At 69.0% G+C, this 55,772-nt stretch carries 52 protein-coding genes, 1 tRNA gene, 1 other RNA gene and 2 pseudogenes (2 of these 56 running past the window's edge); 23 read left to right on the forward strand and 33 right to left on the reverse strand.

From position 1 onward, the window contains the following. The 3 genes in view from AC5Y4Q_RS06030 to AC5Y4Q_RS06040 are tightly spaced (each overlapping or abutting the next) and all read left to right on the forward strand, a layout consistent with a single transcriptional unit that may run on beyond the window. Nucleotides 1-245, forward strand: partial view of a DUF4350 domain-containing protein gene (locus AC5Y4Q_RS06030; protein WP_499958376.1) — the end only. 865 nt of this gene lie to the left of the window's left edge; only the last 245 of its 1,110 coding nucleotides appear in the window; its start codon lies beyond the left edge, outside the window; it ends in the stop codon at nucleotides 243-245. Beyond that, nucleotides 239-1,219, forward strand: coding sequence for an AAA family ATPase (locus AC5Y4Q_RS06035; protein WP_499958744.1), 981 nt, complete (start codon nucleotides 239-241; stop codon nucleotides 1,217-1,219). Before AC5Y4Q_RS06030 ends, AC5Y4Q_RS06035 begins: the two co-directional genes overlap by 7 nt. Beyond that, a complete protein-coding gene (locus tag AC5Y4Q_RS06040) occupies nucleotides 1,216-2,532 on the forward strand; it encodes a DUF58 domain-containing protein (protein ID WP_499958378.1) in 1,317 nt (438 codons plus the stop codon). The genes AC5Y4Q_RS06035 and AC5Y4Q_RS06040 overlap by 4 nt, the downstream gene beginning before the upstream one ends. Nucleotides 2,533-2,615: 83 nt before the next feature. Here the strand turns inward: AC5Y4Q_RS06040 and AC5Y4Q_RS06045 are convergent, their stop codons facing one another. Further along, nucleotides 2,616-3,608, reverse strand: a complete 993-nt coding sequence (locus AC5Y4Q_RS06045; protein ID WP_064922748.1) for a stage II sporulation protein M — start codon at nucleotides 3,606-3,608, stop codon at nucleotides 2,616-2,618. Nucleotides 3,609-3,640: 32 nt separating this feature from the next. On the opposite strand from AC5Y4Q_RS06045, the gene AC5Y4Q_RS06050 reads away from it, so the two are divergent. After that, nucleotides 3,641-4,471, forward strand: a complete 831-nt coding sequence (locus AC5Y4Q_RS06050; protein ID WP_064922750.1) for an RDD family protein — start codon at nucleotides 3,641-3,643, stop codon at nucleotides 4,469-4,471. Nucleotides 4,472-4,580: 109 nt separating this feature from the next. Continuing rightward, nucleotides 4,581-5,384 carry a PadR family transcriptional regulator gene (locus tag AC5Y4Q_RS06055; RefSeq protein ID WP_499958381.1) on the forward strand — a complete coding sequence of 268 codons (804 nt, stop codon included), beginning with the start codon at nucleotides 4,581-4,583 and terminating at the stop codon, nucleotides 5,382-5,384. A 114-nt stretch (nucleotides 5,385-5,498) separates the two neighbouring features. On the opposite strand, the gene AC5Y4Q_RS06060 is transcribed toward AC5Y4Q_RS06055, so the two are convergent. Then, nucleotides 5,499-6,227, reverse strand: coding sequence for an HNH endonuclease family protein (locus AC5Y4Q_RS06060; RefSeq protein ID WP_499958383.1), 729 nt, complete (start codon nucleotides 6,225-6,227; stop codon nucleotides 5,499-5,501). A 2-nt stretch (nucleotides 6,228-6,229) separates the two neighbouring features. Further along, nucleotides 6,230-7,765: a glycerol kinase GlpK gene (gene glpK, locus AC5Y4Q_RS06065; RefSeq protein ID WP_082952686.1), complete on the reverse strand. Its 1,536-nt coding sequence runs from the start codon at nucleotides 7,763-7,765 to the stop codon at nucleotides 6,230-6,232. Nucleotides 7,766-8,057: 292 nt separating this feature from the next. Here glpK and AC5Y4Q_RS06070 point away from each other — a divergent pair, with 292 nt between their 5' ends. Next, nucleotides 8,058-10,280 carry a DUF7159 family protein gene (locus tag AC5Y4Q_RS06070; RefSeq protein WP_499958385.1) on the forward strand — a complete coding sequence of 741 codons (2,223 nt, stop codon included), beginning with the start codon at nucleotides 8,058-8,060 and terminating at the stop codon, nucleotides 10,278-10,280. 218 nt (nucleotides 10,281-10,498) lie between these two features. On the opposite strand, the pseudogene AC5Y4Q_RS06075 reads toward AC5Y4Q_RS06070, so the two are convergent. The 15 genes and pseudogenes from AC5Y4Q_RS06075 to AC5Y4Q_RS06145 form a co-directional block, all read right to left on the reverse strand. After that, nucleotides 10,499-10,618, reverse strand: a pseudogene (locus AC5Y4Q_RS06075) (type II toxin-antitoxin system VapC family toxin); the annotation flags it as partial. A 25-nt stretch (nucleotides 10,619-10,643) separates the two neighbouring features. Further along, nucleotides 10,644-11,969 (reverse strand): class I SAM-dependent methyltransferase, encoded by a 1,326-nt coding sequence (locus AC5Y4Q_RS06080; protein ID WP_064922784.1) that lies wholly within the window; start codon nucleotides 11,967-11,969, stop codon nucleotides 10,644-10,646. A gap of 110 nt (nucleotides 11,970-12,079) precedes the next feature. Then, entirely contained in the window at nucleotides 12,080-13,165 is a 1,086-nt protein-coding gene (gene egtE / locus AC5Y4Q_RS06085; RefSeq protein ID WP_499958387.1) for an ergothioneine biosynthesis PLP-dependent enzyme EgtE, read from the reverse strand. After that, nucleotides 13,162-14,151 carry an L-histidine N(alpha)-methyltransferase gene (gene egtD / locus AC5Y4Q_RS06090; RefSeq protein WP_065019049.1) on the reverse strand — a complete coding sequence of 330 codons (990 nt, stop codon included), beginning with the start codon at nucleotides 14,149-14,151 and terminating at the stop codon, nucleotides 13,162-13,164. Before egtD ends, egtE begins: the two co-directional genes overlap by 4 nt. Further along, nucleotides 14,148-14,840 (reverse strand): ergothioneine biosynthesis protein EgtC, encoded by a 693-nt coding sequence (gene egtC / locus AC5Y4Q_RS06095; protein ID WP_125226001.1) that lies wholly within the window; start codon nucleotides 14,838-14,840, stop codon nucleotides 14,148-14,150. Before egtC ends, egtD begins: the two co-directional genes overlap by 4 nt. Next, the gene (egtB, locus tag AC5Y4Q_RS06100; RefSeq protein WP_499958390.1) at nucleotides 14,840-16,120 is read right to left on the reverse strand and encodes an ergothioneine biosynthesis protein EgtB; all 1,281 of its coding nucleotides are present in this window, start codon (nucleotides 16,118-16,120) and stop codon (nucleotides 14,840-14,842) included. Before egtB ends, egtC begins: the two co-directional genes overlap by 1 nt. Next, complete coding sequence (gene egtA / locus AC5Y4Q_RS06105; protein ID WP_499958392.1) at nucleotides 16,117-17,403, reverse strand: ergothioneine biosynthesis glutamate--cysteine ligase EgtA; 1,287 nt, start codon at nucleotides 17,401-17,403, stop codon at nucleotides 16,117-16,119. Before egtA ends, egtB begins: the two co-directional genes overlap by 4 nt. 66 nt (nucleotides 17,404-17,469) lie before the next feature. Then, a complete protein-coding gene (locus AC5Y4Q_RS06110) occupies nucleotides 17,470-18,117 on the reverse strand; it encodes a sensor domain-containing protein (RefSeq protein ID WP_065019046.1) in 648 nt (215 codons plus the stop codon). 1 nt (nucleotide 18,118) lies between these two features. Continuing rightward, entirely contained in the window at nucleotides 18,119-18,550 is a 432-nt protein-coding gene (locus AC5Y4Q_RS06115; RefSeq protein ID WP_065019045.1) for an organic hydroperoxide resistance protein, read from the reverse strand. A gap of 31 nt (nucleotides 18,551-18,581) precedes the next feature. Next, on the reverse strand, nucleotides 18,582-20,030 hold the full coding sequence (locus AC5Y4Q_RS06120) for a catalase (protein WP_064921343.1): 1,449 nt from the start codon (nucleotides 20,028-20,030) through the stop codon (nucleotides 18,582-18,584). Nucleotides 20,031-20,115: 85 nt separating this feature from the next. Beyond that, on the reverse strand, nucleotides 20,116-20,502 hold the full coding sequence (locus AC5Y4Q_RS06125; RefSeq protein WP_499958395.1) for a hypothetical protein: 387 nt from the start codon (nucleotides 20,500-20,502) through the stop codon (nucleotides 20,116-20,118). A gap of 80 nt (nucleotides 20,503-20,582) precedes the next feature. Further along, complete coding sequence (locus tag AC5Y4Q_RS06130) at nucleotides 20,583-20,942, reverse strand: hypothetical protein (protein ID WP_064921344.1); 360 nt, start codon at nucleotides 20,940-20,942, stop codon at nucleotides 20,583-20,585. Between the two features lie 82 nt (nucleotides 20,943-21,024). Further along, entirely contained in the window at nucleotides 21,025-22,137 is a 1,113-nt protein-coding gene (locus AC5Y4Q_RS06135; protein ID WP_499958397.1) for a DUF4185 domain-containing protein, read from the reverse strand. 81 nt (nucleotides 22,138-22,218) lie between these two features. Beyond that, entirely contained in the window at nucleotides 22,219-23,256 is a 1,038-nt protein-coding gene (locus AC5Y4Q_RS06140; protein WP_064921346.1) for an aspartate-semialdehyde dehydrogenase, read from the reverse strand. A gap of 1 nt (nucleotide 23,257) precedes the next feature. After that, nucleotides 23,258-24,523 (reverse strand): aspartate kinase, encoded by a 1,266-nt coding sequence (locus tag AC5Y4Q_RS06145; RefSeq protein WP_064921347.1) that lies wholly within the window; start codon nucleotides 24,521-24,523, stop codon nucleotides 23,258-23,260. Nucleotides 24,524-24,757: 234 nt separating this feature from the next. On the opposite strand from AC5Y4Q_RS06145, the gene leuA reads away from it, so the two are divergent. Beyond that, a complete protein-coding gene (gene leuA / locus AC5Y4Q_RS06150; RefSeq protein ID WP_064921348.1) occupies nucleotides 24,758-26,572 on the forward strand; it encodes a 2-isopropylmalate synthase in 1,815 nt (604 codons plus the stop codon). A gap of 215 nt (nucleotides 26,573-26,787) precedes the next feature. On the opposite strand, the gene AC5Y4Q_RS06155 is transcribed toward leuA, so the two are convergent. Next, on the reverse strand, nucleotides 26,788-27,786 hold the full coding sequence (locus AC5Y4Q_RS06155) for a DEDDh family exonuclease (protein WP_065018866.1): 999 nt from the start codon (nucleotides 27,784-27,786) through the stop codon (nucleotides 26,788-26,790). Between the two features lie 95 nt (nucleotides 27,787-27,881). On the opposite strand from AC5Y4Q_RS06155, the gene AC5Y4Q_RS06160 reads away from it, so the two are divergent. The 7 genes from AC5Y4Q_RS06160 (at nucleotide 27,882) to AC5Y4Q_RS06190 (ending at nucleotide 33,939) form a co-directional block, all read left to right on the forward strand. Beyond that, on the forward strand, nucleotides 27,882-29,102 hold the full coding sequence (locus tag AC5Y4Q_RS06160; RefSeq protein ID WP_064919934.1) for a DUF1727 domain-containing protein: 1,221 nt from the start codon (nucleotides 27,882-27,884) through the stop codon (nucleotides 29,100-29,102). Continuing rightward, the gene (locus tag AC5Y4Q_RS06165; protein WP_065018865.1) at nucleotides 29,099-29,806 is read left to right on the forward strand and encodes a type 1 glutamine amidotransferase; all 708 of its coding nucleotides are present in this window, start codon (nucleotides 29,099-29,101) and stop codon (nucleotides 29,804-29,806) included. Before AC5Y4Q_RS06160 ends, AC5Y4Q_RS06165 begins: the two co-directional genes overlap by 4 nt. Before the next feature lie 13 nt (nucleotides 29,807-29,819). Further along, nucleotides 29,820-31,082 (forward strand): PucR family transcriptional regulator, encoded by a 1,263-nt coding sequence (locus AC5Y4Q_RS06170; RefSeq protein ID WP_064919932.1) that lies wholly within the window; start codon nucleotides 29,820-29,822, stop codon nucleotides 31,080-31,082. A gap of 97 nt (nucleotides 31,083-31,179) precedes the next feature. Next, a complete protein-coding gene (locus tag AC5Y4Q_RS06175) occupies nucleotides 31,180-32,403 on the forward strand; it encodes an alkane 1-monooxygenase (protein ID WP_064919931.1) in 1,224 nt (407 codons plus the stop codon). Continuing rightward, a complete protein-coding gene (locus AC5Y4Q_RS06180; RefSeq protein ID WP_125225915.1) occupies nucleotides 32,403-32,576 on the forward strand; it encodes a rubredoxin in 174 nt (57 codons plus the stop codon). The genes AC5Y4Q_RS06175 and AC5Y4Q_RS06180 overlap by 1 nt, the downstream gene beginning before the upstream one ends. Then, nucleotides 32,573-32,755, forward strand: a complete 183-nt coding sequence (locus tag AC5Y4Q_RS06185) for a rubredoxin (RefSeq protein WP_499958402.1) — start codon at nucleotides 32,573-32,575, stop codon at nucleotides 32,753-32,755. Before AC5Y4Q_RS06180 ends, AC5Y4Q_RS06185 begins: the two co-directional genes overlap by 4 nt. Next, nucleotides 32,752-33,939, forward strand: coding sequence for an NAD(P)/FAD-dependent oxidoreductase (locus tag AC5Y4Q_RS06190; RefSeq protein WP_082952443.1), 1,188 nt, complete (start codon nucleotides 32,752-32,754; stop codon nucleotides 33,937-33,939). The genes AC5Y4Q_RS06185 and AC5Y4Q_RS06190 overlap by 4 nt, the downstream gene beginning before the upstream one ends. On the opposite strand, the pseudogene AC5Y4Q_RS06195 reads toward AC5Y4Q_RS06190, so the two are convergent. The 3 genes and pseudogenes from AC5Y4Q_RS06195 to AC5Y4Q_RS06205 form a co-directional block, all read right to left on the reverse strand. Then, nucleotides 33,936-34,785 (reverse strand): annotated as a pseudogene (locus AC5Y4Q_RS06195) (type IV toxin-antitoxin system AbiEi family antitoxin). The gene AC5Y4Q_RS06190 and the pseudogene AC5Y4Q_RS06195 sit on opposite strands and share 4 nt — an antisense overlap. A gap of 118 nt (nucleotides 34,786-34,903) precedes the next feature. Continuing rightward, on the reverse strand, nucleotides 34,904-35,515 hold the full coding sequence (recR, locus tag AC5Y4Q_RS06200) for a recombination mediator RecR (protein WP_064919927.1): 612 nt from the start codon (nucleotides 35,513-35,515) through the stop codon (nucleotides 34,904-34,906). Continuing rightward, the gene (locus tag AC5Y4Q_RS06205) at nucleotides 35,516-35,851 is read right to left on the reverse strand and encodes a YbaB/EbfC family nucleoid-associated protein (protein WP_082952444.1); all 336 of its coding nucleotides are present in this window, start codon (nucleotides 35,849-35,851) and stop codon (nucleotides 35,516-35,518) included. Nucleotides 35,852-35,968: 117 nt separating this feature from the next. Here AC5Y4Q_RS06205 and AC5Y4Q_RS06210 point away from each other — a divergent pair, with 117 nt between their 5' ends. The 4 genes from AC5Y4Q_RS06210 (at nucleotide 35,969) to AC5Y4Q_RS06225 (ending at nucleotide 40,177) form a co-directional block, all read left to right on the forward strand. After that, nucleotides 35,969-36,733, forward strand: a complete 765-nt coding sequence (locus tag AC5Y4Q_RS06210; protein ID WP_064919925.1) for an Rv3717 family N-acetylmuramoyl-L-alanine amidase — start codon at nucleotides 35,969-35,971, stop codon at nucleotides 36,731-36,733. 52 nt (nucleotides 36,734-36,785) lie between these two features. Next, on the forward strand, nucleotides 36,786-38,162 hold the full coding sequence (locus AC5Y4Q_RS06215) for an FAD-binding oxidoreductase (protein ID WP_064919924.1): 1,377 nt from the start codon (nucleotides 36,786-36,788) through the stop codon (nucleotides 38,160-38,162). Then, complete coding sequence (locus AC5Y4Q_RS06220) at nucleotides 38,159-39,466, forward strand: class I SAM-dependent methyltransferase (RefSeq protein WP_064919923.1); 1,308 nt, start codon at nucleotides 38,159-38,161, stop codon at nucleotides 39,464-39,466. The genes AC5Y4Q_RS06215 and AC5Y4Q_RS06220 overlap by 4 nt, the downstream gene beginning before the upstream one ends. A 93-nt stretch (nucleotides 39,467-39,559) precedes the next feature. Beyond that, nucleotides 39,560-40,177, forward strand: a complete 618-nt coding sequence (locus tag AC5Y4Q_RS06225) for a TetR/AcrR family transcriptional regulator (RefSeq protein ID WP_499958407.1) — start codon at nucleotides 39,560-39,562, stop codon at nucleotides 40,175-40,177. On the opposite strand, the gene AC5Y4Q_RS06230 is transcribed toward AC5Y4Q_RS06225, so the two are convergent. Then, on the reverse strand, nucleotides 40,174-40,962 hold the full coding sequence (locus AC5Y4Q_RS06230) for an enoyl-CoA hydratase/isomerase family protein (RefSeq protein WP_499958409.1): 789 nt from the start codon (nucleotides 40,960-40,962) through the stop codon (nucleotides 40,174-40,176). The two genes, AC5Y4Q_RS06225 and AC5Y4Q_RS06230, sit on opposite strands and share 4 nt — an antisense overlap. Before the next feature lie 113 nt (nucleotides 40,963-41,075). Between AC5Y4Q_RS06230 and AC5Y4Q_RS06235 the strand changes: the two genes are divergently transcribed. Beyond that, nucleotides 41,076-41,816 (forward strand): SDR family NAD(P)-dependent oxidoreductase, encoded by a 741-nt coding sequence (locus AC5Y4Q_RS06235; RefSeq protein WP_064919920.1) that lies wholly within the window; start codon nucleotides 41,076-41,078, stop codon nucleotides 41,814-41,816. 17 nt (nucleotides 41,817-41,833) lie between these two features. Here the strand turns inward: AC5Y4Q_RS06235 and AC5Y4Q_RS06240 are convergent, their stop codons facing one another. The 5 genes from AC5Y4Q_RS06240 to ffs all read right to left on the reverse strand — a co-directional run bounded on the left by AC5Y4Q_RS06240 (nucleotide 41,834) and on the right by ffs (nucleotide 47,054). Next, on the reverse strand, nucleotides 41,834-43,051 hold the full coding sequence (locus AC5Y4Q_RS06240; RefSeq protein WP_499958411.1) for an FAD-dependent oxidoreductase: 1,218 nt from the start codon (nucleotides 43,049-43,051) through the stop codon (nucleotides 41,834-41,836). Nucleotides 43,052-43,054: 3 nt separating this feature from the next. Next, a complete protein-coding gene (locus AC5Y4Q_RS06245; RefSeq protein WP_065018857.1) occupies nucleotides 43,055-44,917 on the reverse strand; it encodes a DNA polymerase III subunits gamma/tau in 1,863 nt (620 codons plus the stop codon). 35 nt (nucleotides 44,918-44,952) lie between these two features. Next, nucleotides 44,953-45,534 carry a CHAP domain-containing protein gene (locus tag AC5Y4Q_RS06250; protein ID WP_499958413.1) on the reverse strand — a complete coding sequence of 194 codons (582 nt, stop codon included), beginning with the start codon at nucleotides 45,532-45,534 and terminating at the stop codon, nucleotides 44,953-44,955. A 95-nt stretch (nucleotides 45,535-45,629) separates the two neighbouring features. Beyond that, a complete protein-coding gene (locus tag AC5Y4Q_RS06255) occupies nucleotides 45,630-46,907 on the reverse strand; it encodes an aspartate aminotransferase type Ic (RefSeq protein ID WP_064919918.1) in 1,278 nt (425 codons plus the stop codon). A 52-nt stretch (nucleotides 46,908-46,959) separates the two neighbouring features. Beyond that, nucleotides 46,960-47,054, reverse strand: an RNA gene (gene ffs / locus AC5Y4Q_RS06260) — signal recognition particle sRNA small type. Nucleotides 47,055-47,300: 246 nt separating this feature from the next. On the opposite strand from ffs, the gene AC5Y4Q_RS06265 reads away from it, so the two are divergent. The 3 genes from AC5Y4Q_RS06265 to AC5Y4Q_RS06275 all read left to right on the forward strand — a co-directional run bounded on the left by AC5Y4Q_RS06265 (nucleotide 47,301) and on the right by AC5Y4Q_RS06275 (nucleotide 49,643). Next, nucleotides 47,301-47,386: transfer RNA gene (locus AC5Y4Q_RS06265), tRNA-Ser, on the forward strand. A 79-nt stretch (nucleotides 47,387-47,465) separates the two neighbouring features. Next, the gene (gene lucA / locus AC5Y4Q_RS06270; protein ID WP_064919917.1) at nucleotides 47,466-48,224 is read left to right on the forward strand and encodes a lipid uptake coordinator LucA; all 759 of its coding nucleotides are present in this window, start codon (nucleotides 47,466-47,468) and stop codon (nucleotides 48,222-48,224) included. 30 nt (nucleotides 48,225-48,254) lie between these two features. Further along, nucleotides 48,255-49,643, forward strand: a complete 1,389-nt coding sequence (locus AC5Y4Q_RS06275; protein WP_065018855.1) for a DUF4226 domain-containing protein — start codon at nucleotides 48,255-48,257, stop codon at nucleotides 49,641-49,643. Between the two features lie 8 nt (nucleotides 49,644-49,651). On the opposite strand, the gene AC5Y4Q_RS06280 is transcribed toward AC5Y4Q_RS06275, so the two are convergent. The 4 genes from AC5Y4Q_RS06280 to AC5Y4Q_RS06295 form a co-directional block, all read right to left on the reverse strand. After that, on the reverse strand, nucleotides 49,652-50,209 hold the full coding sequence (locus tag AC5Y4Q_RS06280) for a hypothetical protein (RefSeq protein ID WP_235664004.1): 558 nt from the start codon (nucleotides 50,207-50,209) through the stop codon (nucleotides 49,652-49,654). Nucleotides 50,210-50,217: 8 nt separating this feature from the next. Next, a complete protein-coding gene (locus AC5Y4Q_RS06285; RefSeq protein WP_064919937.1) occupies nucleotides 50,218-50,694 on the reverse strand; it encodes a DUF5078 domain-containing protein in 477 nt (158 codons plus the stop codon). 230 nt (nucleotides 50,695-50,924) lie between these two features. Further along, entirely contained in the window at nucleotides 50,925-53,831 is a 2,907-nt protein-coding gene (locus AC5Y4Q_RS06290) for an MMPL/RND family transporter (RefSeq protein WP_207515888.1), read from the reverse strand. Next, nucleotides 53,828-54,250 carry an MmpS family transport accessory protein gene (locus tag AC5Y4Q_RS06295; protein ID WP_499958746.1) on the reverse strand — a complete coding sequence of 141 codons (423 nt, stop codon included), beginning with the start codon at nucleotides 54,248-54,250 and terminating at the stop codon, nucleotides 53,828-53,830. The genes AC5Y4Q_RS06290 and AC5Y4Q_RS06295 overlap by 4 nt, the downstream gene beginning before the upstream one ends. Nucleotides 54,251-54,359: 109 nt before the next feature. Between AC5Y4Q_RS06295 and AC5Y4Q_RS06300 the strand changes: the two genes are divergently transcribed. Beyond that, on the forward strand, nucleotides 54,360-55,043 hold the full coding sequence (locus AC5Y4Q_RS06300) for a TetR/AcrR family transcriptional regulator (RefSeq protein WP_109535544.1): 684 nt from the start codon (nucleotides 54,360-54,362) through the stop codon (nucleotides 55,041-55,043). Here AC5Y4Q_RS06300 and AC5Y4Q_RS06305 read toward each other — a convergent pair. Further along, a protein-coding gene (locus AC5Y4Q_RS06305; protein WP_499958417.1) for a DNA polymerase domain-containing protein crosses the window boundary here: on the reverse strand, nucleotides 55,035-55,772 show its 3' portion. Its footprint extends 279 nt past the window's final position; only the last 738 of its 1,017 coding nucleotides appear in the window; its start codon lies off the right edge, out of view; its stop codon occupies nucleotides 55,035-55,037. The genes AC5Y4Q_RS06300 and AC5Y4Q_RS06305 overlap by 9 nt on opposite strands.

The raw sequence follows: 55,772 nt of genomic DNA on the forward strand, positions 1-55,772 counted from the left end.
ACCGGGCCCGCGACCGGGCGGCCGCCGCGCTACGCACCGCAACCGTGCGCCGACTCGCCCCGCGGCTGGGGTTGGGGCCAGCTCCGGATCCGCCGGAGCTGGTCGCGGCGGTGGCCCAGCGTATCGGCGCGCACCCGGACTGGTTGGGGCCGTTGCTGTTCGGCCCCGCTCCGGAATCCGACGACGCACTGGTCGGTCTTGCTCAGGCACTCGATGACATCGAAAGGCAGGTCACCGGATCGTGACACAGACTCCCCCGCACAATCCCGCGGCAGCGGCGGCCCGCGACGCGCTGCTGGCGTTGCGCACCGAGGTCGCCAAGGTGGTGGTCGGCCAGGATGCGGTGGTCGGCGGCCTGGTGATCGCCCTGCTATGCCGCGGCCACGTGCTGCTCGAAGGCGTTCCGGGCGTGGCGAAGACCCTGCTGGTGCGGACGCTGGCCGCGGCGTTGCGGCTGGATTTCAAACGGGTCCAGTTCACCCCCGACCTGATGCCCGGCGATATCACCGGCTCCCTGGTCTACGACACCAACACCGCACAGTTCATGTTCCGGCCCGGGCCGGTCTTCACCAACCTGCTGCTGGCCGACGAGATCAACCGCACCCCGCCGAAAACCCAAGCGGCGCTGCTGGAAGCGATGGAAGAGGGGCAGGTCAGTGTCGAGGGGGCGGCCAAGCCGCTGCCCGACCCGTTCATCGTCGCCGCCACGGCCAACCCGATCGAGTACGAGGGCACCTACCGGCTGCCGGAGGCCCAACTCGACCGGTTCCTGCTCAAGCTGACCGTCCCGCTACCGGGGCGCAACGCCGAGATCGACATCCTGTCCCGGCACGCGCGGGGTTTCGACCCGCACGACTTGTCCGCGGTCGCGCAGGTCGCCGGTCCCGACGATCTCGCGGCCGGCCGTGCCGCGGTGCGCCAGGTGCTGGTCGCCGACCAGGTGCTGGGCTACATCGTCGACGTGGTCACCGCGACCCGGCACTCGCCTGCGTTGCAACTGGGCGTCTCGCCGCGCGGCGCGACCGCCCTGCTGGCCACGTCGCGGTCGTGGGCATGGCTGTCCGGGCGCAACTACGTGACGCCCGATGACGTCAAGGCGATGGCCCCGGCCACGCTGCGGCACCGGGTGATGTTGCGTCCGGAGGCCGAACTCGAAGGCGCCAGCGCCGACGGTGTGCTCGACGGCATCCTGGCCTCGGTTCCGGTGCCGCGCTGGTGATCCTGACCGGCCGCACCGCACTGATCGCACTGGTCTGCGCTCTGCCCGTCGGGCTGGCTCCCTGGCCGGCGACGGCGTTCGCCGTGCTGCTGGCCGGGCTCGCCGTGGCGGTGATGCTCGACGTCGCGCTGGCTGCCGATCCGGCCGCGCTGCGCATCACCCGGACGATGGACAACGCCGTGCGGCTCGGCCAGTCAGTGCCGACCACCCTGACCCTGCACGGCGACCGCCGGTTGCGCGGGCAACTGCGCGACGCCTGGCCGCCCAGCGCCGGCGCCTGGCCGCGCGCGCACCCGTTGGACCTGCGCGCCGGCCAGGAGCTTCGGGTGCGCACCGAGCTGCGGCCGATTCGGCGCGGTGACCAGCACGCCGACCGGGTCACGGTGCGCTCGGTCGGGCCGCTGGGTCTGGCGGGCCGGCAACGCTCCCGGATGGTAGCCGGTCACGTGCGGGTGCTGCCGCCGTTCCTGTCCCGCCGGCATCTGCCGGCGCGGCTGGCCCGGCTGCGTGAGATCGACGGGAACCTGCCGGCACTGGTCCGTGGCCAGGGCAGCGAGTTCGACTCGCTGCGCGAATACGTCGCCGGTGACGACGTCCGCTCGATCGACTGGCGGGCCACCGCCCGACGCTCGGAGGTGGTGGTGCGGACCTGGCGACCCGAGCGGGACCGGCGCGTCGTCATCGTGCTCGACACCGGCCGGACCGCGGCGGGGCGGATCGGGGTCGACCCGACCGCGCGCGACCCGGCGGGCTGGCCGCGGCTGGATTGGTCGATGGATGCCGCACTGTTGTTGGCGGCGTTGGCGTTACGGGCCGGTGATCATGTCGATCTGTTGGCCCACGACTCTCTGATCCGGGCCGGGGTGTTCGGTGCGTCGCGCACCCGGCTGTTCGCCCAGCTGGTCGACGCGATGGCGCCGCTGCAACCGGCGTTGGTCGAAACCGACGCGGCGGCAATGCTTTCCACCTTGTCTCGGCGGGCCCGCCGCGGCAACCTGGTGGTGCTGCTCACCGATCTGAATGCCTCCGCACTGGAGGAAGGGTTACTGCCGGTGCTGCCGAAACTGACTGCCGAACACCTGGTGATTCTGGCCGCGGTCGCCGATCCCCGGGTGGAACGGCTGGCGCGCGGACGCGCCGACGCCGCCGCGGTGTACGACGCCGGCGCCGCGGAACGCTCGCGCAACCAGCGCCGCGCGGTGGCTGCGAAGTTGCGGCGCAGCGGCGTGCAGGTGATCGACGCCCCGCCCGACGAGCTGGCGCCGGAGCTGGCCGACGCCTATCTGGCGATGAAGGCCGCCGGACGGCTGTGACGGGGCTCGCGAGCGTGCGCCGAGTGCCGCGATCCGCGGCGTGTCGCTGAGCCAACACGCCCACTCGCGCTAGGGGGGTCGGCTCAGCCCGTGGGCACCACGTCGGGTGCGTCGGCGATGTCACCGGTCTCGTCGGCGGCCACCGCCTGGCGCCCGAAATACACCACGTAGGCCAGAAACGCCGCCTCGGCCACCACTCCGATACCGATCCGCAGCCACGTCGGCAAGGGTGACGGGGTCACCACCGCCTCGAGCAACCCGGAGACGGCCAACACCACCACCAAACCGACGGCGACCGCGACGACGGCGCGGCCCTGCTCGGCGAGCACCTGTGCGCGCGGGCGGTCCCCAGGGGCGATCACCATCCAGCCCAGCCGCATGCCCACCGCGCCGGCCAGGAACACCGCGGTCAGCTCCAGCAACCCGTGTGGGGCGAGCAGGCCGAGCATGAATCCGCCTCTACCGGCGTGGAACATCAACCCCAGTGCCACACCGAGATTGGCGGCGTTGGCCAACAGCAGTGCCGGGATCGGCAGCCCCAGCAGCACCGAGAATGCGATGGCGCGTGCGGCCACCCAGGAGTTGTTCACCCAGACCTGCAGGGCGAAGGAGCCGGCCGGATGGTCGCTGTAGTAGGCGGCGAAGTCGTGGTTGACCAACCGGTCGATCTCGGCGGGGGTGCCGATCACCGCCTGCACGTCCGGGTCGCCGGCCACCCAGCAGGCGATCAGCACCGTGACGGCCAGGAAGAGCACCGCGGTGCCCAGCCACCAGCGCCGCGCCCGGTAGGCGACCACTGGAAACGACACCGTCCAGAAGCGCACGAACTCCGAGGCCAGCGGGGCGTGCGCACCGGTGACGGCGGCCCGGGAGCGCGCCACCAGGCTGGAGAGCCGTCCGATGAGTGCTGCATCCGTCGACGACGAGCGCACCACCGACAGATGGGTGGACACCCGCTGGTAAAGCTCCACCAGCTCGTCGACCTCGGCGCCGCTCAGCCGGCGACGGTTTTTGACCAGCGACTCCAGCCGATCCCAGGTGGGGCGATGGGCCAGCACGAAGGCGTCGACATCCACGGCGTCGAGCCTAACCGCGTAGCGTCTGCTCTATGCCGTACCGCAGCCCCGAGCTGGTGACCGGCGACGCCGTCGTCCTCGACATCGCGATCGCGCAACTACCGGTGCGTGCGGTCAGCGCGCTGATCGACATCACCGTCGTCATGGTGGCTTACCTGTGTTCGATAGTGCTGTGGGCGATGACGCTGGGCCGGTTCGACGGCGCCTTGACCGCCGCGATCATGATCATCTTCGCGGTGCTGCTCCTGGTCGGCTATCCGGTCACCATCGAGACGATCACCCGGGGTCGCTCGCTGGGCAAGATGGCGATGGGGCTGCGGGTGGTCTCCGATGACGGGGGCCCGGAACGCTTCCGGCAGGCGCTCTTTCGGGCGCTGGCCGGGGTGGTGGAGATCTGGGCGCTGACGGGCAGCCCGGCGGTGATCTCCAGCCTGCTGTCGGCGCGCGGCAAACGCCTGGGCGACATCTTCGCCGGCACGGTGGTCATCAGCGAACGCGGACCGGCGTCGGCACCGCCCCCGATGATGCCGCCCGGGCTGGCCTGGTGGGCGTCGACACTGCAGCTTTCCGGGCTGCGACCTGAATCAGCGGAGTTGGCAAGGCAATTCCTCGGCCGCGCGACCCAGCTCGACCCGCACACCCGGCAGATGATGGCCTATCGGATCTCCGGTGAAGTGCTCGCGCACATCTCACCGCCGCCGCCCCCGGATGCGCCGCCGGAACTGGTGCTGGCGGCGGTGCTCGCCGAGCGCCATCACCGCGAGCTGGCGCGGCTGCAGGCCGGCCCGCCGCTTCCCTACTTCCCAGCGGACCCTGGCCCGTGGCCGCCGCCGGATACCGGCGGATTCGCCCCACCGCGGTAACCCCCGCACGCGAGCCCACCCAAACCTCCGTTGCATCTCGATAGGTTCCGATATATCGTCAACGTATCGGGAGCGGCGAGCGCTTCCGTTCGAGAGCACGAGGTGACGAATGAACATCCCCTTCGGTCCGCCCGGCGGACCTTTCACGGAAAATGCTGAGCAACCCGGTGGTTTCGGGTTCGGCCCCGCGGCGCCGCATCAGCGCCGGGCCGCGCACGCCGCGCGCCGGCAGGCGCGCGGCGAGTTCCGCAGGCAGCTGCGCGACCATGCCGCCGACCACTGCGGGCCCTTCGGCTTCAGCCCCGGCCATGACGTCGGTGGCGCTGGCTTCGGTCCGGGCTTCGGCCCCGACTTCCGGCACGGCTTCGGTCCGGGATTCGGCCCCGGTTTCGGCCCGGGATTCGGCCCCGGCGGTCCGGGGTTCGGCTTCGGCTTCGGTCCGGGCGGGCACCGTGGCCACCGGCGCGGCAGCCGTGGCCGGCGCGGTGACGTGCGGATCGCGATCCTGGCGCTGCTGGCCGAGCAGCCGATGCACGGCTACGAGATCATCCAGCAGATCGCCGAACGCAGCCAGGGGCTGTGGCGCCCCAGCCCCGGATCGGTCTACCCGACCCTGCAGATGCTGGTCGACGAGGGATTGATCACGGGCAGCGAAACCGACGGCAAGAAACGCCTTTTCGAGTTGACCGAGGGCGGTCGCGCGGTCGCCGAAGAGATCGAGACCCCACCGTGGGAGGAGATCGCCGACGGCGCCGACCCGGGGCAGGTCAGCCTGCGCACCGCGATCGGCCAGCTGTTCGGTGCGGTCGCGCAGGCCGGTCAGGCCGCCACCCCCGAACAGCAGCAGCGCATCGTCGACATCGTCAACGCTGCGCGCAAGGAGGTCTACGGCATTCTCGGGGAAACCGACTGAGGCCGTCCCGCCGGCCCTGCCTCGAGTCGGAATCTCACGACGTATCGCCTGCGTGTCGCGTCGTGAGATTCCGACTCGCGCGAGGGTTTCTCGCGCCGTTTCGCGCCGGCGATCTCAGCAGCGGCGAAGGACCCGATGCATGGCGGTCTTCTCGTTGGATGAAACCCACAGTCCGTAAGCGGTTTTGACCGTGACCTGACGGGCCACGAATTCACATTCGAACGCGACGTTCGCCGGCAGCCAGCCGGCGGCGTCGCGGAATGCCTTGTCGAAGTTGGCTTGTGCGCTGACCGCCAACAGGTTGCGCGGATCGTTGGCAAAGTCGCGGCGCCGGGCGTCGTCCCAGGACCGCGCGCCCTTGTACCAGGCGTCGGCCAGCGAGACCAGGTGGTCGACCTGCACCGCCTCGGACGTCGAGGGGCCCCGGACGAATTCGAGGGTGTTCCCGGTGTAGGGGTCGTGCAGCGTGCCGCGCTGCACCAGGCAGGTGCCCCGGCGCAGCACGATCTGGGTCAGGTCGCGGCGCAGGATGTCGTCGCGGGTGTTGCAGCCGTTGTGGCCGAATTCGACGTCGACGTCGTCGCTCCACCGTTCACCGAACCGGTGGCGCTTGAAGTCCTGCAGGCGATCCCAGCCCTTGACCGGGAGGGCTTCGAGCATGCGGCGGGCGTCGTCATAGCCCGGGTTGAGCGGCGCGGCGCTCGGTGTCGGCGGGGTCCACGTCGGCAAGGGACCCGACGGCCGCGAAAACCAGCCGTTGTGCTGCCACCACGCCCAGCCGACGGCGGCCACCACGACCAGCGCCACCACCGTGGCAGACACCACCCGCCTGCGTGCGGCCATACTCAGGGCAGCTCGACCCAGTCCAGTGTGCGCTGTACGGCCTTTCGCCACCCGGCGTAGCCTTCGGCACGCTGATCCTGCGACCACGTGGGGGTCCAGCGTTTGTGCTCCTGCCAGTTGGCCCGCAGGTCCTCCGGGCTTTTCCAGAACCCGACGCCCAGCCCGGCGGCGTACGCTGCGCCCAGCGCCGTGGTTTCGGCGACTACCGGCTTGACCACGTCGACGCCCAGCACATCGGCCTGGATCTGCATGCACAGGTCGTTGGCGGTGATGCCACCGTCGACCTTCAAAACCTCAAGGTGCACACCGGAATCGGCTTCCATCGCCTCGGCCACGTCTCGGCTCTGGTAGCAGATCGCCTCCAGCGTCGCCCGAGCCAGATGTGCGTTGGTGTTGAATCGGGACAACCCGACGATCGCGCCGCGCGCGTCCGAACGCCAGTACGGCGCGAACAGTCCGGAGAACGCCGGCACGAAGTACATCCCGCCGTTGTCGGCGACCTGACGGGCCAGCGATTCCACCTGGGTGGCACCGCTGATGATGCCCAGCTGGTCGCGCAACCACTGCACCGCCGACCCGGTGACCGCGATCGAACCCTCCAGGGCATAGACCGGTTTGGCATCACCGAACTGGTAGCAGACCGTGGTCAACAGCCCGTTGTCGGAGCGGACGATCTGCTCACCGGTGTTGAGCAGCAGGAAGTTTCCGGTGCCGTAGGTGTTCTTGGCCTCCCCGGCGGACAGGCACACCTGGCCGACCATGGCGCTTTGCTGATCGCCCAGGATGCCGGCGATCGGCACTTCGCCGCGCACCGGCCCGGTGGCCACGGTGACCGCGTGCCGCCGCCGCGACGACGACGAGGTGATGCGCGGCAGCATCGCCCGCGGGATCGAGAACAGCGCCAGCAGTTCGTCGTCCCAGTCCAGGGTCTCCAGGTTCATCAGCATGGTGCGGCTGGCGTTGGTGACGTCGGTCAGGTGCACTCCGCCGCGGGGGCCGCCGGTCAGATTCCACAGCACCCAGGTGTCGCAGGTGCCGAACAAGGCGTCCCCGCGCTCGGCATCGGCACGCACACCGTCGACATTGTCCAGAATCCATTGAAGCTTGCCGCCGGAGAAGTACGTGGCCGGCGGCAGGCCCGCCTTGCGCCGGATCACCTCACCGTGCCCATCGCGCTCCAGGGCGGCAGCGATGTAATCGGTCCGGGTGTCCTGCCAGACGATCGCGTTGTAGTAGGGCTGGCCGGTGTGCTTATTCCACACCACGGTTGTCTCGCGCTGATTGGCGATGCCCATCGCGGCCAGGTCGGCGGCGTCGAGCTTGGTGGTGTTCAGCGCCGATACCAGCACCGCTGCCGTGTGATTCCACAGTTCGAACGGGTCATGTTCCACCCAGCCGGCCCGCGGCAGGATCTGTTCGTGTTCGAGCTGGTGACGGCCCACTTCGGCGCCGTCATGGTCGAAGATGATGCAGCGGGTGCTGGTGGTGCCCTGGTCGATCGACGCGACGAAATCGCCCAAGTCTGAACTCCTGCCCATAGTGCGTGCCCTGCCGGTCGGTCCGCGTCCATCATGGCCCACACCGGTCGGGATCGGGGGGCACTACGCGCGCGCCAGGACGGCGGAGTGAGCGGCGCCGCCACCGACAAAATTAGTCAGTCTTCACGAACCCATCAGTCAGTATTTATTCGCGCGATCGCATATTTCGATGTGTCACCGGTAGATGTCGTAATGGTGAACAAACGGTGTCGGTCAGGTGGGCTGAAGCCGTTGGCAGATCCCTCGTCGCCTGGCCCGGCGCGTGCAGCTCACAACTCAATTCGGAGAAGCCATGGACGTCGTTCTCGGTGTGGCACTTGCGTCGATACCGCTCGCCACCATCCACACGGTGCTGGTGGGCGGTGAGAACGGGGACGGCGCGATTCTGGACGCACACAGCTTCGACGTGCCGACCGGTCCCGCCGGTGACTTCGCCGCGGTGGATGCGGTGATCGCCGCGATCCTGCAGGCGCGCGACGCCGCCGGCCACGCCGGATATCACCTGGTGTCAACCGGATTGACGGTGACCGATCCCTTTGATGCCGCCGCAGTGCGTTCGCGGCTGGCCGCCAATGGCCTCGAGGATGTCGCCCTGATCTCCCCCGCCCTGGCAGCGGCAAGCCTGGCCGAAAACCTGGGCCAGACGGTGGGCTGCGACCGGATGGGCCTGCTGTCGATCGAGTCGCGGGACGCGACCCTCGCGGTGATCGACTGCGTCGACGGCTCCATCACCAGGCTCTTCCGTCAGCCGCTGAGCGACGGTGATGCCAGCGCCGCGGTCGACACCGTCGCCGACCGGCTGAACACTCCGGAGACCCGCCCCGACGGCCTGCTCCTGGTCTGCCCCGAGGCCGATTCCAGCGCAATCAGACCCCGACTGGAGGCAACGTTCGCCCACGAGGTGTGTGAGCCGGCCGAACCGCAGGCCGCCCTGGCCCGCGGCGCTGCGCTGGCCTCCACCCGGGTGACGAGGACTGTGGACGCGTCGACTGCCGCACTGGCCTACACCCAGGAAGCCGACTCCGGTGTGATCGCTCCGGGCTACTACGACATTCCCGGCTACCGCCCGGGTTTGGCGGCCGATGATCTGGCCTACAGCGCGGTTCCCGACGAAGAGGCCGACACCGCAACCGAACTCATCGAACCGGTGGGGCAGCCGACCAGGCGTCCGCTGCTGGTTGCCGGCACGATACTGGCGTCTGCCACGTTTGCCGCGGCCTCGGCGCTGATGGTGTCGATGGCGCTGGACATCACCCCCAATCTGGTCGCGTTGCGACCGGAAATCGGTCGGGTGCTGAGCTTTCCACTCGAACCGCCAAAGCTGCCGGAACCCGCCTTGCAGCCGTACGTCGAACCACCGGTGGTGATGAACCACCCGGACGTGCTGCCGCTGCCGCCGCTGGACGTCCCGCCGGCGGCGCCTGTGTCGGTTCCGATCCCACCCGCGCCCGACGCACCTGCGCCGTCGGTCTTCGGTCCCCCGTTGCACATGCCGTCCCCGGCGGTGCCCGCCGCGAACCCGTTCATCTTCACCCCGGCTCCGCTGCCGGTAGTGCAGCACTCGACCCCGACGATCAGGCCGGTCGCATCGGCGCTGCCTGACCTGTCGTTCCTGCTCGGGCTGCCGGCGAAGCTGCCCGCGTTTCCGCCACCGCCCAGTGCGGTGCCTGCGCCGCCGTTAGAGATTCCGAACCCGCCGGTGGTCAAGCCGGACCCGCCGGTGGAGATTCCGACCCCGCCGGTGATCAAGCCCCAACCTCCGGTCGTCAAGCCGATTCCACCGGTAATCAAGCCCAATCCGCCGGTGGAGATCCCGACCCCGCCCGTGATCAAGCCGGATCCGCCCGTAGTCAAACCGCAGCCGCCGGTGATCAAGCCGATCCCTCCCGTGATCAAACCCAACCCACCGGTCCAGCTGCCCGACCCACCCGTGGTCAAACCCAACCCCCCGATCCAGCTGCCCGACCCACCGGTCAAGCTTCCCGAGGCGCCGATCAAGCTGCCGGACCCACCGGCCGCCAAGCCCAATCCACCGTTGCAGCTGCCTGGATTGCCCGATTCGGCGCCGCCGGTCGGTCTGCCGCAGGCGCCGGCATTCCCGTCGCTGCCGGCTCCCAAGGCGCCGTCCATCCCGGCGTTCAACCCGCCCGGGCTGCCGGGCTTGCCGGCGCCCAGTTCGCCTGGCCTACCGTCGCTTCCGGCCCCCAAGGCACCGGCCCTCCCGGCGCTTCCGGCACCTAGCGCACCTGCGATGCCCAACCTCGGGGGCGGCCCCGGTGGCGGGATCTTCGGCGGCAAGCCCGGTGGCGGAATCTTCGGCGGCAACCCCGGCGGCGGCATTTTCGGCGGCAAGCCCGGTGGCGGCATTTTCGGCGGCAACCCCGGTGGCGGCATCTTCGGCGGCAAGCCCGGTGGCGGCCTCTTCGGCGGCGGCGGTGGCGGCGGCCTGTTCGGCGGCGGCGGTGGCGGCCTGTTCGGCGGCAAGCCCGGCGGAGGCGGCCTCTTCGGCCACTAGGCCGAGGCCGCGGACCTGCGCGCCTCGGTCGGCAAGTACTGGGTGATCGAGGAGCTCCGGCCGGCCTTCATGCGACGACGCCGAAACTGCCCAGCAGGTACCGTCTTTCGACCTCGACGAGAAGGGCCGGGTCGAGTTGCCGGCGTTCTTGTTGAGCGCGCCCGCGGCGTAGCGGCGCCCGCCTCACCGGAACCGTCTTTGACCGTGATGCCCGCCAATTAGCGGAAGTCACGGTCACGGCTCCAGATCGTCGAGGTACCGTGCTGGCGCGTCAGCGCCACCAGATGCGTGTCGGGTACCAGATTTCCCCTTGGGCCGATGTCGTCAGCGATACGCCGGCAGCCGGCCGCTGGCCGAATCGCCCTACGGCTGCCACCAGGGCCGCAGCGGCAGGGCGCCGTCATCACCCCGTTCGTCGACGTTGACGGCCAGCACATGGTGAAGCTGAAACAGGTTGCGCTCGAAGCCCAGTACCGAGGCGGCCATGTACAGCCCCCACACTTTGGCCCGTCCCAAGCCGACCTCGGCGACGGCCTCGTCCCAGTGGTCGACCAGGTTCTGACTCCAGCCGCGCAGCGTCTTGGCGTAGTGGTGCCGGAAGTTCTCTTCGTGCAGCACCTCGAAACCGGTCTGCTGGATCTCGGTGATGATCCGGCCCGCGCCGGTGATCTCCCCGTCCGGGAAGACGTAGCGGTCGGTGAAGGCATCGCCCTTGTAGGTCGAATTGTCCGGCAACGTAATGCAGTGGTTGAGAAGCAGACCACCGGGCCGGAGCTTCGCCTTGAGCGATCCGAAGTACGCGGGATAGTTCTTCACCCCGATGTGTTCGGTCAGCCCGATCGACGAGATGGCGTCGAAACCGGTCTCCCGCACATCGCGGTAGTCGCAGTGCCTGACTTCGGCGAGGTCGGAGAGCCCCTCGTCGGCAATCGCCCGCTGCGCCCAGGCGACCTGTTCGGCCGACAAGGTGGCGCCGATCGCCCGCACCCCGCGGCGCGCCGCGTAACGCACCATGCCACCCCACCCGCATCCGACGTCGAGCAGCCGGTCGCCCGGCTTCAGCCGCAGCTTGTCGAAGACCAGCCGGTACTTGTTCTCCTGTGCCTCCTCCAGGGTCGCCTCCGTGCTGGGGAAGATCGCGCAGGTGTAGGTCATCGACGGACCCAGCACCCATTCGTAGAAGGTGTTGGACACGTCGTAGTGGTGATGGATGGCGTCGGCGTCGCGGGCCTTGGAATGCCGCAGACCGGCCGCGGCGCGACGGCGCCACTTGGCCGGCGCCTCCTCCGGCGGCGGCGCAATCGGTTTGAGATGCTTCACACCGATCGAGCGGACGATGTTGAACAGCACCTGCGGCGACGGCTGTTTGAATTCCAGGTCCGCCAGGGCGTTGAGCACCGGATACGGATTGCCCGGATGCACCCCGCGCAGCTCCAGGTCGCCGGCGATGTAGGACCGGGCTATCCCGAGTTGCCCCAAGGAAGTGGCCAGGTAGGTGGTCGCACGCGGGTTGAGCAGGTCCACCCCCAGCTCGGCGTCGTCGGGTCCGACGCTGCTGCCGTCGTAGGCGGTGATGTGGATCGGCGGCTGCCCCCCGCCGGCCAGAAGCACCAGGATCTCGGCCAAGCCCAGCCGGCCCTTGGTGTCGCGAACACGCTCCGGTGTTGTTGCGGTTTTCAATGCAGTCATCATCGCCCCGTCCATGCTGATATGGCCCTCCCCCGTTTGCGGGCGGCGAACTCGTGCGTACCCACCTCGGCGGCGGCTCAATCCGCACCGTTCGGCGGGACGGCCCCGGGTCAGGAGTTGGCGGTGGTCACAGCGACCAATGCCTCGGCGAAGGCCGCCAAGTCCGTCTCGGTGGTGTCGACGTGCGGGGAGATCCGCAGCACCGGGGCGGTCAGCTCCAGCGGTGCGCGTTCGACACCGCCGGCCGTGGTCACCATCCGGTGTTCGGCGATCAGGACCGAGCGCACTGCCACCGGGTCGACACCGTCGAGCGGCGCCAGGGTGGTGATCGCACTCGGCTCGTCGACCGGCTCAACCACCCGCCAACCCGCCAAGCCCGCCAGCGCCCGCCGGCTCAGCGAACCCACCTCGGCCAATCGGGCCCGCACCGCCGCGGGCCCGGCCGCCAGATACTCACCGAGAGCGGCGGCAAACCCGACCTGCGCCGCCACGTTCACGTCACCCGCTTCCGGCCCGGCCTGGATTCGGCCGGCCAGTTCCGGCCGTACCGCCAGCGCTCCCACGCCCCGCGGACCGGCCAGCCACTTGCGCGAAGACGAATAGACGGCATCGGCACCGACCGCACAGTCAATCTGGCCCAGCGCCTGGGCGGCGTCGACCACCAGCGGCACCCCGGCCTCCGCGCATACCCGCGCCATATCGGCCAGCGGCTGCACCAGTCCCCGGTGGCTGCCGACCGGCGTCAGGTGCACCAGGTCCGGCGGGTCGGCGGCGAGCGCGGCCGCCGCCTCCTCGAGCATCAAACGCCCGGTTCCGTCGACCGGCAGCATCCGCCGGCTGAAGCCGCGCGCCGCCATCACCGCCAGGTTCGGGCCGTACTCACCGGGCAGGCAGGCCAGCGTGCCGCCGGCGACGGGCCATCGCGACAACAGCAGATCCAGCGCATGCCGGGAGCCGGTGGTGAACACCACGTGGCCGGCGGCCAGGCCGGTCAGTGCCGCGAAAGCGGCCCGGCCGGCGTCGAGCACCGGTGCGGCGGCCTCGGCGGCGACGTCGCCGCCGACCTCGGCTTCGTGGCGAGCGTGCCGGGCGGCGGCGGCCATTGCGGCGTAGCTCTGCCGCGAGCAGGCCGCGCTATCCAGGTGCAGCCCGGCGACCGGCGGGCGCGCCGCACGCCAGGTGTCGGCGAGGCTCATTTGACGGCGAGGGACAGGCCGAAGTCGCCGGCCGCGTCGGTCCACCACCGCCGGCGCCGCAGCCCCGCGGCCGCCAACTCGGCGGCCACCTGCTCCGACCGGAACTTGCAGGAGACCTCGGTCAGCATCTCCTCGCCGGCCGCGAAGTCGACGGCCAGGTCCAGCGCCGCGATCACGACGTGCTGCTCGCGGCGGGCCCGCAGCCACATCTCGATGCGCTGATCCGTCGCATTCCAGCGCGCCACATGGGCGAACGCGTCGAGGTCGAAATCCGCCTCGAGTTCTCGGTTGACCACCGCGAGCACATTACGGTTGAACGCCGCGGTGACGCCTGCGGCGTCGTCGTAGGCACGCACCAGCCGTGCGGTGTCCTTGACCAGATCGGTGCCCAGCAGCAGGGTGTCGCCGTCGTGCATCACCGCGGCAAGAGCCGCCAGGAAGTCAGCGCGCGGCTCGGGGGTCAGGTTGCCGATCGTGGAACCGAGAAACACGAACAGTCGCCTGCCGCCGTCGGGGATCTGCGCCAGATGGTGTTCGAAGTCGCCGCAGACGGCGTCCACCTGCACATCCGGGTAGTCCCGGGCGATGGCCTCCCCCGCCGTCTCCAGCACGCCGGCGTCGACGTCGAACGGGACGAATCGGCACAGTGAGCCGGCGGCCCGCAGCGCATCGAGCAGCATCCGGGTCTTCGCCGAGGTTCCGCTGCCCAACTCGACCAGCGTGTCGGCGCCGGACAGCGACGCCACCGCCGGGGAGTGCTCCCGCAGGATCTGCGCCTCGGCGCGGGTCGGGTAGTACTCGGGCAGCCGGGTGATCTGATCGAACAGCTCGCTGCCGGTGTCGTCGTAGAACCATTTGGGCGGCAGCGTTTTCGGCGTCTGACGCAGGCCGTGCCGGACGTCGTCGCGTAGCGCGGTGTGGGCGGCGTCGGCGGCGAGGTGGTTGGTCAGTGTGACCGTGCCACCGGCCGCATCGAACGCTGTCATCGACTTCCCTCCAGGGGTGTGACGCTGACCTCGCCGTCATGGGCGTCGACCAGGTGCCGGTCCGGTATGTCCACCCAGCGCGGGTCGTCGTCGTAGGGTTCGCTGGCCAGCACCACCCCCTCGGCGCTGTGCAGCATCGACAAGGTGTCCCCCCAGGTGGTGGCCAGCATCCGGGAACCGTTGGCGGCCAAGATGTTCAGCCGGGCGCGCGGATCGGCCGCACCGATCTGCGTGATCACGTCACCGAGCGACGCCATGCCCCGTTCGAAGATCGTCGCGGCCAGTATTGCGCTATCGCACACGGATTCAGCTCCTGCACAGGTGGGCAGCACCGCGGTGTTCACCACCCCGTTGTGGGATAACAACCATCGGCCGTCGGTGAACGGCGCGGCGGCACTGGCTTCGATCGGCATGCCGACGGTGGCCGAGCGCACCGCGGCCACCACGCAACCGCTCGACAACGCCGGCGCCACCGAGGCGAACGAGGTGTCGCCCCACAGCGGTGCCGCGCTGCGCCACCGGCGGGGCACCGATCCGTCGAAAAAGCCCGCACCCCAACCATCGGCGTTGAGCAACCCGTGCCGCTGGCGACGCGGCGCATAGGACTGCACCAACAGGCCGTGCGGCGGTTCCAGTGTCAGCTCGGCCAGTGACCGCGGCCGGCCCAGCCAGCCCAGGTGCCGGCACATCAAGCGTCCCAGGCCAGTCGCACGCCGGCGAAGATCTGCCGCCGGTAGGGGTGATCCCAGTTGCGGAAGCTGGGCCGCAGGATCTCGGGCGCCACCGCCCAGGATCCACCGCGCAGCACCCGGTAGTCGCCGCCGAAGAACGGCTCCGAATAGCGCTGGTAGATCATCGGCGCGAAGCCCGGCCAGGGCTGCAGCGGTGAACTCGTCCACTCCCAGACGTCGCCGAGCATCTGCTCGGCCCCGTAGGCCGAAGCGCCGTCCGGGTAGGCCCCCACCGGAGCCGGGCGCAGCGCCGCACCGCCGAGGTTGGCCAGTTCGGCCGTCGCTTCGCGCTCTCCCCACGGCCGCCGGCGTCGGGCACCGGCGCCCGGGTCCCACGCGCAGGCTTTCTCCCACTCGATCTCGGTCGGCAGCCGAGCCCCGGCCCACGCCGCGTACGCCTGTGCCTCGAAGTAGCTGACGTGCTGCACCGGCTCGTCGTCGGGAAGGTCTTCGACACGGCCGAATCGGGTCCGGCAGGTGTGGTCGGGGCTCCAGAACTGCGGGGCACTCAGGCCGGCCTGCTGGCAGTGGTTCCATCCGCGCTCGGTCCACCACCGGGGTTGGCGGTAGCCGCCGTCGTCGATGAACGCCCGCCATTCGCCGTTGGTCACCGGCACCCGACCGATCCGGAAGGCCGGCACCTCCACGCGGTGCGCCGGCCGCTCGTTGTCGAGCGCGAACGGCTCCGCGGTGAGATCGACGCCGAGCACGAACTCACCGGCCGGCACCAGCACCGACGTGCCGGCCAGCCCGGGCCGCCCGGCCGGCAGCGGCTGACCCGCATCGAGCAGTGGAGCCCCGCTGCGCAGGTTCAGTGCCTGCAACATGGTCTCGCCGTGCTGGTGTTCATGGCTGAGCACCAGACCGAACACGAACCCGTCCCCGTTTCCGCCGGGCACGGCGTCGAGTTTCTCGAGGACCTTGGAACGCACTGTGGCGCAATATTTCCGGGCCTGATCGGGGGTCAGCAACGGCAGGTCGACGCGGCTGGCCCGCGAGTGGGTGAACGCATCATAGAGGCCCTCGACGTCGGCCTGCAGCATCCCGGGCCGGGCCGGATCCCCGCCGCGCAGCAGCCACAGTTCCTCCTGCTGACCGATATGGGCCAGGTCCCACACCAGCGGGCTCATCAACGGGTCGTACTGGCGGTGCAGTTCGGTGTCGTCGAAGTCGACGAGCGCCAGGGTGCGTGTCCGCGCCCGGGTCAAGTCGCGCGCCAGTGTCTCCGGTGTGCTCACGACTGCCTTCGCGCCAGCCGGGCCACGGTCGCCGCGACACCGGTGCGGCCCACCTCGTCGGCGATGTCGTCGGCCGGGCAGCGGGCCTGTTCGACCTTTTCGACCAGCCGCTGCATCGCGTCACGCAGCGCCGCCGGCGCCTGATCGGCCACCAGGCCCACGCACCGACGCGCGGCCGTGTGCAGGCGCGGGTCAGCCAGACCGATCCGGGCGGCGACGTCCCAGGCGGTCTTGACGGGCTCGACGGCTTCGGCGGCGGCGTCGGCGGTGGCCGGGTCATCGAGCAGGGTCGCCAGGGCGAACACGATCGCCGGCCACAGTGCATCACCGACGCTGTCGAGGTAGCGGATCTCCAGCCACCCGCGCGGGCGCACCGGAGGGAACAACGTGGTCAGGTGGTAGTCCAGGTCGCCGACTCCGGCGCGGCGGCCGCCCAGCATCACCCGCCCGTCGGCCCAATCGGCGAACGGAACGTACCGGCTGACCGGGCTGGCCTCCGGGGCGTGTACCAGCATCACGGGCGCCTTCAACGCGTAGCGCGCCCAGTCCGCGGCCGGGTCGGTGCCGTCGAGACCGAGGACGGGGCCGCAGCGCGCCGAGTCCAGCCGGCTCCACACCTGTTGGCGGGTGGACCGCCAGCCGGAGAATTTCCCACCCAACAGCGGGGAGTTGGCGGCGATGGCCACCATCGTCGGCCCCAGCGCGTGTGCCAGCCGCACCCGGTCGGCCCAGCCGGACCGCGGTCCGGCATCGAGGTTGAGCTGCACCGACGCCGTCGACGTCATCATCGCGGCCCCGGCCGAGCCGGTGTGGCTGGCGGCGAAGAACTGCTCCATCGCGGCGTAACGCGCGCCGGGATTGACCCGATGTGCCGGCCGCAACGGGTCGGCACCGAGGGGCACCAGCCCCAGCCCGGCGTCGGCGAACGCCGAGCGCAGCACCGCCTGGTCGGCGGCCATCGCCTCAATCGCGGCGAGTGCACCCATCAGCGGCGGGCTGGACAGCTCCACCGCACCGCCGGGTTCTACGGTGACCCGGCTGCCGCCCGGCAACACCGGCAGCGACTGCAGCACCTCGCCGATCTCGGCCCACTCAGGGCGGCGAAGCGGATCGGCCGGGTCGAAGCAGTGCGCCTCGATCTCCAAGCCCACCCGGCCCAGCGGCGCATCGGTGAGGCAGCCGAGGGCGATGTAGTCGGCGGCGCCGGCGGCACCGGCCAGGTCGGCACCGTCGGCGCAGGGCTCATCGGCGCGGGACAGCTGTGTCGCCGCAGCCAGCGCCATATATCAACCCCTCCGCCCGTTGATCTTCCCGACGCTACCGGAGTGGACCGACAAGGCGACACCCGTTTACTGGCCGAGGGAGTTCTGCATCGCCCCAGCCAGCACATTCACCGCCGGCCCGGCATTGCCGGACTGGCAGACCTTGGCCTGCAACAGCACGTTCGCCCGCAGCCGGGTCTGGTTGAAACAGCGCCGGTCGGTGCCGGCCTCCTGCTTGATCCAGGCGGCGTCCGCCGCGGTCGCCGGGCCGCCGTCGAACGCCCACACCTCGGTGACACCGCTTTCCAGGTGCATCGCGGTGGTGCGCCCCGAGCACCCGGCGGTGCGGTCGGTGATGCGGTGGAAGGCTCGCTCCGCGGCGGCCTCGGTAGCGAACACCCCGACCGCCTGTTTGACGAAATGGGCCTGGTCGGTAGCCGAGGTCTGGGTGACGGCACTGTTGTAGGACGCCAGGTCGGGGTCGTTGTAGACCTCGGGCAGGCCGATGTCGGCCCAGTTGTTGCAGACCGGGTCGTCGACCCAGAACGCCTGGAACGGCTGGCCGGACACCGCTTCGGTCCCCATCGGGGCGCCGACGATGTTGCCGACCGATCCTTTCGGCAGTACCGCGTAGGACACCACTCCCGGATCCGACGGCCGTGCCGCGGCGGCCGGGGCCGCCGCAAGCGCCAGACCCAGGGCCGCCACCACCACCAACGTCGCGGCGGGTCGCACGCTACACCGTCGCCGACACGGTGAAGTCGACGTTGCCGCGGGTGGCTCGCGAGTACGGGCACACCTCGTGGGCCTGCGCCATCAGGTCGTCGGCGACGGCCTGCGACAGCCCCGGCAGGTTCCCGATGATGGTTCCGGTCAAGCCGAATTCTTCGGTGGCGATGTCCTTGCCCAGGGCGACCTGGACGGTGACGTTGGTGGCGTCGTCCAGCGCGACGGCCGAGCGGCGCGCCACCAGCCGCAACGCGCCCAGGAAACAGGCCGCGTACCCCGCGGAGAACAACTCCTCGGGGTTGGTGCCCTCAGCGTTGCCGCCCAGCTCGCGGGGTGGGCGGGTGTCCAGGTCGATGCGGCCGGTCGCGGAACGGACGTGGCCGTCGCGGCCCCCGCCGGTCGCGGTCGACTCGGTGGCGAAAACGACGTGGATGCTCATGGCTCGATCATGCCAGGCCGGCGCCCGACCGTCAGGCGAGATTGGCCCGCACCCCGGCCTCCACGGTGCGCCCCAGATCCTTATCGACGTTGTGCCAGTATTCGAACACCCGCGACAGCACCGGCTCGCGCACACCGGCAGAGACATGCCCGATGATGTTGGCGGCCAACCTTTTTCGCTGCTCGTCGTCAAAGACGTGACGGACCAGGGTTCCGGCCTGGCCGAAGTCGTCGTCGTCTGCGCGCAGCGTGTAGGCCGCGCGCACCATGTCACCGTCGACGTGCCAGCGCACTTCGGCGGCGCGAGCCGGGTCGGCGACCGGCCCGCCGGTCGAGTTCGGCGCATACACCGGGTCGCTCGCGTTGCGGAACCGCATGGCCCCGTCTTTGGAGTAGCTGCGCACGTCGGTCTTCGGCGCGTTGACCGGCAACTGGTTGTAGTTGGTCCCGATCCGGGCGCGGTGCGCGTCGGCGTAGGAGAAACCGCGGGCCAGCAGCATCTTGTCGGGGCTCAGCCCGGTGCCGGGCACGGTATTGCTGGGCTCGAACGCCGCCTGCTCGATCTCGGCGTGGTAGTCGCTGACGTTGCGGTCCAGCGTGAAGCGTCCGACGTCGATCAGCGGATAGTCGGCGTGCGGCCACACCTTGGTGAGATCGAACGGGTTGAGCCGATAGGTCTTGGCGTCGGCGAACGGCATGATCTGCACTTTCACCGCCCAGCTGGGATATTCGCCGCGCTCGATCGCGTCGTACAGATCGCGCTGGTGATAGTCGGCGTCGGCGCCGGCGAGGCGCTCTCCCTCGTCCTGGGTGAGGCACTGCACGCCCTGGTCGCTGATGAAGTGGTATTTGACCCAGAAGATCTCGTCGGCGGCATTGATCCAGCTGTAGGTGTGGCTGCCGTAACCGTTCATGTGCCGCCAGGTTTTCGGCAGGCCCCGATCCCCCATCACGTAGGTCACCTGGTGCGCCGATTCGGGGTTGAGCGTCCAGAAGTCCCATTGCATGTGATGGTCACGCAGATTGCTTGCCGCCAAGCGCTTTTGGGATCGGATGAAGTGCTGGAACTTCATCGGGTCGCGCAGGAAGAAGACCGGCGTGTTGTTGCCGACGATGTCGAAGTTGCCCTCGGACGTGTAGAACTTGAGCGCAAACCCCCGCACGTCGCGCCAGGTGTCTGGGCTGCCGCGTTCGCCGGCGACGGTGGAGAACCGGGCCAGCATCTCGGTTTCGGCACCCTGCTGGAATACCGCCGCCCTGGTGTAGGCGCTGACATCGGCGGTGACCTCCAGCCGCCCGAATGCCCCGCCGCCCTTGGCGTGTGGCTGGCGTTCCGGCGTGCGTTCCCGGTTGAACATCGCCATCTGTTCGAGCAGGTAGTGGTCCTGCAGCAGGATCGGGCCGTTTGGGCCGACCGTCAGCGACTGGCTGTCACTCGGCGCCGGCGCACCGGCCTCGGTGGTGGTGTAGTGCTCGGTCATCGGTGGGTCTCCGTTCAGGTGGGCGCAACCGGGAGTTGCCCCCGAATCCCCTTGGGATCCGGGGGCATTCGCGTGCTCAGTCTGGCTAACGGGGCGGTGGGGGCGGCGGCGGGGCCGACGGGGGCGGGGCCGACGGGGGCGCGGGCGGCGGAGGCGGCGGTGGGCCACCCGGGCCGTTACCGGGACCGGCAGGCCGGAAGCCGGGCCAACCCGGTTCGTTGCCCGGGCCGGCGGGCCCGAAGCCGGGACCCATCGGCGGACCGTGATGCATCATGCACGGCCCGTGGTGGCGAGGTCCGTGCCATCCGCCGTCGCTGAGGTAGGCGCCTGCGCTGAAGATCACCGCCGCGATGAAGACCGTCCCGGCGATGATCACCACCCACGCCGCGGCCTGATACAGCCGGTTGGGTTTGGCCGGTTGTGGTGGCGGTGGTGGAGGCGGCGGTGGCTTGGAGGCTGGTGTCTCGGTCATATCGCCCAATCATGCCGGAGAACGACGCCAGCCGCCGCCCTTCGGGTGGGGCGGCGGCTGGGTGCTCGTGGCCGGGCCGGCTAGCGGCCCGGGGTCGGCGCCGGGGGGCGGGTGACCGATGGCGGAACGTCGCTAGGCCCCGCGCCTTCCGGCCCTGGCGGAGGCGCCATCGGGCCCGGTCCCCGGTGGGGGCCATGGTGGAACCCCTCGTGGAAGCCCTTGTGGAACATCGCCCCGTGATGGGGGCCGTGGTGTCCGCGGTGGCAGTGGTGCCCGCGCATGCCGCCACTGGCGTAGACGCCGGCGACGAAGATCGACGAGACGATGAAGACGACCCCGGCGACGATCGCGACCCAGGCGGCCAGCCGGTAGACCCAGTACGGCTTCTGCTCGACGGGCGGTGCGGCCGGCGGTGTGGTGGGTTCGGGTGTTTGGCTCATGGTTGCAATGGTGCGGGGCCAACCACCCGGCATCGCTAGGTGTTGGCTATGCGTCAGCTATGAGCCGATGAGCCTAGGCTCGTTAGCCCGCTGACCAGGGCTTGAACGGGTTGACCGCGAACTGGATCACCCGATAGGGCGCCCGGTGCCGCGGCTCGGTGTTCCACTGGCTGATGAATACCCGCAGCTCATCCAGCGTCGACCCCGGCGAGATGTAGCCGCCGTAGGGCTGCGCCAGCCGGTTGTCGAACGGCGAGGGCAGCGTCTCGACCGGCACCGGGGGGTCGGGCCACTCGGTGTGCTGCACCACGGTGGTCACCGGCGCGGTCCCCAGCCCGGTCAGCTCGTAGGCCACCCGGACTTCCATGTTTCCGGTGGTGCCGTTGAAGTAGGACAGCACCGGCTTGCCGTCGACCTGGCGCAGGCTCAGCTCGCCGATCTGGTCGTTCCACAGCGGCGTGGGCGGGTAACCCCAGCCTTTTTCGGCCGACCAGCCCTGCCAGGCCGACCGGTCGGTGAACTTGTCCGGGGTGACCCGGTACAGCGTCACCGACGCGCTGCGGTCGAAGTTGTTGGCGACGACGTACACCCAGCCGGTGACCGAGTCCGGTGTTGGAACCGGATCGTAGTAGCCGCTGATCTGGGACTGACCGAAATCCTGGTAGGAAGCCGCTCGCACCGAGCCCGGTACGGTCTGCCAACCCGGTTGCGCCGGATCGGCTTTCACCAGCCGCGATGTCTGCGGCACCAGCATCTTGGCGGTGGTCACCATCAGGTAGTTGGTCCGGTTGATCGACACGATCCCGGCCGGCAGCTGCGTGCAACCGGCCGGTGTCGGGTCGGCCAGCAGTGGCTTGTCCACCCCGAGCACACCGGTGTAGCGGATGCCGGCGGAGTCGTCGACCGAGTCCGGGTCGAGCCGCAGCGCGATCGGGGAATACCAGCCGCCGAACCCCACGCCTTGACCGGCGAAACTGTCTCCGCAGATCTGCAGCACCGCGCTGGGGAACTCCATGAACTCGCACAGATCGGTGGCGCCGATGCCGTAATCGCCGGTGAGCGTGCCGGTTCCAGCGCTCGGTCCGATGCGGACCACCTGGCCTTCGGCGAGCGGCCAGAGCACTGGGCGTGGGATCGGCGCGGGCGGTTCGGCGTGTGCAACCGACGGGACGGCCACTAGCGCCACTGCCGCCATGGATCCCGCCGAGCGTGCAACCAGTGCGAAATTTCCGGCGATTTTTCGCAGGCGTTGCACGTTCGGCGCCCTAAGCGAGGGTTAGGACGCCGCCAGCAGCTCGGCGATCTGAATCGTGTTGAGCGCTGCGCCTTTACGCAGGTTGTCCCCCGAGACGAACAACGCCAGACCACGGCCGTCGGGAGCCCCGGGATCGACCCGGATCCGGCCCACCAGGGAGTCGTCGGCGCCGGCGGCGGCCAGCGGGGTGGGCACGTCGGTCAGCGTCACCCCCGGTGCAGCCTTGAGCAACTCGGCGGCCCGCTGCGGGGAGATCGGCCGGGCGAATTCGGCGTTGATCGACAGCGAGTGCCCGGTGAACACCGGCACGCGAACGCAGGTGCCGCTGACCAAAAGCTCTGGGATGCCGAGGATCTTGCGGCTCTCGTGCCGCAGTTTCTGGTCCTCGTCGGTCTCACCGGAACCGTCGTCGACATAGCTGCCCGCCAACGCCACCACGTTGAACGCAATCGGCGCGACGTACTTGTTCGGCGCCGGGAAGTCGACCGCGCCACCGTCGTGCACCAACTGCTCCGCACCGTCGGCGACCGCACGGATCTGCGCCGCCAACTCCTGCACGCCGGCCAGCCCGCTGCCCGAGACAGCCTGGTAGGTCGAGACGATCAGCCGGGTCAGCCCCGCCTCGTCGTGCAACGGCTTGAGCACCGGCATCGCGGCCATGGTGGTGCAGTTCGGGTTGGCGATGATGCCCTTGGCCAACTGCTTGCCGCGCACGTCGCGGTCGAAGTTCACCTCGGACACCACCAGCGGCACATCCGGGTCCTTGCGCCACGCCGACGAGTTGTCGATCACCGTGACCCCGGCGGCGGCGAAGCGCGGCGCCTGCACCTTCGACATCGCCCCACCGGCGGAGAACAGCGCGATGTCCAGCCCGGTCGGGTCGGCGGTCTCGGCATCCTCGACCTCGATCTCAGCGCCGCGGAACTCCAGCTTGCGCCCGGCCGAGCGCGCCGAGGCGAAGAACCGCACCTCATCGGCGGGGAAGTTGCGCTGCTCGAGCAGGGTGCGCATCACCTGGCCGACCTGGCCGGTGGCGCCGACTACTCCGATGGCGACCATGTCAGCGCCCCGTCCCGCCGTAGACGGTGGCCTGCTCATCGCTGCCCAGCCCGAACGCCTCGTGCAGGGAACGGACGGCCTTGTCCAGGTCGGCTTCGGCGCACAGCACCGAGATCCGGATCTCGGAGGTGGAGATCAGGTCGATGTTGACGCCGTTGTCGGCCAGCGTTTCGCAGAAGGTGGCCGTCACGCCCGGGTGGCTGCGCATGCCGGCGCCGATCAGCGAGACCTTGCCGACCCGGTCGTCGTAGAGCACCTCGGTGAAGCCGATCTCGGCCCGCAGCGATTCCAGCTTGGCCACCGCGGCCGGGCCGTTGTCGCGTGGGCAGGTGAAGGTGATGTCGGTCTTGCCGTCCTCCACCTTGGAGACGTTCTGCAGCACCATGTCGATGTTGATGTCGGCGTCGGCGACGCCACGGAAGATCTTGGCGGCGTAGCCGGGCAGGTCGGGGATGCCGACCACGGTCACCTTGGCTTCGCTGCGGTCGTGTGCGACCCCGGTCAGGATGGCGTCTTCCATGGGGATGTCCTTGATCGATCCGGAAACGATGGTGCCGGGCTTGTCCGAGTAGGAGGACCGGACATGAATGGGCAGGTGGTAGCGGCGGGCGTACTCCACGCAGCGCAGCATCAGCACCTTGGCGCCGCAGGCGGCGAGTTCGAGCATCTCCTCGAAGGTGACGGTGTCCAGCCGCTTGGCGTTGGGCACGATGCGCGGGTCGGCACTGAAGATGCCGTCGACGTCGGTGTAGATCTCACAGACATCGGCGTGCAGCGCTGCTGCGAGCGCCACCGCCGTGGTGTCCGAGCCGCCGCGGCCGAGGGTGGTGACGTCCTTGGTGTCCTGGCTGACGCCCTGGAAGCCGGCGACCAGCACCACCTGGTCTTCGCCGAGCGCGGCCTGCAGCCGGCCCGGGGTGACGTCGATGATCTTGGCCTTGCCGTGCACGCCGGTGGTGATCACCCCGGCCTGCGACCCGGTGAAGGAGCGGGCGTTGCAGCCCAGTTCCTCGATAGCCATCGCCACCAGGGCGTTGGAGATCCGTTCCCCGGCGGTGAGCAGCATGTCGAGCTCGCGGGCCGGCGGGGCGGAGGAGACCTGTTGGGCAAGGTCCAGCAGGTCATCGGTGGTGTCGCCCATCGCCGAGCAGACCACGACGACCTGATTGCCGGCCTTCTTGGTCTCGACGATGCGCTCGGCGACGCGGCGGACCCGGTCGGCATCAGCCACCGACGATCCGCCGTATTTCTGCACGACGAGCGCCACTTTTCGTCCCTTCCGTGGGTGGGCTTGTCCCAGGATAGGGGAAGCCCCTCGCGGCGTTGACGCTGCGCCCGGGCCCGTTTTCTGTGACAGCCAGCTGGGCGCGTAAACTCCACGGTGTGCAGCGGGTGCTCCTCCTCGGACGCCGCGACGGGGTCTGATCCAGACCGGCTTCCCGTCGCGGGTGTTCGCGATGCGCCGGTCTGAATTCCATTCGAGAACCCCGGAGCAATCACCGTGACCAGTTTTTCTCAGTCTTCTCCCGACGCGTTCACGTCGGGCCGCCGCCTCACCAAACCCGCCGGCCCGCCCAATCCGGGCCAGCCCGCCTGGAACACGCAGCGCGGGTCGGCGATGCCGGTCAAGCGCTACCGCAGCTTCGCCGACGAAGTCGAAAAGATCAGCCTGCCGGATCGCACCTGGCCGGACCGGGTCATCGACCGGGCCCCGCTGTGGTGCGCGGTCGACCTGCGTGACGGCAATCAGGCGCTGATCGACCCGATGAGCCCGGCCCGCAAGCGGCGGATGTTCGACCTGCTGGTGACCATGGGCTATAAGGAGATCGAGGTCGGGTTCCCGTCGGCCAGCCAGACCGATTTCGACTTCGTCCGCGAGATCATCACCGACGGCGCCGTCCCCGACGACGTCACCCTGCAGGTGCTGACCCAGTGCCGCGACGAGCTGATCGAGCGCACCTTCGAGGCCTGCGCGGGCGCGAAGAACGTGATCGTGCACTTCTACAACTCGACGTCGATCCTGCAGCGCCGGGTGGTGTTCCGCGCCGACCGGGCGGCGGTACAGGCCATCGCGGTGGCCGGGGCGCGCAAGTGCCTGCAGGAGGCGGCCAAGTATCCGGGCACCCGGTGGCGCTACGAGTACTCACCGGAGTCCTACACCGGGACCGAGCTGGAGTACGCCAAGGAAGTCTGCGACGCCGTCGGCGACGTCATCGAGCCGACACCGGACAACCCGATCATCTTCAACCTGCCGGCCACCGTGGAGATGGCCACCCCGAACGTCTACGCCGACTCGATCGAGTGGATGCACCGCAACCTGAAGCGGCGGGACTCGGTGATCCTGAGCCTGCACCCGCACAACGACCGCGGCACCGCCGTGGCCGCAGCCGAACTGGGATATCAGGCTGGCGCGGACCGGATCGAGGGCTGCCTGTTCGGCAACGGCGAACGCACCGGCAACGTCTGCCTGGTGACACTGGGTCTGAACCTGTTCTCCCGCGGGGTGGACCCGCAGATCGACTTCTCCAACATCGACGAGATCCGCCGCACCGTGGAGTACTGCAACCAGTTGGGCGTGCCCGAGCGTCACCCCTACGGCGGCGACCTGGTCTACACGGCGTTCTCCGGCAGCCACCAGGACGCCATCAACAAGGGCCTGGACCAGATGAAGATCGATGCCGACGCCGCCGACGCGGATGTCGACGACATGCTCTGGCAGGTGCCCTACCTGCCGATCGACCCGCGCGACGTGGGTCGTACCTACGAGGCGGTGATCCGGGTCAACTCGCAGTCCGGCAAGGGCGGCGTGGCCTACGTGATGAAGACCGACCATGGGCTGGTGCTGCCGCGCCGGCTGCAGATCGAGTTCTCCCGCGTGATTCAGCAGCTGACCGATGGGGAGGGCGGAGAGGTCACGCCGAAGGAGATGTGGGACGCCTTCGCCGACGAGTACCTGAACCCGGTCCGGCCGCTGGAGCGTATGCAGCAGAAGCTGATCGCCGCCGAGACCGATGACGGCACCGACCGCATCGAGGCCGTGGTCAAGGTCGACGGTGTGGAGACCGAGATCGCCGGCGCCGGCAATGGCCCGTTGGCGGCGTTCGTCGACGCGCTGAGCCACGTCGGTGTGCACGTCCACGTGCTGGACTACTCCGAGCACGCGATGAGCGCCGGCGAGGAGGCCCAGGCCGCGGCGTACGTGGAGGCCCAGATCGGTGACCGGACCGTCTGGGGCGTCGGGATCGCGTCGTCGATCACCACGGCGTCGCTGCGGGCGGTGGTCTCGGCGGTGAACCGGGCGGCCCGGCCCGGCTGAGCCCCGCGAACAACTTCGGCCCCACGCGCAACCGCGGGGTCGGTATGTGGGTGTTGCCCGCCTCTCAGCGACAAGTGCCGTTATGTCAAGCGCCCGCGGCTGACATAACCATCGTTGTCGCTGAGAGGCGGGCGAACATCATGCACCATCCCCGCCGTTGCAGCTGGGATAGACGGGCCGGGTGGGGCCGGAGCGGCTAAGGAGACGGCAGGGGGTCAGAACAGCGAGATCTGCTCACCGGCCACCCCGACGTCGACGAACTGCTCGATACCGGTGCCTTGGACGACCCCGCCCACCCGGCCGATGCAGGCCATGAAGTGCTCGTCGGTGACCGTCGGCACCCCGAGTTCCCGCGCCTGGTAGCCCTTGCCCTGCTCCGGGCTTTCGTTGTTGCAGATCACCAGCGAGGTGTTGGTATCGACGACGTCGCTGTAGGCCAGCCCGGCGTGCAGGATGCGTTCGACGAGCTCCTCGTGCGTGCGGGTGCATTCCGCCGACAGCGCCACCCGCATGCCCTGCACCAGCGGACGACCCCGCACGTAGCGGCCCGGGTTCAGGTAGGCGCACGGCATCCGGGCCGCCAGCGCCTTCAGCGGCCGCAGTTCGTCGTGGGTGATCCGGCCGTTGGGCCAGCGGCGGCGGGTCACCGGCCGCACCGGCAGCCATACGTCGCGTTCCCGGGCCCGCTGTAGCGCCGGCTCCAGCACCCCGGCCAGCACCCGGGCGTCGTCGAGCGCGTCGTGAGCCCGGGTCTGCACGATGCCCCAATGCGCGGCGAGGGTTTGCAACCGCAGATTGGCCAGGCCCAGATCCAGCCGCCGGGCCAACTCCAGCGTGCACATCACCGAGTCGACGGGCAGTTCGGCGCCGGCCATCTCGGCTTCGACGGCCAGGAAGGTGTAATCGAACGCCACGTTGTGCGCCACCAGGGTGCGGCCGGCCAACAGGGCGGCGACCTCGTCGATGACGTCGGCGAACCGGGGCTGGCCCGCCAGCATCTCGGCGGTGAGGCCGTGCACGTGGGTGGGGCCCGGGTCGGTGCCGGGGTTGACCAGGCTGGACACCGAATGCTCGATGCGGCCGTCGGCGTCGAGTGCCAGGGCGGCGACGCTGAGCACGCGAGCCTGCCCGGGCCGGAATCCCGACGTCTCGACGTCGACGACGGCCCAGCCGTCGCCGGACTCGCGGGCCGGGCGCCCCCACAGCGCACTCATGCCATGAGGATGGCACGCCGGGGGACGAACTCCGGTCGCCGCCGAGCCGTGTCGTCAACTTAAGTCGCTGAGGTCGCCCCATCTAAACTCACGCAGTGATCACCGCCCGTGGACGTCTGGCGCTGGCTGCCGGAGCAAGTGCCCGGTGGGCGTCGCGGGTCACCGGCCGCGGCGCCGGCGCGATGATCGGCGGCCTGGTCGCGATGACACTGGACCGCTCGATCCTGCGGCAGCTCGGCTCCGGGCGGCGCACCGCCATCGTCACCGGCACCAACGGCAAGTCGACCACCACCCGCATGCTCGCGGCGGCGCTGCGTGAGCTGGGTCCGGTGGCCACCAACGCCGAGGGCGCCAACATGGACGCCGGGCTGGTGGCGGCGCTGGCCGCGGACCGCACCGCGGCGCTGGCGGCCCTCGAAGTCGACGAGATGCACGTGCCGCATGTGGCCGATGCGGTCGCGCCGGCCGTGGTCGTGCTGCTCAACCTGTCCCGCGACCAGCTGGACCGGGTCGGTGAAATCAACGCGGTGGAGCGCGCCTTGCGCACCGGGCTGGCCCGGCATCCGCAGACGGTGGTGGTCGCCAACTGCGATGACGTGCTGATGACCTCGGCCGCCTACGACTCCCCAAACGTGGTGTGGGTCGCCGCCGGCGGGGGCTGGGCCGGCGACTCGGTCAGCTGCCCGCGCAGCGGCGAGGTGATCGACCGCCGCGACGGGCACTGGCGCTCCACCGGATGCGACTTCAGCCGCCCCGCCCCGCAGTGGTGGTTCGACGACGACTCGCTGTACGGGCCCGACGGGCTGGTGCTGCCGATGCGCCTGTCGCTGCCCGGAAACGTCAACCGCGGCAACGCCGCCCAGGCCGTCGCCGCCGCCGTCGCGCTGGGCGCCGACCCGGTCACAGCGGTGGCCGCCGTGTGCGCCGTCGACGAGGTGGCCGGGCGCTACCGCAGCCTGCAGGTCGGCGAGCACACGGTGCGGATGCTGCTGGCCAAGAACCCGGCCGGCTGGCAGGAGGCGCTGTCGATGGTCGACCACCGCGCCGCCGGGGTGGTGATCGCCGTCAACGGGCAGGTGCCCGACGGCGAGGACCTGTCCTGGCTGTGGGATGTGCGCTTCGAGCACTTCGAAGATGTTCCGGTGGTGGCCGCCGGGGAGCGCGGCACCGACCTGGCGGTGCGCCTCGGCTACGCCGGGGTGCAGCACACCTTGGTGCACGACACCTGTGCGGCCATCGCGTCGTGTCCGCCCGGGCCGGTCGAGGTCGTCGCCAACTACACCGCGTTCCTGCAGCTGCAGCGGAGGTTGGCATGACGGTACGGATCGGGCTGGTGCTGCCCGATGTGATGGGCACCTACGGCGACGGCGGCAACGCGGTGGTGTTGCGGCAGCGACTGCTGCTGCGCGGGATCGCCGCCGAGATCGTCGAGATCACCCTGGCCGACCCGGTGCCGGAATCACTGGACCTCTACACCCTGGGCGGCGCCGAGGACTACGCGCAGCGACTGGCCACCCGGCACCTGGTCCGGTATCCGGGCCTGCAGCGCGCGGCGGGACGTGGGGCGCCCGTGCTGGCGATCTGCGCGGCCGTGCAGGTGCTGGGGGCCTGGTATGAGACCTCAGCCGGGGAACGCGTCGAGGGGGTGGGGCTGCTCGATGTCACCACTTCACCGCAGGAAGCGCGCACCATCGGCGAGGTGGTCGCCACCCCACTGCTGGCGGGGCTGTCGGCGCCGCTGACCGGCTTCGAGAACCACCGTGGCGGCACCGTGCTGGGTCCGGCCGCCTCGCCGTTGAGCAAGGTGACCAAGGGCGCCGGAAATCGGGCCGGCGACGGGTTCGACGGGGCGGTGCAGGGCAGCGTCGTCGCGACCTATCTGCACGGGCCATGCCTGGCGCGCAACCCCGAACTGGCCGACCTGCTGTTGTCGAAGGTGGTCGGTGAGCTGGCGCCGCTGGAACTGCCCGAGGTGGACATGCTGCGGCGCGAGCGACTGGTCGCCCCCCGGCGGGCCTGACTACCTTTTGACCATGACCGATCCGAGCACCGTTGCCGACGCCGCGATCGGGATCTCGCAACGGCTCTACGACCGGCTGGCCGACACGGCCCAGGTGATCGAGGATCTGGTGGCCAAGGAGTCACCGGAGCTGACCACCGACTCGTCACTGCTGGGGCTGCTGCACGCCACGGTGGCGGCCAACGTCGACACCTACTTCTCGGCGATCCGCCACAACATCCCGGTGGCCGATATCGCCGCGCCGGCCGTCGCCCTCGAGCATGCCCGCCGCCTGGCGCAGCGCGGCGTGCCGGTGAACACGTTGGTGCGCGGCTACCGGCTCGGCCACTCGGTGGCGCTGCAGCTGGTACTCGAAGAGATTCGCTCCGCGGAGCTGGATCCGGACCTGAGCCTGAATGTGCTCGGCGCGATGTCCACGCTGATGTTCGGCTATATCGACGAAATGTCGCAACAGGTGGTCGCCATCTACCAGGCCGAGCGTGAACGCTGGCTGGAGAGCCGAAATGCGGTGCGTGCGTTGCGGGTCCGCGAGATCCTTGCCGACGAGAACCGCGACGTCGATGCCATGACGACCGAGATCCACTACCCGCTGCGCCGAACCCACGTCGCGGTCGTGGTGTGGTATCCGGAACCCGGCGGCGACAAGCTTTCGGCGGCAGAACGTTTCATCAAGCGGCTTGCGGAGTCGCTGGCGGTGCACGGTGCGCCGCTGTTCGTCCCGGCCGACAGTGCATGCGGGTGGGCGTGGCTGCCGCTGCCGTCGGACACCCAGACCGACGTGGTGGAACAGATCCGGGCCTGCGCGCAGGCCGCGCCCGACGAACCGTGGGTGGCGATCGGCGATCCGCTGCCCGGGGTGGAAGGCTTCCGCCGATCGCACCAGCAGGCGCTGGCAGCGCAGTCTGTGGCGGTCGCGTCCGGTTCGATCCGGGTCAGCGCGGCCGGAGATCCGGGACTGTCGGCCGCGGCCCTGCTGGGCGGGAATGACCTGGCCGCGGCGCGGGCCTGGGTCGGCGAGGTGCTCGGGCCGTTGGCTTGCGCGACCGACAGCGACGAGCGGCACCGCGAGACCTTGCGGGTGTTCCTGCGGACCGGCTCCAGCTTCAAGGCGGCCGGTGAGCTACTGCACTTTCACGTCAACACGATGAAGTACCGCGTCCAGCGGGCGATCGAACGGCGCGGCCGCCCGATCGCCGAGGATCGGCTCGACGTCGAGATCGCGCTGCTGCTGTGTCAGTGGTACGGCGGGAGCGTTTTGTCTCCCGGGGACGAATAACCGGCGAAATTCCGGTTTCGCGGGACGAGCGGCGATCACGCGGCGGTGCCTAACGTCTAGGCCATTAAAGCTATGACCAGGCGAAAGGTTGAATGTGATGAGCACTGACGTAGCCGGCGAACCGAAGATCTGGCAGGACAAGAAGCGGCACCTGTGGCTGTTGGGCCTGGTCGTGCCCACCATGATGTTTCTGGTGCTGCCGCTGGTGTGGGCGATGAACGTCGCCGGCTGGCAGACCGCGTCGCAGGCGCTGCTGTGGGTCGGGCCGTTCCTGATCTATCTACTGCTGCCGGCGTTGGATCTCTGGATCGGCGCTGACGGGCAGAACCCGCCGGATGAGGTGATGGCCGCGCTGGAGAACGACAAGTACTACCGCTACGCCACCTACGCCTACATTCCGCTCCAGTACGCCAGCGCCATCTTCGGCGCCTACCTGTTCACCGCCTCGGACCTGGGCTGGCTCGGCTACGACGGCGCGCTGGGCTGGCTGGGCAAGATCGGCGTGGCGCTCTCGGCGGCGACGGTGGCCGGAGTGGGCATCAACACCGCCCACGAGCTCGGCCACAAGCGGGATTCGCTGGAGCGCTGGCTGTCCAAGATCACCCTGGCTCAGGTCTGCTACGGACACTTCTACGTCGAGCACAACCGCGGCCACCACGTCCGGGTGGCCACCCCGGAGGACCCGGCGTCGGCGCGCTTGGGTGAGACGTTCTGGGAGTTCTTGCCGCGCAGCATGGTCGGCGGCATCCGCTCGGCGTGGGAGCTGGAGGCAGCACGGATCCGTCGTACCGGCAAGAACCCGTGGAACCCGCGGACCTGGTGGGGCAATGACGTCATCAACGCGCTGGCGATGTCGGTGCTGTTCTGGGGCGTGATGATCGCGGTGTTCGGCGTCGCGCTGATCCCCTACGTGCTGATCAACGCGTTCTACGGGTCGTCGCTGCTGGAGTCGGTGAACTACCTGGAGCACTACGGGTTGGTGCGGCAGAAGCAGGCCGGCGGCCGCTACGAGCGCTGCACCCCGCAGCACAGCTGGAACTCCGACCACATGGTCACCAACCTGTTCCTGTACCACCTGCAACGGCACAGTGACCACCACGCCAACCCGACCCGGCGCTACCAGACGCTGCGCAGCTTCGACGACTCGCCGAATCTGCCGGCCGGCTACGGGGCGCTCATCGGGGTGACCTACTTCCCGCCGGTGTGGCGCAGACTGATGGACCACCGGGTGCTGGAGCACTACTCCGGTGACATCACGCTGGCCAACATCCATCCACGGGTGCGCGGCAAGGTGCTGGCCCGCTACGGGGCGGCCGGCTGATGGCCGCCTACGGGTGCCCGGGCTGCGGCTACATCTACGACGAGGCGCTCGGCGCCCCGCGAGAAGGCTTCCGCGCCGGCACGCCCTGGGATCAGATCCCCGACGACTGGTGCTGCCCGGACTGCGCAGTCCGCGAAAAGCTGGATTTCGAACCGATTGGAGTGAACTCATGAGGGACTACAAACTCTTCCGCTGCCTGCAGTGCGGCTTCGAGTACGACGAGGCGCTGGGTTGGCCGGAGGACGGCATCGACCCCGGCACCCGCTGGGCGGAGATCCCCGAGGATTGGAGCTGCCCGGACTGTGGCGCGGCGAAAGCCGACTTCGAGATGGTGGAGGTGGCACGGCCGTGAGTTCCCCGGGGACGCTGATCGTCGGCGGGGGATTGGCCGCGGTCCGCATCGCGGAGCAGTTGCGCCGCAACGACTACGCCGACGCGATCACCATCGTCGGCGCCGAGGCCCACCTGCCCTACGACCGCCCGCCGCTGTCCAAGCAGATGCTGCGCGGCGAGGTGGACGATGTAGCGCTCAAGCCGGCCGCGTTCTACGCGCAGCACCGCATCGGGTTGCGCCTCGGTGTCGCCGCCGTTGGCGTCGACGTCCGTGGCCACACCGTCACGCTGGCCGACGGACAGGTGCTGCGCTACGACCAGCTGGTGATCGCCACCGGCCTGGTGCCGCGGCGCATTCCGGCGCTGGGCGAGCTGGACGGCATCCACGTGCTGCGGTCATTCGATGACTGCCTGGCGCTGCGGGAGCGGGCGTCGAGTGCGCGACGTGCCGTGGTGATCGGGGCGGGCTTCATCGGCTGTGAGGTCTCGGCCAGCCTGCGCGGTTCGGGGCTGGACGTGGTGCTGGTGGAGCCGCAGCCCACCCCGCTCGCCTCCGTGCTGGGCGAGCAGGTGGGCGCGTTGGTCAGCCGGCTGCACCGCGACGAGGGCGTCGACGTACGCACCGGCGTGCAGGTGGTGACGGTCTCGGGTGCGGGCCAGGTGGAGTCGGTGACGTTATCGGACGGCTCGGTGATTCCGGCTGATCTGGTGATCGTGGGCATCGGGTCACGTCCCGCCAGTGACTGGCTGGCCGGCAGCGACATCGCAGTGGCGGACGGCATCGTCTGTGACGCGGTGGGACGTACCAGCGCCCCGGACGTCTGGGCGCTCGGCGACGTGGCGAGTTGGCGGGATGGCACGGGTTCCCAAGCGCGGGTAGAGCATTGGAGCAACGCCGCCGAGCAGGCGCGCCGCCTGGCGACGGCGATGCTGGGGCGGGATGCGGTGGCCGGCGCGGGCGTGCCGTACTTCTGGAGCGACCAATACGACATCAAGATCCAGTGCCTCGGTCACCCGCGGGCCGGCGACACCGTGCACCTGGTCGAGGACTTCGATGTTCAGACCCGCCGATTCCTGGCCTACTACGAGCGCGGCGGTGTGCTGGCCGCCGTGGTGGGCGCCGGCATTCCCGAACAGGTGCGGACGGCTCGGGGGAAGATCGCCGCGGGGGCGCCGATTTCCGAAGTGCTGCAACCGGTCTAAGGCCGCCAGCCGCGGGATCGCAGCGCCTCGGTGACGCGGCGGACGGTCTCGTTGGGGTTGTCCTCGTTGATGACCCGGATGTTGATCCAGCCCAGGCGTTCCAGCCTGCGCTGCCGCTTGTGGTCTTTGACGTACTGCTGACGATCCTTTTGATGCTGATCCCCGTCGTATTCGGCCGACACCTTGTAGTCCTCCCAGCCCATATCAAGCCCAGGCGAACGGCCAATACCCCCGCTCGATCACCGGGATCTGGGTAGTCGGGGTAGGTAAGCCGGCGTCGATCAGTCGCAACCGCAGCCAGGACTCCCTGAGTGAGGCAGCGCCGGGATCGACCAGTGGAAGCGCCGCCCGCAGCTTTCGTAAGCCGCGCGCGCCTTTGTGATGCTTGGCGATCAGCAGCACATCCTCGGCGCTGAACGGGGTGGCCCGGGCGAGGGCATCGAGCCGCGCTACCGCGTGGACTCTTGGCAGGTGGCGGCCCAGGTCGTAGGCGGTGCGGGCGGGCGTGGTGACCGGGATCCCGGCGACTGTGGTTATTTCCTCGCCGGCCAGGGTTTCATCGCGGGTGATCAGGCCTGATTGCGAGCGAGTGTCGTGCGCGATGAGTTCAACGTCGCCTTCGGCGTCGACCCACTCGGCCCCGTGCAGGGCCGAGGCGCTGACCCCAGCGATCACCCCGTTTCGGCCAGACGCGAGCCAGGCTGCCGTCGTGCGATCACGCAGCGTGATGGTCACACGCTTGCTCAGGTAGACCCCGCGGTAAATGGGTCGGTACCACCGCTGAAGCTCGTGGCGGGTCAAGAAGCCAGCGGCGATCGCCTCGCTGCCGATAAAGACCCCATCCATGGCGGGATCGTGCCGGGTAGGACCGACATCTCGCCCAAACCGACGTTTTGCAGGCCGCTACTCGTACTTTCTCTGCAAAACGTCGGTTTCGCGGAAGTTGGGGCAGGGACCGCGGCAACTAGGCCATGGCGCGGCGGCCGGTGAAGGCCCGGCCCAAGGTCAGCTCGTCGGCGAACTCCAGGTCACCGCCCATCGGCAGCCCCGACGCCAGGCGGGTGACCGAGAGCCCCGGGATGTCGCGCAGCATCCGCACCAGGTAGGTGGCGGTCGCCTCGCCCTCGGTGTTGGGGTCGGTGGCGATGATCACCTCGCTGACATCGACCCCGTCGACCCGCTCCCCCACCCGGTTCAGCAACTCACGCACCCGCAGCTGCTCCGGGCCGATCCCCGACAGCGGATCCAGGGCGCCGCCGAGCACGTGGTAGCGGCCGTGGAATTCGCGGGTGCGCTCGATGGCGGCGACGTCCTTGGGTTCTTCGACGACGCAGATCTGGGCGAGATCCCGGCGCGGATCCCCGCAGATCCGGCAGCGCTGGGCATCCGAGACGTTGCCGCAGACCTCGCAGAACCGCACCCCGTCCCGGACCTTTGTCAACACCGCGGTGAGCCGGTCGATCTCGGAGGGCTCCACCGACAGCAGGTGAAAGGCGATCCGCTGGGCGCTCTTGGGGCCGATGCCCGGCAGCTTGCCCAGCTCATCGATCAGGTCCTGGACCGGACCTTCAAACACCTAGGCCCCCGGCATGCCGAGCGCGTTGCCCATGCCGCCGGCCAGCGGGGAGAGCCGCTCCTGGGCCAGGGTGTGCGCCTTCTTCGACGCATCGGCGAGCGCGCCGACGATCAGATCCTGCAGCGTGTCGAGGTCCTCGGGGTCGACGACCTTCGGGTCGATCCGCACGGCCAGCACCTCGCCGCTGCCGTTGGAGGTGACCTTGACCAGGCCGCCGCCGGCTTCGCCGTGCACCTCGGTGGCGGCCAACTCCTGCTGCGCCTGCAACAGGCGCTGCTGCATCTGCTGAGCCTGGGCCAGCAACGCCGACATGTCGGGCGGGCCTCCTGGTTGCATGACACTCCCCTTGCGTTGGTTGTGGGCGGTCTCGACTTGGTTGCGGCTTGGTTTCAGCTCCAAGACCCGCCGCGTGTGAAACACCCAGCGTAGTCGGCGCCTGCCTACCTTGGCGGCGTGCGCGTACCAGTTCTCCCGCGTGTCGGCGTCGCGATCGCCACCGGCCTGGTGGTGGTAGCCGCGGTGCCGAGCGCCCCGTTGTCCTCGGCAGCCCCCGGCAATATCGCCGGCATGATCGTGTTCCTCGACCCGGGACACAGCGGCACGGCCGACCCGGCGGTCATCGGCCGGCAGGTGACCAACGGCCGGGGCGGCACCAAAAACTGTCAGACCAGCGGCACCACCACCAACTCCGGCTATCCCGAGCACAGCTTCGCCTGGGACACCACGCTGCGGATCCGCCAGGCCCTCAACGCGGCGGGCGTGCGCACCGCGATGTCGCGCGGCGACGACAACGGGCCGGGGCCGTGCGTCGACGAGCGGGCCGCGATGGCCAATTCCCTGCACCCCAACGCGATCGTGTCCATTCACGCCGACGGCGGCCCGGCCACCGGCCGTGGGTTCCACGTCAACTACTCCGCGCCGCCGCTCAACCCGGCGCAGGAGGGGCCGGCGGTCCGGTTCGCCCAGGTGATGCGCAGTCAGCTGCAGGCCGCGGGCATCCCGCCGGCCACCTATATCGGCACCGACGGCTTGAAGGGACGCGCCGACCTGGCCGGACTGAACCTGGCCGAATACCCGTCGATCCTGGTCGAGCTGGGCAACATGAAGAACCCCGCCGACGCGGCCCTGATGGAAAGCCCGGCGGGCCGGCAACGCTACGCCGACGCCGTTGCCCGCGGCATCGCCGGCTACCTGAGCAGTCAGGTTTCGGCGCAGTGACCCCGGCCGAGTCGGGTGCACAGCAGACGATCCCCCGCTAGCGTAGGAGCTGATGTCCGTCCGGCCGGCTGACACACCGACATCCCGTACCGGGGTGCAACGGCTGCTGGACAGCTACCGTGCGATTCCCCCGACCGCATCGGTGCGGCTGGCCAAACCCACTTCGAATCTGTTCCGGGCGCGCGCCAAACGCACTGCGCCCGGGCTGGACACGTCGGGCCTGGCGAGCGTCATCGGTGTCGACCCGGAGAACCGCACCGCCGACGTCGAAGGCATGTGCACCTACGAAGACCTGGTCGCCGCCACCTTGCCGTACGGGTTTGCGCCGCTGGTGGTTCCACAGCTCAAGACGATCACGATCGGCGGCGCGGTGTCCGGCCTGGGGATCGAATCGACGTCGTTCCGCAACGGCCTGCCGCATGAATCCGTGCTGGAGATGGACGTTCTCACCGGCGCCGGGGAGCTGCTGACGGTTTCGCGGGACCAGCATGCAGACCTGTTCCGGGCGTTCCCGAATTCCTATGGCACGCTGGGCTATTCAACGCGACTGCGGATCGAGCTGGAGGCGGTCAAGCCGTTCGTGGCGCTGCGGCACATCCGGTTCGATGCCCTGGAAGACCTGGTCGCGACCATGGACCGGATCATCGACACCGGCGGCCTCGACGGTGTCGCGGTGGACTACCTCGACGGGGTGGTGTTCTCCCCCGCCGAGAGCTACCTGTGCCTCGGATTCGCCACCGACACCCCGGGCCCCGTCAGCGACTACACCGGCCAGCAGATCTATTACCGCTCCATCCAGCACCCGCGGGGCATCAAAGACGACCGGTTGACCATTCACGACTACCTGTGGCGCTGGGACACCGACTGGTTCTGGTGCTCGCGGGCTTTCGGGGCGCAGCACCCGCTGGTGCGGCGCGCCTGGCCGCGGCGCTACCGGCGCAGCAGCTTCTACTGGAAGCTGATCTCGTATGACCAGCGGTTCTCCATCGCCGACCGGATCGAGAAACGCCACCACCGGCCGCCACGCGAACGGGTGGTGCAAGACATCGAGGTGCCGCTGAATCGGTGTCGGGAGTTCTTGGACTGGTTCTTCGCTCATGTGCCGATCGAACCGGTGTGGCTGTGCCCGTTGCGGCTGCGCAACGACGAAGACTGGCCGCTGTACCCGATCCGGCCCAACCGCACCTACGTCAACGTCGGATTCTGGTCCTCGGTCCCGGCCGGCGCCACCGAGGGGGCCACCAATCGACTGATCGAGGCCAAGGTGAGCGAACTCGACGGCCACAAGTCGCTGTACTCCGACGCCTACTACACCCCCGCGGAGTTTGACGCGCTCTACGGCGGTGAAACCTATCGGACTGTCAAACAGGCCTACGACCCCGACTCGCGGCTGCTGGACCTCTACGACAAGGCGGTACGACGACGATGACCACGTACAAGGAACACAAGGAGCAGACGCGCACCGGCAGGCTCAGCCTGGCCGAGGTGCTGCAGACTCTGGCCACCGACGGCCACCTGCCGCTGCGTTTCACCGCCTACGACGGCAGCAGCACCGGCCCCGACGACGCCCCCCTGGGTCTGGACCTGTTGACCCCGCGTGGCACCACCTATCTGGCCACGGCGCCAGGTGATCTGGGCATGGCCCGCGCCTACATCGCCGGGGATCTGGGGGTGCACGGTGTGCATCCGGGAGATCCCTACCGCCTGCTCAAGGCGCTCGCCGACGAGCTGCACTTCAAGCGGCCGTCGCCGCGGGTGCTGGCCAACATCGTCCGCTCGATCGGAATCGAACACCTGGTGCCGATCGCGCCGCCGCCGCAGGAGGGCCGCCCGCGCTGGCGACGCATCGCAGAAGGGTTGCGGCACAGTAAGGCCCGGGATGCCGAGGCCATCCACCACCACTACGACGTCTCCAACGCCTTCTACGAGTGGGTGCTGGGTCCGTCGATGACCTATACCTGCGCGGTGTACCCGAGCCCGGACGCCACGCTGGAGCAGGCCCAGGAGAACAAGTACCGGTTGGTCTTCGACAAGCTGCGGTTGCGTCCCGGCGATCGGCTGCTCGACGTGGGGTGCGGCTGGGGCGGCATGGTGCGTTACGCGGCGCGTCGGGGGGTGCGTGCCATCGGTGCGACGCTCTCGGCGGAGCAGGCCCGGTGGGCGCAGCGCGCGATCGCCGAGGACGGCCTGACCGATCTGGCCGAGGTCCGCCACTGCGACTACCGCGACGTCGGTGAGTCGGAATTCGACGCCGTCTCGTCCATCGGGATGACGGAGCACATCGGCGTCGCCAACTACCCCGGCTACTTCGCTTTTCTCAAGTCCAAGCTGCGTGCCGGTGGGCTGCTGCTCAACCACTGCATCACCCGCGCGGACAACAAGTCCAACGCCACCGCGGGCGACTTCATCGACCGCTACGTGTTCCCCGACGGCGAGCTGGCCGGCTCGGGCCGGATCATCAGCGAGATCCAGGACGCGGGTATGGAGGTCCTGCACGCGGAGAACCTCCGCAACCACTACGAGCTCACGCTGCGGGACTGGTGCGCGAACCTGGTGGCGCACTGGGACGACGCTGTCGCCGAGGTCGGGCTGGCCACCGCCAAAGTGTGGGGGCTCTACATGGCCGGTTCCCGGCTGGGCTTCGAGCACAACGCGATTCAGTTGCATCACGTGCTGGCCCGCAACGGCGGCGAGCCGGCCCGGCTGCCGTTGCGCCCATGGTGGCAGCCCTAGACTCGTCTGCATGGTCGAATAACCGAACAGTAGGCCGACCGCGGCTAGGATGAGGTGTTGTTTTGACGCCTGTGTCCGATGCCGAGGGAACTGATGACCGAACATGCCCCAAAGGGTTCGAGTCGTGTCGCCCGACGCCGTGATCGCCGCAAGGCGGAGATCGTCCGGACCGCGACCCTGATCCTGGCCGAATCCGGCTATCAGGGAATGAATTTGGATGCCGTCGCAGAACAGACTGATATCGCCAAAGCCACGCTGTATCACTATTTTCCCTCCAAAGAGGTCCTCGTCGGGGCAGCCCTGGAGGCCACCACCCAGGAAGTGCTGGCGCGGTTGAATGCCCGCGAGGAGGAACTCGGGCCGGTGAGCGCCCGGGAGCATCTGGCGGCGCTCATCGACGAGCAGATTCGGATACTCACCGAGACCGCTCCGGAGGTGGCGGCGGTGTTCGCCTGGCCGCGCGGTTGGCCGGCCGCCTTCGACGACGACATGAAAGACATGCGCCGACGCCACGACGCGGTGTTCCGTCGAGTGGTCGAGCGCGGCCTGGCATCCGGCGAATTCGGCTGTCCCAACATCGATGTCGCCTTGCAGTGCCTGCATGGGATATTGAACCAGTCGTCGGTGTGGCTTCGGCCCGGCGTCCGCGCCGAGGACCGCGCCCAGATGCGTGCCGCGGTTGTCGACCGCGCGCTGCGGGTATTCGACTAGCCGAAGTTCGGCGGACGCTTCTCCCGCAGGGCGGTGTAGCCCTCGATGACGTCGGGGCCCATGAAGGTCAGCATCTCGTAGGCGGCTGATTGGTCGAAGATCGGTCCGGCGTTGCGCAGCCAGTTGTTGAGCGCCCGCTTGGTCAGCCGGATCGCCTGCTGCGCACCGGTGGCCAGCACCTCTGCCACACGCAGGGCCTCGGGTAGCACGTCCTCGCGCGGAAGCGCCTTGGCGGCCAGGCCGATTCGCTCGGCTTCGGCCCCGGTGATCATCTCACCGGTGAGCAGGTAGTAGCGCGCCTTGGCCATTCCCGCCAGCAGCGGCCAGATGATCGCGGCGTGGTCACCGGCGGCCACCCCCAACTTGACGTGGCCGTCGCCGATGCGCGCGTCCTCGGCGACGATCGCGACATCGGCGAGCAGGGCGACCACCGCGCCCGCGCCGACGGCGACACCGTTGATGGCCGAGACGATCGGTTTGTCGCAGTTGATCATGTTGTAGACCAGCTCGCTCATCTCGGTGAGCATCGCCGAGACGCGGTCGTAGTCACCGGCCATCCGCTCGACCATGGCGAGGTCTCCGCCGGCACTGAAGGCCTTGCCGGCGCCGGTGATCACCGCGACGCGAACGTCCGGGTCCGCGGCGACATCCCGCCAGATCCGGGCCAGCTCGGCGTGCATGCCCTCATCGGCGGCGTTGTACTTCTCCGGCCGATCGATGGTGATGAGAAGGACGCCATTGTCGCGGCGGCTCAGGGTCAGCTGCTCATAGTCGGTGAAGCCCATCAACCGAAACTACGGCTACTCGACCCGCTAAGTCAATATTCGACCCAATGGTTGATTTTCTGCCGAATTGCGCCGATAGTGATGCGATATTCCCACGTCATAGGAGGTTCCCGGTGCGATTCGAGAACAAGACCGTGGTCGTGACCGGCGCGGCCTCGGGGATCGGTCGAGCAATCGCGGTGGCGTTCGGCAGCCGCGGAGCGACCGTCATCGCCGTCGACCGCAACGCGTCGGGGTTGGCCGGCACCGTGGAACGTCTCGGCCCGAGCGCGCACGAATACGTGGTGGACCTCGCGGATCGGGCGGCGATCGTGGCGTTGCGCGACGAGGCGGTGAGCAGCTACGGCCCCCCGGATGTCATCGTCAACGCCGCCGGTTTCGACCGCGTGGAACCGTTCATGTCCAACGACCCGCAGCTATGGGAGGACCTGGTCGCGGTGAACTTTCTCGGCCCGGTACGGCTCACCCACGCGTTCCTGGAACCGATACTGGCGCAAGGGAAGACCGCCAAGATCGTCAACATCGCCAGCGACGCCGGCCGGGTCGGCAGCCTCGGCGAGACGGTCTATGCCGGCACCAAAGGCGGTGTGATCGCCTTTACCAAGTCGCTGGCCCGGGAACTGGCGCGCCATCAGATCAATGTCAACTGCGTGTGCCCCGGCCCCACCGACACCCCCTTGTTCGCCTCCCTTCCGGAGAAGGTGCGCGACGGGCTGATTCGGGCGATCCCGTTTCGTCGGCTCGCGACGCCCGAGCAGATCGCCGATGCCGTGCTGTTCTTCGCCTCCGGTTACGCCGACTACATCACCGGCCAGGTGCTCAGCGTCAGTGGCGGGCTGACCATGGCCGGCTGAACGCCGGCCGAAATCGGTCAGCCGCGCCGCGCGAACGCCGGCGCCCGCTCGGGGCGCACCCCGACACCGACCAGGTAGGCCGGAATCGCGGAGAGCCAGGGCAGTTTGGCGACGACGGTACCGAAAGCTGCTGGCGGGCTGAGGTTTTTGCCGGCCAAGATCGGGTCGAGCGCCCGGTGCAGCAGCCGCTGCGCCGCCTGGGTGACCACGGTGGGCAGCACCCGGCGTCGTTGCACAGCGGCCAGGTCCCGCGCGGTGACGTGTCCTTGCCGCAGCGGCTCGGCCAGGATGGTCGCGGCGGCCACCGCGTCCTGCACCGCCAGGTTGATCCCAACGCCGCCCACCGGCGACATGGCGTGTGCGGCGTCGCCGATGCACAGCAACCCGTCGATGCTCCAGTGCCGCAGCCGATTCACCCGCACATCCAGATGCTTGACGTCATCGAGCGTGCGCAGCGCGTCCACTGAATCCGCGGCCTCCGGGATGAGTTCGGCGACCTCACGCCGGAAGGCGTCGATGCCGCGCGCCCGCTTGTCGGCGTCGGTGCCCTTACGCCCCAAGTAGGCGACCTGAAAGTACCTGTCGCGCGGGATCATGATTGCGGCGCGGCCCGGCCCGAGCCGGGGCAGCAAGGTGGGCTGGGTCGCGCGGTCGTTCGGCAGCCGAAACCACCACACGTCGAAGTTCACCGGAAACTCGCGGGCACTCAAACCGGCCTCGTGCCGCGCGATCGACCACCGGCCGTCGCAGGCCACCGTGAGCTGGGCGCGAAGTTCGCCCGGGCCGTCGGGGCCCTGATAGCGCACCCCGGCCACCCGGCCGTTCTCGTGCAGCAGGCCGGTGACCTCCGTCTGCATCCGCAGGGTGAATGTCGGTTCGGCTTGGGCGGATTCGGCGAGCAGATTGAGCAGATCCCACTGCGGCACCATCGCGACGTAAGGGTGCGGCTGGCCCCGCAGCCGGCCGAAGTCGACCACGGTGACGCCGCGCCCGGCCACGTCGAGCCTGACCTGGTGGATCTCGCTGTGCGACAGCTTTGCGAAACGCTCCCACAATCCGAGCTCGTCGAGGAGCCGCAGCGTGGTGGGATGCACGGTGTCACCGCGGAAGTCGCGCAGGAAATCGCCGTGCTTCTCCAGCAGGGTCACCTCGACACCGGCGCGGGCCAGCAGCAGCGCCAGCACCATGCCGGCGGGGCCACCGCCGATGACGGCGCAACCGGTGGACTCGGTCATGGCTCAGTCGCCACCGATGCGGCGCGCACCCAGCTCGCTCTGCAACAGTTCCAGCGCCGCCTCTTCGGGGTCACGGCGCGGCGCCGGGTCGGAGCGTTCGGCATCCGCCTCGGCGAGCATGGCCTCCTCGTCGGCTCGCCGTTCTGAGTCCGCCACGTCCGCCGCCACCGGTGCGGGCGCGGTGGGCGACGCGGCCTCCGGTGCGGCGGCCCCCACGTCGCAGCGCACCCGCCAGTTCACGCCGAGGGCGTCTTTGAGCGCCTCGACGATGACGTCGGCGTTGCGCTGTTCGGACAGGCGCTTGGCCAGCGGAGCCGACTCGTGGGTGAGCACCAAGGTGTTGCCGTCCACCGCGCGCACGGTTGCGCCGGCCAGCATCACCTCGGTGGTACGGCTGCGCTGACGGACCTTGTCGCGCACCGTCGTCCACATCGCACGCACGGCCGCCGCGTCGGGCTCTGCCGGGGCCGCCGCGGCCGGCTTCGGCGGCGGGGCGGGCTCGGGCTGGGGCTCGGGCTGGGGTTCCGGCGCGGGCGGTGCGACGGGTTCGGGTGCCGGCACCGGGGTGGGTGCCGCCACCGGTTCGGGCGCCGACGCGGGTGTCTGGGAGCGCCGGGTGAACTGCTTGGCAGCCGGTGCGGCCGGCGCAGCGGGTGCGACGCCGGCCGCCGGGGGCGCTGAGCCTGCCGGGATCGACATGTCCAGCCGGCTCTCGATGCGCTCGATCCGTTGCAGCAGCGCGGCTTCGGTGTCGGCGGCCGACGGCAGCAGCAGCCGGGCGCACACCACCTCCAACAGCAGCCGCGGGGCCGTCGCGCCACGCATCTCACCGAGGCCGGCGTGCACCACCTCGGCGTAGCGGGCCAGGGTGGCCGAGCCGAGGCGGGCGGCCTGCTCCTGCATCCGTTCCAGGATGTCTTCGGGCGCATCGACGACGCCTTTGGCCACCGCGTCGGGGACCGCCTGCAGCACGATCAGGTCGCGGAACCGTTCCAGCAGGTCGATGGCGAACCGGCGCGGGTCGTGGCCGGCATCAACGACCGCCTCCACCGCCCCGAACAGCGACGCGGCATCCCCGGCGGCCAGCGCGTCGACCGCGTCGTCGATCAGGGCGACGTCGGTGGCGCCCAACAGGCCCAGCGCCCGCTGGTAATGCACGTGGTCGGTTCCGGCCTCGTCGGGTTCCGAGCCGGCCAGCAGCTGATCGAGCACCGAGAGGGTGTCGCGGGGCGAACCGCCGCCGGCGCGGATCACCAGCGGGTACACCGCGTCGTCGACGACGACGTGCTCCTGCTCGCAGATCCGCCCGATCAGCTCGCGCATGGTCCGCGGCGCCAGCAGCCGGAACGGATAGTGGTGGGTGCGCGACCGGATGGTCGGCAGCACCTTCTCGGGTTCGGTGGTGGCGAACACGAAGATCAGGTGATCCGGTGGCTCCTCGACGATCTTGAGCAGCGCGTTGAAGCCCGCAGTGGTCACCATGTGCGCTTCGTCGATGATGAAGATCCGGTAGCGCGACTGGGCCGGGGCGTAGAAGGCCCTGTCCCGCAGGTCCCGGGTGTCGTCGACGCCGCCGTGGCTGGCGGCGTCGAGTTCGACGACATCGATGCTGCCCGGCCCGTTGGGGGCCAACGCCACGCACGAGTCGCACGTGCCGCAGGGGGTCGGAGTGGGGCCGTTGGCACAGTTCAGCGAGCGGGCCAGGATGCGCGCCGACGACGTCTTGCCGCAGCCACGCGGCCCGGAGAACAGGTAGGCGTGGTTGATCCGGCCCGCCGACAACGCGGTGCACAGCGGTTCGGTGACGTGCTCCTGCCCCACCACTTCGGCGAACGTTGCCGGCCGGTATTTGCGGTAGAGCGCCACGCCAGCAGGGTACTTGCTCGGCCCGACGACGGTGCTCACACCTTCGGTCGCAGATAGCCCAAGGTGTTGTAGGCGGGGTTGAAGTCGCGCCAGTTCAGGGTCACGAACAACCGGCCGCCGGAGTTCTGGTCGGCGGTCTCATACCCGAACGGCCCGACGCCACCGCGCACTGCCGTGACCACCGCGGCGTGCCCATGTTCGCTGACGAACCCGCCGGGGCCGTAGACGACGACGTCGCCGACGTGCGGCTCGTTCGCCCCGCCGGCGAACGGGACCTGCTCAAAGAATCGGTCCAGGCCGTTGGTGGGGAAATGTTCGTAGAGATCGAAGGCGTTGCCGCTGGGGTCGGTGTTGCGCCATGGGTAACCCAGCGCCTCGATGTAGTGCTGGATAAGCGGATAACACTGGCCGTCGCCGTAGACCACGGGGTGGCCCAGCGCGGCATCGGCGGCGGCGCGCCGGAAGACGTCGAGTTCGTCGGTGATCTTGGCCGGCAGTACCTCGGCCTGGACCGGCGGATCCGCCCGGCTCACCGGGTAGGTCGCGGGAACCGGGCCCAGCCCGACGAGGGCGAGTGCCACCGCGACACCACCCAGGACACTGACCTTGATCGCCATTCCCGGGCCTCCCCCAGCGTGTCAACGGGCGCAGTGCCGCACCGGCCGAATTTTATTCGGCAACCGGCCCGGTGACCGGCGAATCCGGTTCCGCGTCAGGCCAGCATCGACTCGGCGGCGGCCAGCAGCGCGCAGGTGGCCAGGCCGTCGACGGCGTTGCGCAGGTCGTCCAGCGACGGGAACGACGGGGCGATCCGGATGTTTTTGTCGTCGGGGTCCTTGCGGTACGGGAACGACGCGCCGGCCTCGGTGACCGCGATGCCGGCGTCCTTGGCCAGCGCGACGGTGCGCCGCGCGGTGCCGGGCAGCACGTCGAGGCTGATGAAGTACCCGCCCTTGGGGTCGGTCCACGACGCGATCTTGGCGTCGCCCAGCCGGTCTTCGAGGATCTCGGCGGCCAGCTCGAACTTCGGCGCCAGGATCTGCTGGTGGCGGCGCATGTGCCGCCGCACCCCGTCGGCGTCACCGAAGAACCGCAGGTGGCGTAGCTGATTGACCTTGTCCGGGCCGATCGAGCGCTTGCCGGCGTACTGCAGGTACCAGGCGATGTTGCCCAGCGAGCCGCCGAAGAAGCTGACCCCGGCACCGGCGAAGGTGATCTTGGAGGTGGAGGCGAATACGTACGGCCGGTTCGGGTTTCCGGCGGCGGCGGCCAGCCCGAGTACATCGATCTGGTGGGGGAACTCGGTGGTCAGGGTGTGCACCGCGTAGGCGTTGTCCCAGAACAGCCGGAAGTCGGGCGCGGCGGTCTGCATCTGCACCAACCGGCGCACCGTCTCCCAGGAGTAGGTGATGCCGGTCGGGTTGCCGAACACCGGCACCGTCCACATGCCCTTGATCGCCGGATCGGCGGCGACGAGTTCCTCGATCAGGTCGACGTCCGGGCCGTCTTCGAGCATCGGGACGGAGACCATCTCGATGCCCATGGTCTCGGTGATCGCGAAGTGCCGGTCATAGCCGGGCACCGGGCACAAGAACTTGACGACCGGCTCCTGGCTCCAGGGGCGCGGCGAGTCCACGCCGCCGTGCACCATCGAGTAGACGACGACGTCGTGCATGAATTCCAGGCTGGCGTTGTTGCCGGCGATCAGGTTGGGCACCGCGATGCCGAGCAGCTCACCGAAGATGGCCCGCAACTCGGGCAAGCCGTGCAGGCCGCCGTAGTTGCGGGTGTCGGTGCCGTCGTCGTCGCGGTAGTCGTCCGGGCCGGGCAGCGCCAGCAGGCCGTTGGCCAGGTCGAGCTGCTCGGGAGCCGGCTTGCCGCGGGTGAGGTCCAGGGTCAGCTTTTTGGCCTGCAGTTCGGCGTAATCGCGCTGGTAGCGCTCGTGTTGAGCGGCTAAGTCGGCACGGTTGAGATTCTGCAACGACACGATGTCCCTTTCCAGGTCCCTTTCGAGCGCGGATCACCCGGCGAAGGCCCGACACATAAGGGGACCCCGCGCACCCGCCAGAGCCCATTGACCCTTGCTGCCTTCCGGCCCTGGGGGAGTTCACAGGATAGACGCCGCGCGGGGTCCGAGTGACAAGTCTAGCGGTGGTCACCAGCGCGGCGAAGCCGGGCGCAGTGGGCCACCGCCATAAGCACGGTGGTCACCAGCGCGGCGAAGCCGGGCGCAGTGGGCCACCGCCATAAGCACGGTGGTCACCAGCGCGGCGAAGCCGGGCGCAGTGGGCCACCGCCATAAGCACGGCGGTCACCAGCGCGGCGAAGCCGGGCGGGATGCGGCGTGCGCGGACGCCGGGGGGTCTCCGCTACCATTGCCGACGGAGGATTCGCCTAGTGGCCTATGGCGCTCGCCTGGAACGCGGGTTGGGTTAATAGCCCTCGCGGGTTCAAATCCCGCATCCTCCGCACCCGATGCAGGTGCGACCGGACCGCAACATCTCGGTCCGGTCGCACCTGAATCACTACTGATGAGCAGGGAGGTGGCGTGAGTCGCACCGTCGCCACGGTTTGGCACGCGTCGCTCTCGACTCTCGCCGCCATCTTGTACTTCTTGTTCGTCCTGCCCCGATGGTGGGAGCTGACCGGCTTCACCCCGCACGTGTTGGGCACCGTGCTGCGGATCGTCCTCGGGGTGCTGGTGGCGGTGACCGCGTTGCCGGTGGTGGCCACGTTGAAGCGCACCCGCAAGCCGGAGTACGGGACCCCGCAGCTGGCGCTGACGTTGCTGACCGGCTCGATCGTGGCCCACGTGGTGGCCGGAACGCTGATCGCAGGCACCGCGATCAGCGAGATCTGGCTGTCGCTGGACAGCGCCGGGATGTGGTTGTTCGGCATTTATGGCGCGGCCGCCGCGATCGCGCTACTGGGCATCGGCGCGTTCTACCTGTCCTTCGTCGCCGAGATGCCGCCGCCTCCGCCCAAACCGATCAAGCCGAAGACGGAGAAGCAGCCGAAACGCCGGCTCCGGCGTGGGAAGAAGCCGGTCACCGCCGAGGAGACCGAAGAATCCGAGGGCGCGGACGGCGACGAGGACAGCGAAGCCGGCGCGGACGAGGACAGCGGCGACTCGGCTGGCGACGAGGCCGCGGCGGACGCGGGCGACGAGACCACCGAAACCGCGACCGAGACTGATGCCGGGGAGATCCTCGAGTCGGCGGGCGAGGAAGCCTCGGAGCTGGCGCCGACCGGCGGCCGGGACAAGCTGCGCCCCTCGGGTAAGCGCCGGGCGAAGAAGAGCAAGTAGGTCCAGGCCGGTCGGGCTAACCTTTGGGCTATGTCCGAGAATCCCGGCGGTTCAGCGAGGCTCGACGGAGGAGAGGCGAAGCTGGAACCGCCGCAGAATCTCGGTGCTTTCGCTGACGCGGCACGGGCGCGGGAAACCGAGCTGGTCAACCGGTTGACGGCGTCGGTGGCCGCCGATAAGGAGTTCCAGGCGATCCTGCGCGAAGCCGTGCACAACAACTCGACGTCGCGGCAACGCCTCGATGCCATGGAGTTCGAGATCCGGCAGGCCGCAAGTACCTGGCCGGGTCTGGACACCCCCACCGGATCTCGCCAGTTCCAGCGGTTTCTCAACGGTAAGACCCGTGAGATCCACAAGATCGTCGCTGACGCCGCCGCGGACAGCGAGCACAAGGCGAGCCTGGTGCGCACGCTGACCAACCGTTACCAGCTCGGCGGTGAGGACGGCCAGGAACCGCAGGTCCGGTTGGTGAACGACGAGATACCGGCCGATACCCCGCCGCCGCACGATCCCACCATCGACGGGCGCGGCACCGAACCGGCGCCGGAGAACCAGGACGGCTCGCCCTACGACCTGGGCGCCACCATCCCGGGTACCGGAATCCTCATCACCGGCGACCCGGAAACCGGGCACCCGCGGCTGCACATGCCCGGGCAACCCGACATCGACAACCCGTTCCCGGTCGACGAGGGATTCCGGCCGCTGCCCACCGGTACGGCAGTCGGCCCCAACGGTGAGCAGTACGCCTTCTACAGCGTGCGCCCCTACGGGCTCGGCACGTCGCCGGACAACTTCATCGCCCCGGAGTCACGGGTACAGAACCTGGCCGACCCGGCCGTGGATCTGGGTCCGCTGATGGGCACCACCTTGGACTCGGACACCAAAGTGGGCATCTCGCAGGCCAGCGGGGTCTACGACGCGGCATCGGGACGAATGATCATCGTCGGCAACATCGGTCAGGACGGTCCACGCGCGATGTGGCAATCCGCGCCGGTCCGCCCCGGCGACCCGCCCAACGCCTGGATGAACAATCTTCAGCAGGTCGGCACGTTCAACAACCTGGGTGCAGGCGACCGGGAGAATCAGGTCGTGGCACTGCCGCAGGGCGGGTATCTGTTGACCAGCGCCAGCAACGACGGCCAGGTGGTCGGCGTGACCGCCGGCAGCCCGCAGGGGCTGCTGCAGGCACCGCCGCACGACATCACCGGCCCGGGGCTCATTCCCAGCCCGGGCAATCTGCCGGCCGTTCCCTATGGCCCGAGCATCGTCGATATCCAGACCCTTCCCAACGGCCAGGAGCAGGTCACCATGCGGGTCAGCACCTGGCCGACCCCGGAGGGCTGGCCGGTCGGGCCGGATGCTCCGCCGCCGCCGTATCACCCGCGGACCTACACGACGACGTTCAATATCAACCCGTAGCAGGACGGCTAGAACGCGGTACTGCCCGCCGGCCGCAGCACGAAGCCGTGCTGCCCCAGAGAGGTGTCCAGGCAGGCGACGAGTTGGTCGGCGCCCACCGCACAGGTCACGTTGCCGTACGAGACCTTCTGTCCGACGCCCAGGAACGCGCCGCCTGTGAACTGGCGACCGCAGCTCGTCGACTCGCGGTTCAAGCGCAGGCCGGCCGCGCCCTGGGAGCGCACGGTGCCGATCACACATCCGCCGGGCACCGGGGCGCCCGAACTCAGCGGTGCGGTGGCCATGCCCGGCATGTCGCCGTCGCACATGATCGCCTGCGACGACCCGGCCGGCGGTTCGATGGCGTCGAATTGGCAGGCGATATTATAGGGCGTGGTGAAGTTCACCCAGCGTCCGGGCCCCTTCGGGCCGGTGGTGATGTAGTCGTCCACTGGGACCGCGGTGAAGTCGTCCAGATCCGGAAAGCCCGCGGGTTGGGCCTGTGCCGGTGATTCCTGCCCGGCGATGAGCAGCCCAGCCGCCATGCCGGCGACGGCCAGCGCCTGCGTGACTCGACGGATCGGCATCGGCGTGGTTACGGCTTGGGCGCCCAGTCCCACACCGACATGTCGTCGCGCGGGTACTGGCTGCAGGCTTCGGTCGATTTGGCGACGACACCCTTGTTGTTGAAGAAGATCTTGGCGTGGTTGGGCCAGGACACGGTCAGCGGGTCGGCGAAGTTGGTCGCCAGCTCCTCGGAGTAGGCCCGGCGCTGCTCGGGGCTGAGCGAGAAGAACCAGTGCATCTTGTCGATGGTGGCCTGCTGCACCTGCACCGGCTTGTTGTGCATGTCGATCATGTAGCGCTCGTAGTAGACCGGCGACAGGTCGCGGCTGGCGGCCAGCATCTGCTCGGCGCTGCAGTCGGTGCGGATCACCCGCCGCGGGATCGGGAAGTCATCGGTGGCGTCGGCGGATGCGGTGGCGGGGAACAGTGCGGCGGCGATACCGGCGACCAGACCGGTGACGCCGGCCAGAACGGCCCCGCGCAGAATCGGGCGGTGCGTACGCATGGAATCCACTGTAGCCATTACCCCGTTCTTTCCCTATATCGGTTTTTGCGACGATCCCCGCTGGTGAGACCGTTGAGCCGGATGAGACGGGTGTAACGGCAAATGGCTGCCCAGCCCTCCGAACTCGATACGCAATGCTACATAACTTTAGCCGAGCTACCTAATTATTCTTCGTCCCTGATGCCATGGGCTCGCTCACAGCCGGCCCCGGTCGTCCCCGGCGGTTGCCCTCAGGACTGCGGGCGGGACAGTTCCTCGGTCTGATCGGCGTCGGAGCCGCGGGCGGCGGCTTCCCGGTGCCGGGCGGCTTTGCCGCCGACGTGCGGCAGCACGTTGATCGGCCACCAGAACCAGCGGCCCATCAGTGCGGCGATCGACGGCGTCATGAACGCCCGCACGATCAAGGTGTCGAACAGCAGCCCCAGGCCGATGGTGGTGCCGATCTGGCCGATGATGCGCAGGTCGCTGACGGCCATCGAGGCCATCGTGAAGGCGAACACCAGCCCGGCGGCCGTCACCACCTTTCCGGTGCCGCCCATCGCCCGGATGATGCCGGTATGCAGCCCGGCATGGATCTCCTCTTTGAATCGGGAGACCAGCATCAGGTTGTAGTCCGACCCCACCGCCAGTAGGACGATCACCGACATCACCATGACCAGCCAGTGCAGTTGCATGCCGATCAGGTACTGCCAGACCAGCACCGACAGCCCGAATGACGCTCCCAGAGACAACGCGACGGTGCCGACGATCACCAACGCGGCGACCAGCGCCCGGGTGATGATCAGCATGATGACGAAAATCAGGCACAGCGAGGCGATTCCGGCGATCAGCAGGTCGTAGTAGGAGCCGTCGTGCATGTCCTTGAACAGCGCCGCGGTCCCGCCGAGATAGATCTTGGCGTCCTCCAGCGGCGTTCCCTTGAGCGCCTCCTCGGCCGCGGTCCGGATCTGGTCGATGCGCGCAATGCCTTCTGCGGTAGCGGGATTACCCCGGTGCGAGATGATCATCCGGACGGCCTTGCCATCGGGAGACAAGAACATCTTCATCGCCCGCTTGAAGTCCGGGTTCTCGAACACCTCCGGCGGCAGGTAGAAGGAGTCGTCGTTCTTGGACTCATCGAACGCCTTGCCCATCGCGGTGGCGTTGTCGCCCATCTCGTCCATCTGGGCGAAGATCCCCGACATGGTGCTGTGCATCGTCAGCATCATCGTCTGCATGGTCTGCATGGTGTCGATCATCGGCGGGAACGTGGTCAGCATCTGCGGCATCAGCTTGTCCATGTCACCGAGGTGCGCGACCATCTTGTCCATGCTCTCGCTCATCTCATCGACACTGTCGACCATGTCGAAGGCAGAGCGCAGCGAGAAGCAGATCGGGATGTCGTAGCAGTGCGGTTCCCAGTAGAAGTAGTTGCGGATCGGCCGCCAGAAATCCTCGAAATCGGCGATGTGGTCCCGGATGTCGTAGATCTGGCCCTGGAGGAAATCCATGTCGACCACCATCGCGTGGGTGGTGTTGGCCAATTGGCTCATGTAGCCGAGCATCTGGCGCATGGTGGCGATGGTCTCCCCCATCGCGTCGGCCTGGGTGAGCATGTCGTCCATGCGCTTCTTCTGGAACTGCATGGTCTGCATCTGGCCGGCGTTCTGCATGCTGATCTGGAACGGGATCGAGGTGTGTTCCAGCGGCGTGCCCTGCGGGCGGGTGATCGCCTGCACCCGGGAGATACCGACGACCTTGAACACCGCCTTGGCCAGTTTGTCGATGACCAGGAAGTCCGACGGGTTGCGCAGGTCGTGATCGGCTTCGATCATCAGCACCTCCGGCATCATCCGGGACTGCGAGAAGTGCCGATCGGCGGCGTTGAAGCCCTCGTTGGCCGGAATGTCGGAGGGAATGTACTTGCGGTCGTCGTAGGCCGGCTGGTAGCCGGGCAGCGCCAGCAGGCCGACGGCCGCAATGGCCAGTGAGGCAACCAGAATCGGCCCCGGCCACCGGACGATCGCTGTCGCCAGCTGCCGCCAGCCCCGGGTACTCATCTGCCGCTTGGGCTCGAACAGGCCGAACCGGCTGCCGACGGTGATGATCGCCGGGCCCAGCGTCAACGCCGCCAGCACCGAGATGACCATGCCCACCGCGCACGGGATGCCCAGCGAGACGAAGTAGGGCATGTGGGTGAAGTGCAGACAGAACACCGCCCCGGCAATGGTGAGCCCCGAGCCGAGGATGACGTGCGAGACGCCGTTGAAAGCCGTGTAGTAGGCCGCTTCCGGGTCCTCGCCGTTGTGCCGGGCCTCGTGGTAGCGGCCGATCAGAAAGATCGCGTAGTCGGTGCCGGCGGCGATCGCCAACGAGACCAGCAGGTTGACCGAGAACGTGGTCAATCCGACCCAGTGGTGATGGCCCAGGAAGGCCACCACCCCGCGCGCGGCCGACAGCTCCAAGCCGACCATGGCCAGGAGTAGCACCACGGTGGTGACCGACCGATAGACCGCCAGCAGCATGGTCAGGATCACCAGAATGGTGACGGCCATCATCTTCAGCATCGACTTGTCGCCGGCGTGGTTCATGTCGTTGGCCAGTGCCGCGGTGCCGGTGACATAGACCGTCAGCCCAGGCGGCTTCTGAAGCGAGTCCACGATATTGCGGACCGACTCGACGGAGTCGTTGGCCGCCGCCTGCCCGATATTGCCGACGAGGTTGAGCTGCACGTAAGTTGCTTTGCCGTCGGCACTTTGGGCGCCGACCGCCGTCATCGGGTCACCCCAGAAGTCCTGCACGTGCTGAACGTGCGCGGTATCGGCTTCGAGCCGCTTGACCATTTCGGCGTAGTACTCGTGCTCGGCGTCGCCGAGTTCGTGGTCGGCCTCCAGCACGATCATCGCGGTGCTGTCGGAGTCCGACTCCTGAAAGACCTTGCCCATCTCGGTCATGGCCTGCATGGACGGCGCGGTCGTCGGACTCGCCGACACGGCGTTCTCTTTGCCGATCTGTTCCAGCGACGGCACTGTGACGCTGAGCAGCACGATCAGCGCCAGCCAGCCGAGGATGATCGGCACCGAGAGCCGACGGATGGTGCGCGCGACGAATGTCCGCTGTGGAGGTCCGCCCGCGTTACCGGTTATGGGCGGACTCATGCCGCCTTCAGCAGACAGAAGGTGTAGGCGTTGACCTCATTGGAGATGCGTTCGGCCTTCACCTCCCCATCCACGGTGATCCGGCAGCCGATGCTGTTGCTATCGCCTTGCGCCATAATGCTTCCCACCACGGCCGGCAACGTGGTGACGATTTCGAGCCGCCACGGCAGGTGGGCGGCGGAGACGCGTTGCGGTTCGGAGTTGACATCGAAGTAGCTGATGTCGGCGACAGTGCCTGGGGGGCCGAAGATCTCGTAGGTCAACCGCTTGGGGTTGAACGGCTTGGTCTCGTCGATCTGGCCGTCGGCGTAGGTCGGACGTTTCTCGGATCCGAACAGGCCGTGGATGCGCGTCACCGTGAACCCGGCGACACCGACGACCGCCAGAATCACCAGGGGTATCCACACCCGGCTCAGCACCTTGAAAATCGGAGTCCCCTTCACCTAGCACCTTTGGGTACCCTAACCCAAGCCAACGTGCGTAAACGCACGCTACAGCACGCTCCGGAGCTGTCGCAACGCACATCGTGTGCGTTATCCTCGCGCCGTGCGGCAGGTCTCATTCCAACGCGCTCGCAGCGAAGAAAAGAAGCGTCAGCGGGCCGAAGCCCTGGTCGAGGCCGCGCGTTCGGTGGCACTTGAGGCCGGTGTCGCGTCGGTGACGCTGACCGCGGTGGCCGCGCGGGCCGGGGTGCACTACTCGGCCGTGCGCCGCTACTTCAGCTCCTACAAAGAGGTACTGCTGCGCCTGGCGGCCGAGAGCTGGCAACGCTGGTCGGAGTCGGTCTGCGCCGAATTGGACCAGCCCGGCCCGATGTCGCCGGATCGGGTGGTCGAGACCCTGGTCAGTGGGCTCGCCGCCGACCCGCTCTTCTGTGATCTGCTGTCGAATCTGCACCTGCACCTGGAACATGAGGTGGACGCCGAGCGGGTGATCGAGGTGCGGCGGGTCAGTGCCGCCGCGGTGATGGCCAGTGCCGGCGCCCTCGAACGGGCGCTGCCCGGGCTGGGGCCACGGGGGGCGCTGGACCTGCTCTTGGCGGCCTATTCGCTGGGCTCGGTGCTGTGGCAGATCGCCCATCCACCGCAGACGCTGACCGACGCCTACGCGCACGAGCCGGAACTGGCGCCGGGATGGAATCTGGACTTCACCACCGCGCTGACCCGGCTGCTCACCGCGACGTGTGTGGGGCTGCTGGAGCAGTCAGCCTGACTTCTCCCGGCTGGGCTGCACCCGCTTGGGCTCGCCGGGCATCTTCGGATAGTTCGGCGGATACGGCAGGTCGCCGAGACCGCGGGCCTCGTCGGCGACGACCATCTCCAGCAGCGGCTCGAGGGATTGTTCGAGATCGTCGATGGTGCGCCACGGGTCGCCGCGCCGGGCGACGAGGCCGGGCACGGTGGCAATGGTGTAGTCGTCGGGATCGGCATCAACGAGTTCGTCCCAGCTCAACGGGGTGGAGACGGTGGCGATCGGGGTAGCGCGCACCGAGTAGGCCGACGCCATGGTGCGATCGCGGGCGTTCTGGTTGAAGTCGACGAAGATCCGCCTGCCGCGCTCTTCCTTCCACCAGGAGCAGGTGGCCAGTTTCGGTGCGCGCCGCTCGATCTCGCGGGCCAGCGCGATCCCGGCCCGGCGGACCTCGATGAAGTCCCAGTCGGTCTTGATCCGCAGGTAGATGTGCACCCCGCGGCCCCCGGAGGTCTTGACGTAGCCGACGAACCCGAGCTCGTCGAGCAGCGGACGCACCACCTCCAGGGCGACGGCGCGGGCCTCCGCGAAGCCGGTGCCCGGCTGCGGGTCCAGGTCGATGCGCAGTTCGTCGGGGTGGTCGGTGTCGGGGCAGCGCACCGGCCAGGGATGGAAGGTGACGGTGCTCATCTGCACTGCCCACAGGATGTCGGCGGGCCGGGTGACCTTGAGCGCGTCGGCGGTGCGGCC

This window comes from Mycobacterium sp. NGS16, assembly GCF_059813225.1.

Excerpts from the sequence above, each read along its gene's own strand:
- AC5Y4Q_RS06175 (WP_064919931.1), top strand. The coding sequence starts at position 31,180 with ATGAGCACTGACGTAGCCGGCGAACCGAAGATCTGGCAGGACAAGAAG.
- AC5Y4Q_RS06050 (WP_064922750.1), top strand. The coding sequence starts at position 3,641 with ATGCCGTACCGCAGCCCCGAGCTGGTGACCGGCGACGCCGTCGTCCTC.
- AC5Y4Q_RS06285 (WP_064919937.1), bottom strand. The coding sequence starts at position 50,694 with ATGCGTACGCACCGCCCGATTCTGCGCGGGGCCGTTCTGGCCGGCGTC.
- AC5Y4Q_RS06115 (WP_065019045.1), bottom strand. The coding sequence starts at position 18,550 with ATGAGCATCCACGTCGTTTTCGCCACCGAGTCGACCGCGACCGGCGGG.
- AC5Y4Q_RS06225 (WP_499958407.1), top strand. The coding sequence starts at position 39,560 with ATGACCGAACATGCCCCAAAGGGTTCGAGTCGTGTCGCCCGACGCCGT.
- AC5Y4Q_RS06140 (WP_064921346.1), bottom strand. The coding sequence starts at position 23,256 with ATGGTCGCCATCGGAGTAGTCGGCGCCACCGGCCAGGTCGGCCAGGTG.
- AC5Y4Q_RS06060 (WP_499958383.1), bottom strand. The coding sequence starts at position 6,227 with ATGGCCGCACGCAGGCGGGTGGTGTCTGCCACGGTGGTGGCGCTGGTC.
- AC5Y4Q_RS06125 (WP_499958395.1), bottom strand. The coding sequence starts at position 20,502 with ATGACCGAGACACCAGCCTCCAAGCCACCGCCGCCTCCACCACCGCCA.
- AC5Y4Q_RS06180 (WP_125225915.1), top strand. The coding sequence starts at position 32,403 with ATGGCCGCCTACGGGTGCCCGGGCTGCGGCTACATCTACGACGAGGCG.
- AC5Y4Q_RS06275 (WP_065018855.1), top strand. The coding sequence starts at position 48,255 with ATGTCCGAGAATCCCGGCGGTTCAGCGAGGCTCGACGGAGGAGAGGCG.
- AC5Y4Q_RS06165 (WP_065018865.1), top strand. The coding sequence starts at position 29,099 with ATGACGGTACGGATCGGGCTGGTGCTGCCCGATGTGATGGGCACCTAC.
- AC5Y4Q_RS06280 (WP_235664004.1), bottom strand. The coding sequence starts at position 50,209 with ATGCCGATCCGTCGAGTCACGCAGGCGCTGGCCGTCGCCGGCATGGCG.
- AC5Y4Q_RS06080 (WP_064922784.1), bottom strand. The coding sequence starts at position 11,969 with ATGACTGCATTGAAAACCGCAACAACACCGGAGCGTGTTCGCGACACC.
- egtC (WP_125226001.1), bottom strand. The coding sequence starts at position 14,840 with ATGTGCCGGCACCTGGGCTGGCTGGGCCGGCCGCGGTCACTGGCCGAG.
- AC5Y4Q_RS06240 (WP_499958411.1), bottom strand. The coding sequence starts at position 43,051 with ATGACCGAGTCCACCGGTTGCGCCGTCATCGGCGGTGGCCCCGCCGGC.
- AC5Y4Q_RS06290 (WP_207515888.1), bottom strand. The coding sequence starts at position 53,831 with ATGAGTCCGCCCATAACCGGTAACGCGGGCGGACCTCCACAGCGGACA.
- egtD (WP_065019049.1), bottom strand. The coding sequence starts at position 14,151 with ATGACAGCGTTCGATGCGGCCGGTGGCACGGTCACACTGACCAACCAC.
- AC5Y4Q_RS06230 (WP_499958409.1), bottom strand. The coding sequence starts at position 40,962 with ATGGGCTTCACCGACTATGAGCAGCTGACCCTGAGCCGCCGCGACAAT.
- egtE (WP_499958387.1), bottom strand. The coding sequence starts at position 13,165 with ATGAGCCTCGCCGACACCTGGCGTGCGGCGCGCCCGCCGGTCGCCGGG.
- glpK (WP_082952686.1), bottom strand. The coding sequence starts at position 7,765 with ATGGGCAGGAGTTCAGACTTGGGCGATTTCGTCGCGTCGATCGACCAG.
- AC5Y4Q_RS06055 (WP_499958381.1), top strand. The coding sequence starts at position 4,581 with ATGAACATCCCCTTCGGTCCGCCCGGCGGACCTTTCACGGAAAATGCT.
- AC5Y4Q_RS06250 (WP_499958413.1), bottom strand. The coding sequence starts at position 45,534 with ATGGCGATCAAGGTCAGTGTCCTGGGTGGTGTCGCGGTGGCACTCGCC.
- AC5Y4Q_RS06120 (WP_064921343.1), bottom strand. The coding sequence starts at position 20,030 with ATGACCGAGCACTACACCACCACCGAGGCCGGTGCGCCGGCGCCGAGT.
- AC5Y4Q_RS06185 (WP_499958402.1), top strand. The coding sequence starts at position 32,573 with ATGAGGGACTACAAACTCTTCCGCTGCCTGCAGTGCGGCTTCGAGTAC.
- AC5Y4Q_RS06130 (WP_064921344.1), bottom strand. The coding sequence starts at position 20,942 with ATGAGCCAAACACCCGAACCCACCACACCGCCGGCCGCACCGCCCGTC.
- AC5Y4Q_RS06070 (WP_499958385.1), top strand. The coding sequence starts at position 8,058 with ATGGACGTCGTTCTCGGTGTGGCACTTGCGTCGATACCGCTCGCCACC.
- AC5Y4Q_RS06215 (WP_064919924.1), top strand. The coding sequence starts at position 36,786 with ATGTCCGTCCGGCCGGCTGACACACCGACATCCCGTACCGGGGTGCAA.
- AC5Y4Q_RS06220 (WP_064919923.1), top strand. The coding sequence starts at position 38,159 with ATGACCACGTACAAGGAACACAAGGAGCAGACGCGCACCGGCAGGCTC.
- AC5Y4Q_RS06170 (WP_064919932.1), top strand. The coding sequence starts at position 29,820 with ATGACCGATCCGAGCACCGTTGCCGACGCCGCGATCGGGATCTCGCAA.
- AC5Y4Q_RS06135 (WP_499958397.1), bottom strand. The coding sequence starts at position 22,137 with ATGGCGGCAGTGGCGCTAGTGGCCGTCCCGTCGGTTGCACACGCCGAA.
- egtA (WP_499958392.1), bottom strand. The coding sequence starts at position 17,403 with ATGGCGCTGGCTGCGGCGACACAGCTGTCCCGCGCCGATGAGCCCTGC.
- AC5Y4Q_RS06205 (WP_082952444.1), bottom strand. The coding sequence starts at position 35,851 with ATGCAACCAGGAGGCCCGCCCGACATGTCGGCGTTGCTGGCCCAGGCT.
- AC5Y4Q_RS06155 (WP_065018866.1), bottom strand. The coding sequence starts at position 27,786 with ATGAGTGCGCTGTGGGGGCGCCCGGCCCGCGAGTCCGGCGACGGCTGG.